Genomic DNA, 56,207 nt, shown 5'->3' on the forward strand with positions numbered 1-56,207 from the left:
CGCCGTTCAGGCGCGATCGGGGTTCGGGGCGGAGCCCCGAGCAGGGGTGCAGGGGGCGGAGCCCCCGCCGGGGTTCGAGGGGCGGAGCCCCTCAGGGGGTCTGGGGCGCAGCCCCAGGGGCCCAGCCGGTACAACCCCCTGCACGGGCGGGTGGGTGGGCAAGCCCGCCGGGGTTCGAGGGGCGGAGCCCCTCAGGGGGTCTGGGGCGCAGCCCCAGGGCCAGGCACCCTTCAGCCCGCTGCACGGGCGGGCGGGTGGGCAAGCCCGCCGGGGTCTGGGGCGCAGCCCCGGGGGCCGGACCCTTCCAGCCTCCTGCACGGGTGGGTGGGTGGGCAAGCGCCCCCGGGGTCTGGGGCGGAGCCCCAGGGCGCCGGGCCCGGGCAGCCCCGTCACGGGCAACCCCGTCATGGGCAACCCCCAGGGCGTGGGCAAGATCTCACCCCCCAAGAGCAGCACCCCCATTCCAAGCCCCCCACCCCCACCCCACCCCCCATTCCCCACCCCACCCCCACCCCCCGCATTGCGATGGAAGCCACCCCGGGCGCACCCGGGGGCCCCACCCCCCGATCGGGCCGCAAACACGAGGCGCCCCGGGAAACGCGGCCGTAAGGTGGCCGTCATGCAGGTGATCCAGTCGACCAAGCTCGCCAATGTCTGTTACGAGATCCGGGGCCCGGTGCTCGAGGAGGCCATGCGCCTGGAGGCGGCGGGCCACCGCATCCTCAAGCTCAACACCGGCAACCCGGCGGCCTTCGGCTTCGAGTGCCCGCCCGAGATCCTGGAGGACATCCTCCGCAATCTGTCGGGCGCGCACGGCTACGGCGACGCGAAGGGCCTGCTCTCCGCGCGCCGCGCGGTGATGCAGCACTACCAGACCAAGGGCATCGAGCTCGGCGTCGAGGACATCTACCTCGGCAACGGCGTCTCGGAGCTCATCCAGATGTCGATGCAGGCCCTGCTCGACGACGGCGACGAGGTCCTGGTCCCCGCGCCGGACTACCCGCTGTGGACGGCCTCCGTCTCGCTCGCCGGCGGCACCGCGGTGCACTACCGCTGCGACGAGCAGGCCGACTGGATGCCGGACCTGGCCGACATCGAGCGCAAGGTCACCGACCGCACCAAGGCCATCGTCATCATCAACCCGAACAACCCGACGGGTGCGGTGTACGACGACGAGATGCTGCGCGGGCTCACCGAGATCGCCCGCCGGCACAACCTGGTCGTCTGCTCGGACGAGATCTACGACCGCATCCTGTTCGACGGCGCCACCCACACCCCGACCGCCGTGATCGCGCCGGACCTGATGGTCCTCACCTTCAACGGCCTGTCGAAGAACTACCGGGTGGCCGGCTACCGCTCGGGCTGGCTGGCGGTGTGCGGGCCGAAGGCCCACGCGTCCTCGTACATCGAGGGCCTGACCATCCTCGCCAACATGCGGCTGTGCGCCAACATGCCGTCCCAGCACGCGGTGGCCACCGCACTGGGCGGGCGCCAGTCGATCGAGCAGCTGGTGCTGCCGGGGGGCCGGCTCCTGGAGCAGCGCGACACGGCGTACGAGCTGCTCACCCGGATCCCGGGCGTCACGTGTGTGAAGCCGAAGGGCGCGCTCTATCTGTTCCCGCGGCTCGACCCGAACGTCTACAAGATCAAGGACGACCGGCAGATGGTCCTCGATCTGCTGCGCGCCGAGAAGATCATGGTGGTGCACGGCACCGGCTTCAACTGGCCCGAGCCCGACCACTTCCGCATCGTCACCCTGCCGTCCGCCAAGGACCTCGCCGACGCGGTGACCCGGATCGGCACGTTCCTGGACGGCTACAGCCAGATGTAACCGGGCCCGGGCCATAGGCTGGGACCGCTTCAACTTTAGACAGGATCTAAGCTAGGATGGCTTCCTGAGACGCTCAGGAGGCCATTCCCATGTACGAACCGATCCGCACCAAGTCGGTCCACAGCACGGTGGCCGCCGACGAGGCCCGCATCCCGCACCGCTCCCGCGAGGACGAGCTGGACATCCAGCTGGCCGGGCACCTCTCCGCCCTGCTGGCCGTCACGGACGAACTCGGCCTGACCGAGGCCGGGGACGCCATCGCGCGCCAGGTCGCCCGGCTGCGCGGCGGTCTGCCGCCGGTGCGTCACGCCGGTCTCAGCGGAGCGGGCGGCGACGCGCTGCACGCCCGCGCCCACGCGCTCGCGGGCCGCGCCCTGCTCGTCGCCGCCTCGCGCGCCGACACCGCCGCCGCGATCCTCGCGGCCGAGCGCATGGACGCCCACGCGGCGGCCCGCTCCCTCACCGCCGCCTCCTGACGCGGCCCCCGTTCGGCCCCGGTCCGCGAGCCGCGGAGGTCTGCGGACCGGGCGCCACACATCTCCAACTCCCTTGACGAGAGCACCCGTTGGCGACGCCGGTCATTGCCGGGCGTACCCGGATGCGGACGTCGTCTCTGCGGCGTACCCGGAAAACGGCCGGCCCCCGGAGCCGTGAGGGAACTCCGGGGGCCGGCCGAGGCGCGGCGGGTCACGAGTGACCCCACAGGTCAGGGCGGATGTCGAACCGACCCGCCGCGTACACCTCCGGCCGGACCAGGACAGGCGGCCCGACCGGAGGGGGTTTCGGGGCGGTTCAGCCCAGGCGCGACACCAGGGCGCGGTACTCGTCCCACAGCTCCTTGGGCGCGTGGTCGCCGAAGGTGTTGAGGTGCTCGGGGACCAGCGCCGCCTCCTCGCGCCAGACCTCCTTGTCGACGTTCAGCAGGAAGTCGAGGTCGGCCTCCGGCAGGTCGAGGCCGTCGGTGTCCAGGGACTCCTTCGTCGGCAGGACGCCGATGGGGGTCTCGACGCCCTCGGCCCTGCCCTCAAGGCGCTCCACGATCCACTTCAGGACGCGGCTGTTCTCGCCGAAGCCGGGCCACACGAACTTGCCCGCGTCGTTCTTGCGGAACCAGTTCACGTAGTAGATCTTCGGCAGCTTCGCGGCGTCCGCGGTGGCGCCGACCTTGATCCAGTGGGCCATGTAGTCGCCCATGTTGTAGCCGCAGAACGGCAGCATCGCGAACGGGTCGCGGCGCAGCTCGCCCACCTTGCCCTCGGCGGCGGCGGTCTTCTCGGAGGCGACGTTCGCGCCCAGGAAGACGCCGTGGTTCCAGTCGAAGGACTCGGTCACCAGCGGCACCGCGGAGGCGCGGCGGCCACCGAAGAGGATGGCCGAGATCGGCACGCCCTTGGGGTCCTCCCACTCCGGGGCGATCGTCGGGCACTGCCCGGCGGGCGTGGTGAAGCGGGCGTTGGGGTGGGCGGCCGGGGTGTCGGACGCCGGCGTCCAGTCGTTGCCCTTCCAGTCCGTGAGGTGCGCGGGCGCCGTCTCGGTCATGCCCTCCCACCACACGTCGCCGTCGTCGGTGAGCGCGACGTTGGTGAAGACGGAGTTGCCCCACAGGGTCTTCATGGCGTTGGCGTTGGTGTGCTCGCCGGTGCCGGGCGCGACGCCGAAGAAGCCGGCCTCGGGGTTGATCGCGTAGAGACGGCCGTCCTCGCCGAAGCGCATCCAGGCGATGTCGTCACCGATCGTCTCGACCTTCCAGCCCGGGACCGTCGGCTCCAGCATGGCCAGGTTGGTCTTGCCGCAGGCGCTCGGGAACGCGGCGGCGACGTACTTGGCCTCGCCGTTCGGCGGGGTCAGCTTGAGGACGAGCATGTGCTCGGCGAGCCAGCCCTCGTCCCGCGCCATGACGGAGGCGATGCGCAGCGCGTAGCACTTCTTGCCGAGCAGGGCGTTGCCGCCGTAGCCCGAGCCGTAGGACCAGATCTCGCGCGACTCGGGGAAGTGCGAGATGTACTTGGTGGTGTTGCAGGGCCACGGCACGTCGGCCTCGCCGTCGGCCAGCGGTGCGCCCAGGGTGTGGACGGCCTTCACGAAGAAGCCGTCGGTGCCGAGCTCGTCCAGGACGCGCTGTCCCATGCGGGTCATGGTGCGCATCGACACGGCGACGTAGGCGGAGTCGGTGATCTCGACGCCGATCGCGGACAGCGGCGAACCGACCGGGCCCATGCAGAACGGCACGACGTACATCGTGCGACCGCGCATCGAACCGCGGAAGACGCCCTGCTCACCCGTGAAGACGGCCCGCATCTCGGCGGGGGCCTTCCAGTGGTTGGTGGGGCCCGCGTCCTCCTCCTTCTCGGAGCAGATGAACGTACGGTCCTCGACGCGGGCGACGTCGCGCGGGTCGGAGGCGGCGTAGTAGGAGTTGGGGCGCTTGGCCTCGTCCAGCTTCCTGAACGTGCCCTTGGCGACGAGCTCCCCGCACAGGCGCTCGTACTCGGCCTCGGATCCGTCGCACCAGACCACGCTGTCCGGCTGGGTCAGTTCCGCGATCTCGTCGACCCACGAGATCAGTTCCTGGTGCTTGGTGGGGGCTGAGAGGGGAGCCGCGATATCGCGCGCCACGATCGCTCCTTGATGAGGGTCTGCTGGACGGGTTGACGAACTACTTCATTGCCGCCCCGTGGGGGCTGCGACCCGGATGCTTGACCCCATGGATCCTGTTGGCGCTCATCCGGTGCCGACCGCACTCATCTGATCTTCCGCGTCGCTCGCCCATATGTCCAGGGGGCCTCTCACGTGAGCATCACCACTTACCGCCTTCTTAACTGCCATTTGCCGTTCACTTACCCGTCGGTCGCAGGACGCTCGGTGACGGACCGTACCTATCCGTAACTTACGGAGCCGTAGGTAGCATGCGGAGCATGACTGATCAGGTGATGGCTCGCGCGATCGATCCGGTGACACAGATGGTGAAGCCGAAGCTGCGCGGCTGGCTGCACGCCGGGATGTTCCCGGCCGTACTGATCTCGGGGCTGGTGCTGACCGCGCTCGCGGGCTCCACCAAGGCGCGGATCGCCTGCGGGATCTACGTTCTGACCGCCTGTCTGCTCTTCGGGATCAGCGGTCTCTACCACCGTGGCACCTGGGGTCCGCGCGGCGAGGCGATCCTGCGCCGCCTGGACCACGCCAACATCTTCCTCATCATCGCGGGCACCTACACCCCGCTCACCCTGCTCCTGCTGCCCGGCTCCACGGGCCGGGTCCTGCTGTGGTCGGTGTGGGCGGCGGCGGCGGCCGGCATCGTCTTCCGGGTCTTCTGGATCAACGCTCCGCGCTGGCTCTACACCCCCTGCTACCTGGCGATGGGCTGGGCGGCCGTCTTCTTCCTGCCCGACTTCATGCGGGCCGGCGGGGTCGCGGTGCTCGTGCTGGTCGTCGTCGGCGGGCTCCTGTACAGCGCGGGCGGTGTGATCTACGGGATCAAGCGCCCGAACCCGTCGCCGCGCTTCTTCGGCTTCCACGAGGTCTTCCACTCCCTGACGCTCGCCGCGTTCGTCGTGCACTACGTGGGCATCTCGCTCGTCGCCTACCAGCACGGATAACCCCTCGACCATGGCCGCCGCCCCCCGCACCCCACCCTCGGCCCGCTCCGGCCCGTCCGCCCCACCCGCGCAGGCCGAGCCCCGGCCGGGCCTGCGCGAACGCAAGAAGCTGAAGACCCGCACGGCGATCCGCCGGGCCACCTACCGGCTGATCGCGCACCAGGGGTACGAGGCCACGACGGTCGAGCAGATCGCGGAGGCGGCGGAGGTGTCCCCCTCGACGGTCTTCCGCTACTTCCCGACCAAGGAGGACATCGTCCTGACCGACGAGTCCGACCCGGTCATGCTCCGCGAGCTGCGCGCCCGCCCGCCGCAGGAGCCGCCGCTGGAGTCCCTGCGGTACGTGGTGACCGAGGCGGCCAGGCTCTCCCTGGCGCACGACCGCGAGGGGACGCTGCACCGGACGCGGCTCATCGCGCAGGTGCCGGCGCTGCGGGCCCGCATGAGGGAGTCGACGGCGACGACGGGCCGGATGCTGTGCGAGGTGCTGGCGGAGCGGGCGGGGCGCGACGGGGTGGACCTGGAGGTACGGGTGTTCGCCGCGGCGGTCCTGGCCGCGCTGCACGAAGCAACCGTCTACTGGGCCGAACACGACCACCAGGACGACCTACCGGCCCTGCTCGCCCGCACCATGACCACCCTCTCCCAGGGCCTGCCCCCGAACCCTGCCTAGCTCCCGCCCCCCTATGTCCAGAAGGCGTCGGTGACGGTGATGTGCGGCTCCGCATGGCGGCGGATGAAGGTGTAGATGAGCCACCCCCGGCCGCCGGCCAGATCGGCGATGTGCGGGCCGCCGGGGCTGGTGGAGGTCAGGGGCCGGACGGTGATCCAGTGCGGCAGGGTCACGTCGGCGTCGATGCCCCGGAAGTAGGGGTCGGTGGCGGTGATCAGCTCCGCGCGGGCAGCCATGATGAGGCTCTGCCCCTCGGGCGGCATGCGATCGAACTCCTCACGCGCCTCGATGGTCCAGTCCATCTGCCAAGGGGGAAGCGGCGGCGCGTCCGTCACCGCCCGGGCTCCGCCAGACTCGCGGCTCGTCGCAACCGGCTGTACTCGGCCAGGAGCCGGCCGGACTCCTCGGCGTCCTCGGCCTTGGCCGCGCGTGCCTGCAGGTCGTTGAGGTGCGCTTCCAGACCGGGATCGCGTGCGATGGCGTACTGCGTCCACCACAGGCGCATGAACGCCGGTACTGGAGTGAGGTTGAACGCGTCCCCGATGTCACGCCGCCAGTGCGCCTCGAAATCCGGCAGCAGATGGGGCGCGTGTTCCTGGATGGCCAGGCGAAGCGCCTGAGGGGTGCGTTCGGGCATGACCGGTACGCGGCGGGGGTGGTCACCGCCGGGTCCGTCGAAGTGCAACGGCTGCGCTGTCATGGCGTGAGGGCTCCTGGTCCGCTGCCGAGTCAGGCGGCATCCTGGTCGGCGGTCTCCTGTGCGGCCGCGGTCGCCTGGTAGCGCTCGAACCATTCGGCAGGTACCAGGTAGGCGAGGGTCTTGCCCTTGCGGGTGATCGCGGCCGGTTCACCGGCGATACGGGTGCGGTCGAGGATCTCGCCCATCTGCTTGCGCAGGTCGATCGTCGTGTACGTCCTCGTCTCCATGCGGCGCACCCTATCGCAACTCTCATAGTTGAGATACTTCAGGTGTCGCCACCCCGGTCCCGGCCCGATCCTGATGTCCGGCCCGCCCAGGTCGACGCCGCGGGGAGCCAGCCCAAGGTCGTGCCCCACAGGGCGCCCAGTGCCGCGCCCGCCGCCGCGTACGCCGGCCAACCGGCAGGGCCCGCCTCTGTCATGCGGGCCATCACCAGGCCGCGCCACAGGCCGGCCGCCGCCCCGGCCGCGATCAGGGCCGTCCAGGCCGCGAGGGCGCGGCGCGCTCGGCCCGCCCGGGGGTGCAGCCGCATGTGGCGCCGCATCCGCAGGGCCGCCACCGCCACCAGCGCCACCACCGCGAAGTCCTCGCACAGCATGGCCGCCCACCCGGTGCTCCCCAGGGGCACCACCCGCAGCGCCGGCAGCGCGAACGGCGCCCCGAGCGCGCTCGGCACCAGGGCGGCGCCCGCGTGCGCGGTGAACTCCGTGAGTACCGGCGTGCACCCGAGCAGCACGGCCGGCAGCGCACAGGCCGCGGCCACGGCCACGACGGGCGACAGGGGCCGGGCCGGACGCGGGAACGGGCGGATCGGCAGGCGCATGGGCGGACCCTAGGGCACGCGGCGACCGAAGAGAAGATGCTGAACAAAACTCAACTATGGCTGTGAGCAGGGGTGTTGGGGCGGCGCCCGAGGCCCTACAGTCCTGCCATGCGGCTGGGGGCCAGGGTGGGGCGGTGGGGGGCGGCGGTCAGCGTGCTCGCGGTCGCCGCCGCCCTCCTCGTCGCGGTCGGCCCCGCGGGCGCCGGTCCCGTCCGCACCGCCTCCGGGCACCGCTGGATCACCGACGACCAGGGCCGCGCCCTCGTCCTGACCGGGCTCAACACCGCGAGCAGCGCCAAGTCCCGCCCGGACGGCCTGCCGTGGATCAAGGAGGGCGACGTCCAGCGCGAGGCGGACGCGCTCGGTTCGAACTTCGTCCGCTTCCTGATCCAGTGGCGCAGCGTCGAGCCGGAGCCGGGCGCGTACGACGACGGCTATCTCGACCGGGTGGCCGAGCGGGTGCGCTGGTACGGGGCACGCGGCATCCACGTCATGCTCGACCTGCACCAGGACGTGTACGGACCCGCCGTCAAGGGCAACGGCGCGCCCGCCTGGGCGACCGAGGCCGACGGGCTGCCCGTCGCCGAGCGCGGGCAGTGGGAGCTCAAGTACATCGAGCCGGGCACGGTCCGGGCCTTCGACCACTTCTGGGGCACCCGGCCGGGCGGCCGCGACCTGCGCGCCCACTACGCGGCGGCCTGGGCCCATGTGGCCGCCCGGTTCGCCGACGATCCGGCCGTCCTCGGCTACAACCTGATGAACGAGCCGTTCGGCGGCAGCGTCCAGGGGCCCGCATTCGAGGCGGGGCCGCTCGCCGCGCTCTACCGGCAGACCATCGACGCCGTCCGCGCCGTCGACCGCGACTCCTGGATCTTCGTCGAGCCGGAGGCCGTCAGCGCCAACTGGGGCCTGCCCAGCGCCCTCCCGTACCTGCCCGACCCGCGCGGCGACGGAGAGGACGCCCGCATCGCGTACGCGCCGCACCTGTACCCGCTGCCCATGGACCTCGGCGGCGGCTACACCGGGGACACCGCTACCTGGGTGGACCGCACGCTCGCCTCCTGGCGCGAGCAGACCGAGAAGACCGCGCGGCGCCTCGGCGCGCCCGTCCTCATCGGCGAGTACGGCCTCGACGCCACCCTGCCCGGCGCTCCGGCGTACGTCGCCAGGGTGCGGGCCATGGCCGACGAACTGGGCGCGGGCACCGCCTACTGGTCCAACGACCCCGGTTCCTGGGCCCCTTGGGACCAGAACCTCCGCCCCACCGCCCTGCTGCCGGTGCTCGACCGCCCGCAGCCGAGGGCCGTCGCGGGCGATCCGGTCGCCTACGCCTGGGACGCGGAGAGCCGCACCCTGACCCTGAGCTGGCGCCCCAAGCCGGGCGTGCGCGGCGACACCGAGGTCTATCTGCCCGCCCGCTCCTTCCCGCACGGCGGCCTGGTCACGGGCAGTGGCGTGGCCGGCGCCTGGGACTCCAAGTCCCGCACCCTGCACATCACTTCGGGGGCGGACGGGGCGGGCGGGACGTCGGTGCGGATCCGTCCGGCGCCCTGAGGGCCGGGCGCGGCCGGGACGGATTGAGCCACCCCGGACCCGACGGTGTTGTGCCGCACGCGCGCCTGTTCCTAGCGTCCCGTGGAGGCGCCCGTCCACAGCCGCACGGGCGACGACCGCTCCGCACGCATCAGGAGGCAGTGGCCATGACCGACCGGTCTCGGGGGCGGCTGCGCTGGCGGGGGCTGCTGGCCGCCGCGCAGCGCGAGTACGACGCCCCGGCTCCCCGTTACGACAAGGTCCTCGAACTGCTCGACCAGGTGGTCGGGGCGCCCGCGCCCGGCGCGGCCCTGCGCAGCGCCAAGGCGTTGCAGGCCCTTGCCCTGACCCAGCTCGCCTACTCCGCCGACTACGGCCCGCTGCGCACCGTCTACCTGACGGCGGCGCGCGGGCTCGCGACGGGCCCGCTCAGCGCGCACCGGGCGTCCGCCGCACCGAGCGGCCCGCCAGTACACCGGTCCGCCGACCGTCCTCGATGACGAACCGGCCGTCGATCAGGACGTGCGGGATGCCGGTGGGCAGCGTGCGCGGGGACTCGAAGGTGGAGCCGGCGGCGACGGTGTCCGGGTCGAACAGGACGAGGTCCGCGCGGTAGCCCTCGCGGACCAGCCCCCGGTCGGGCAGCCGCAGCCGCGCGGCGGGGCGCGAGGTGAGATGGGCGACGGTCTCCTCCAGGGACATGATGCCCAACTCCCGTGCGTAGCGCCCGAGATACTGCGGGAAGGTGCCGTAGGCGCGCGGGTGCGGCTTGTAGCCCTGGAGGATGCCGTCGCTGCCGCCGGTGTGCACGGGGTGGCGCATGATGGCCCGTACGTTCTCCTCGTGGCCCACGTGCTGGAGGATGGTGGACCCGAGCCCGTCGGCGACGAGCAGACGCCGCGCGGTGTCCCACGGCGCCTCGCCGCGCTGCGCGGCGGCAGCGGCGACGGTCTTGCCGACGCACCCGGCGAGCCCCGGGTCGCTCACGCCGGAGATCTCGATGGTGTCCCACTCGATGGGCACGCCGTGGCAGCCGTCCGCTCCGACGACCTCCATGTGGTGGCGGATCCGCTCGGCGGTGGCGTCGTCGCGCAGCCGCGCGAGAATCGCCTCCGGGCCGCCCTCGCTCGCCCAGCTGGGCAGCATGGCCACCAGCGTGGTGCAGCCGGGGGTGTACGGATAGGTGTCCAGCGAGATGTCGGCGCCGGCCGCGAGCGCGTCGTCGAGCAGCCCGAGGAGTTCGGGCGCCCGGCCCTTGTTCACGCCGAAGTTCATGGTGGCGTGGGCGAGGTGCAGGGCGCACCCGGCGTCCCGGGTGAGCCGCACCATCTCCTCGTACGCTTCGAGGGCGCCGGCGCCGTAGGAGCGGTGGTGGGGGCAGTAGTAGCCGTCGTAGCGGGCGACGACGCGGCACAGCTCGGTGAGCTCGGAGTCGGTGGCGTACATGCCGGGCGTGTAGGTGAGCCCCGAGGACATGCCGACGGCGCCCTCCTCCAGGCCGGTGGCCACCAACTGCCGCATGTGGTCCAGCTGTTGGGGCGTCGCGGGCCGGTCGTCCCACCCCACGGCATACATCCGTACGGTGCCCTGCGGCACGAGGTAGGCGGCGTTGACCGCGATGCCGCGGTCCAGGCGGTCGAGGTACTCGCCGACGGAGCGCCAGTCGAAGTCGATGTCGCCGCCGTCGCCGTTCCATCCGGTGATGGCCCGGCGGACCTCGTCCAGCGTGCGGTCGTCGACGGGCGCGTACGAGAGCCCGTCCTGCCCGAGCACCTCCAGGGTGACGCCCTGGGCGGCCTTGGCGCTGTGGTCCGGGTCGCGGAGCAGGGCGAGGTCGGAGTGGGCGTGCATGTCGATGAACCCGGGGGCCAGGGCGAGGCCGTGGGCGTCCAGGGTGCGGGTGGCTCTGCCGGAGCCGGTCAGGGTGGGGTCGCCCGGGCGGCGGATTTCGGTGATTCTGCCTTCGGTCAGGCGGAGGTCGGCCCGGTAGGAGGGGGTTGCGGTGCCGTCTATGACCCGGGCGTCCCGGATGAGCAGGTCCATGAGGCCTCTCTGGTAGTCGATGCTGTTCTCTCCCCATCCCGCCCCTTCCCGAGACCCTCCGGGGGTGGGGGGGGCGGGGGGTGCGGGGCCACGACCTGCCCCCCTCGCGCAGTTCCCCGCGCCCCAACCCCTTGGTCGTGTGCGGACCGTGGTCGCTCCTCGCGCAGTTCCCCGCGCCCCTGAGCGCACCGGTGCGGGCCAGCATGCGCATCCTCAGCCCGTCCGGCGTTTGAGGACGAGCGCCGTTCAGGCGCGATGGGGGTCTGGGGCGCAGCCCCAGGGGGTCAGAAGCAGGTGTGGATGTAGTCCAGGACCGTGCCGTCCTGGCCCACCATGGGAATGACCCCCCACTTGTCGAACACAGTGCAAGGATGCGAAAGCCCCAACCCCACCCAGTCCCCGACAGACACCCCCGCCCCTCCGGACGTCCGCACCCACCCGTGCTGGTCGGAGAGCCCCGTCACCTCCACCCCGGAGGCGTCCCGCACCTCCCCGGTGCGGGCATCGCGCACCACCTGCGCCTCGGGCAGGTCGAGGTCGTACGCCGCGTCCCGCTTCCCCGCGTTCAGGAACGCCTGCTCCGGCGAGGGCCGCGAGACGACCTGCGCCCACAGGCGGAAGGCGGGCCGGAGGGAGCCCTCCGCGGGGACCCGGTTGAAGGGCGTCAGCCTGCGGTAGTGCCCGTCGTCGTGCGAGACGTACGCCCCGGAACGGAGCAACTTCAGTACGGGGAGCGAGAGTTCGGGCACGGTGGCGAACACGTCGGCGACGGCGTCGAACCATGCCGAGCCCCCGGCGCTGAGCACGATCTCGGAGACGCCGGCCGCGGCGAACCGCCCCGCCGCGTCGAAGTCGGCCGCGAGGCGGACGAGCCGGGTGAGGTAGGCCCGTACCCGCTCCGGGTCGGCCGAGGGCACCTCGCCCTCGTACCCCGCGACCCCGACGAGCCGCAGCGTGGACGTGGCGGCCACCGCGTCGGCGACCTCCGCGCACTGGGCCCCGGTGCGCACCCCCGTGCGGGCGCCCTCGCCCGCGGCGAGTTCGACCACCACGTCCACCGGCCGGGCGGCGCCCCGCAGGGCCTCGTCCATCAGCTCGACGCCGCGGACGGAGTCGACGTAGCAGATGAAGCGGAACGCCTCGTCGCGGGCGAGCTCGTCCGCGATCCAGCGCAGCGCCGCAGCGTCCACGAGTTCGTTGGCGAGGAAGATCCGGTCGATGCCGAACGCCCGCGCCACGCGCACCTGGTGGGGCACCGCGAGCGTGATGCCCCAGGCACCGCGCTCGATCTGGCGGGCGAAGAGCTGCGGGGCCATCGACGTCTTGCCGTGCGGCGCGAAGGCCAGGCCGTGGCGTTCGGCGTAGGTCTCCAGGAGGGCGAGGTTGTGCTCGACGTCCTCCGCCGAGAGCGCCAGGACGGGCGTGGTGAACCCCCCGGTGAACAGGTTGCGGCGCTCGGCGGCCAGCTCGTCGAAGGTGAGGCCCTCCGCGTCCGGCGGCAGCCCCTTGAAGCGGTGGTCGACGCGTTCGGCGCCGAGCGCCGCAAGCCTGGATTCGCGATCGGTGGCTGCCACGGGAACCTCACCCTCCTCGGGATGGTGTTGCAACATCTGCAACACCCATTGCGCATATCGCTTAATGCTGTCTAACATCCGGGCCAACGCCGGGTCAATGACCCGCCCCGGCCGCCCAGCAGCGAGGAGCCAGCAGTGACCACCGGATCCCCAGCCGCCGCGGATCACGCCGACAGCCAGGTCGACGTCGTCTGCCTCGGCGAGTCCATGGTCACCTTCCTGCCGTCCCGGGCGGGCCGCCTCGCCGATGTGCCCGCCTTCGAGCGGACCATCGGCGGCGCCGAGTCCAACGTGGCCTGTGCGCTGGCCGCCGCCGGGCACCGGGCGCGCTGGGTCAGCCGGGTCGGCGCGGACGGCTTCGGCGACCACCTGGTCGAGGCGATCGGCGCGTACGGCGTCGACGTGAGCGCGGTGCGCCGCGATCCCGAGCGGCCGACCGGGATCTACTTCCGCACCGCCGACGACCGCTCGGCCCACGGGCACGAGGTGCTCTACTACCGCGCCGGTTCGGCCGCCTCCGCCATGTCCCCGGCGAACGTGCCCCACCGGGACCTGTGGTCCGGACGCATCCTGCACCTCTCCGGCATCACCGCGGCCCTCTCGCACGACTGCCTCGCCCTGATGCGCGACCTCGTTTCCCGCCGCCCCAGCCGCCCCCTCCTCTCCTTCGACGTCAACTACCGCCCGGGGCTGTGGCGGGACGCGGCCGGACCGCGGGTCCTGCTGGAGCTGGCACGCGGGGCGGACCTCGTCTTCGTGGGCGAGGACGAGGCGGAGGCCGCCTGGGGGCTGCGCGGAGCCGACGCGATCCGCGCGGCCCTGCCCGAACCGGAGGTGCTCGTGGTCAAGCGCGGCGCGGCCGGTGCGACGGTCTTCGCCCGCGAGGACGGTCGCACCGGCGGCGCCGCGGGCGCCGGGTGCCGCGCGCCGTCCCCGCGCGTCGACGTCGTCGCCCCCGTCGGCGCGGGCGACGCCTTCGCCGCCGGGTTCCTCTCCGCCACCCTGCGGGGCCTGGCCGTACGCGACCGCATCCGGCACGGCCACCTCATGGCAGCCGCCGTGCTCACCGTGCCGGGCGACCTCACCCGGCCGCCGGCCCGCGCACACGCCGACCGGCTGGTGGCCCTGGACGACACCGCCTGGGGGAGACTTCGTCTCGGCCCCGGGTGGACGGGGGAGGACCAGGAGGTACGTACGAGATGAGCCAGACCGTCGACCGGGCGCTGAGCATCCTGCCGCTGCTCGCGCAGGGCCCCGCCGACCTCGGGCAGGTCGCCGACCGGCTCGGGGTGCACAAGTCCACCGCGCTGCGGCTCCTGCGCACCCTGCACGAGCACGGGCTCGTCTACCGCCAGGAGGACCAGCGCTACCGGCTCGGGGCGCGCCTGTTCGCGCTCGCCCAGGAGGCCGTCGAGAACCTGGACGTGCGCGAGATCGCCCACCCCCACCTGGTCGCGCTCAACGAGCGGATCGGGCACACCGTCCACCTCGCCGTGCACGAGGAGGGCGAGGTCCTCTACATCGACAAGGTCGAGAGCCGCTACCCGGTGCGGATGTACTCGCGCATCGGCAAGCCCGTCGCCATCACGGTGGCGGCCGTGGCCAAGCTGCTGCTCGCCGACCTGCCGGAGGCCGAGCGCCGCGCCGTCGCGGAGAAGCTCGACTACCCCACCTACACGTCCCGTTCGACGCCCAACGCGGCTGCCTTCCTCAAGGAGCTGGCGACCGTGCGCGAACAGGGCTGGGCCACCGACCTCGGTGGCCACGAGGAGTCCATCAACTGCGTCGGGGCCCCCATCCACGGCGCGGACGGCAAGGTCGTCGCCGCGATGTCGGTGTCCGCGCCGAACGTCGTCGTCACCGCCGAGGAACTCCTCGCCCTGCTTCCCCAGGTGCGCCGCACCGCGGAGGCCATCAGCCGCGAATACTCCGGCACCGCACCCAACACCCCACCCGCACAAGGAAGTTCCGATGACTGACAAGACCGCGATCACCCCCGCCACGCACACCACCCCGCCCGCCAAGTTCTCGCACGGCGTGCGCAAGGGCAACATCCTCCAGGTCGCGGGCCAGGTCGGCTTCCTGCCGGCGGTCGAGGGCCAGGCACCCACCCCGGCCGGCCCCACCCTGCGCGAGCAGACCCTCCAGACCTTCGCCAACGTCAAGGCGATCCTGGAGGAGGGCGGCGCGAGCTGGGACGACGTGATGATGATGCGCGTCTACCTCACCGATGTGGACCACTTCGCGGAGATGAACGAGATCTACAACGCCTACTTCGAGGAGCAGGGCCTCAAGGCCCCCGCCGCCGCCCGCACCACGGTGTACGTGGGCCTGCCGGCCGGCCTGCTCATCGAGATCGACGCCCTCGCGGTCCTGGACGCGTAACTCCTTGACCGCCTTAGCTCCACCGCTCGACCCGCCGCACGGTGCGGCGCCCCGGACCGCCGGGGCGCCGTGCCGCGGTCCCCCCTGCCCTGGAACCCCCCTGTTCGACAACGGAGTTGGCACATGTCGTTCCACGCTTTCGCGGCCGCCGCCTCGCCGCCCCCCGTGCACACGGGCGGCATCCTCCCGCTCATCGGCGGCACCGCCGGTCTGCTGACCGTCGCCGTCCTCGGCATCGCGCTGCTGCTCTTCCTGATCATCAAGGTCAGACTCCAGCCCTTCGTGGCGCTGCTCGCGGTCTCCATAGCCGTCGGCCTCGGCGCCGGCCTCTCGGTCACGGAGCTGTTCGGCACGGTGCAGAAGTCCGCCGCCGTCTCGGTCATCGAGTCCGGCATGGGCGGCATCCTCGGACACGTGGCGATCATCATCGGGCTGGGCACGATGCTCGGCGCGATCCTCGAAGTCAGCGGCGGCGCCGAGGTGTTGAGCGGTCGGCTGCTCCGCCTGTTCGGCGAGCGGCGCGCCCCCCTCGCGATGGGGCTCACCGGCCTGATCTTCGGCATCCCGGTCTTCTTCGACGTGGGCATCTTCGTCCTCGCGCCGATCGTGTACGCCGCCGCCAAGCGGTCCGGCAAGTCGATCCTGCTGTACTGCATGCCGCTGCTCGCGGGCCTGTCCATGACCCACGCCTTCCTGCCGCCGCACCCCGGCCCGGTGGCCGCGGCCGGTCTGTTCCACGTCTCGCTCGGCTGGGTCATCCTGATGGGCGCCCTGGTCGGCATCCCCTCGGTGCTGGCCGCCTGGGGCTACGCGGCCTGGATCGGCAAGCGCATCTTCGTCGAGGTCCCGCAGGACATGCTGGAGGCCGCCGAGGAGGCCAAGGCCGCCGTCGCCGCCGAGCAGCAGGCCAGTGGCGTCACCCCGCGCGAGGAGCCGGCCCCGCTCGGCGCCGTGCTCGCCATCATCGGCACCCCGCTGGTCCTGATCCTGGCGGCCACCTTCTCCTCGATCGCCCTCGACCCGTCCACGCCGCGCTCGGTCCTGGAGTTCTTCGGCAACCCCTTCGTGGCCCTGACCATCGCGCTGATCCTGGCCTACTACCTGCTGGGCATCCGGCGCGGCTGGTCGCGCAAGTCCCTGGAGACGGTGTCCACCTCGTCCCTGAAGCCGGTCGGCAACATCCTGCTGGTGGTCGGCGCGGGCGGCGTCTTCGGCGCGGTCCTCAAGGCCTCGGGCATCGCGGACGCCCTGGCCACCACCTTCAACAACGTGGGCCTGCCGGTCATCCTGCTGGCCTGGCTCATCTCCCTCGTACTGCGCGTGGCCCAGGGCTCGGCGACCGTGGCCATCGTCACCACGGCCGGCATCGTGGTGCCCCTGGTGGAGGGCGCCGGGTACTCCCAGGCCCATCTCGCGCTGATCATCATGGCCATCTCGGCGGGCTCGATCTTCGCCTCGCACGTCAACGACGGCGGCTTCTGGATGGTCGCCAAGTACTTCGGCATCAGCGAACGCGACACCCTCAAGTCCTGGACCGTCCTGGAGTCGGTCCTGTCGGTGGCGGGCTTCGCCGTGGCGGCGCTCCTGAGCCTGGTGATCTAGGGCGGCGAGAGCGGACAACGGGGGCGCCCCTGCTCGAAGGGCGCCCCCTTCGGCATGCCCCGATGGTGTCAACCCGAGCCGCCCTCTTGCCCGTTGACCATGTGAGCACCAACAATGCGCATGACAAAACCGCACCTCTTCATCATCCGAGCAACCCCCACAAAGGGATCCCCCACATGAAGAAGTCCTACGTCGGCGCACTCGGCGCCGTCAGTGCCCTGCTGCTCGCCGCCGCGGGCGCGGCACCCGCCGTCGCCGCGCAGACCTCCGACGCCCCGGCGGCCCCGGTCACCACCCCGGCCAAGGCGGCCCCCGTCAAGGCGGTCACCTTCGCCGGCACGGTGGCGCTCAGCAACTGTTCGGGCTCCGTGGTCCGTACGCCCTCCTCGCAGCCGAGCGACCCCGCGCTCGTGCTGTCCAACGGCCACTGCCTGGAAACCGGCTTCCCCGCCGCCGGCGAGGTCATCACCGACCAGCCGTCGTCGCGCACGTTCTCGCTGCTGAACAGCTCGGGCTCGAAGGTCGCCACCCTGCGCGCCAGCAAGGTCTCGTACGCCACGATGACCGACACGGACATCTCGATCTATCAGCTCAGCACGACCTACGCCAAGATCCAGAGCCAGTACGGCATCAGCGCGCTGACCCTCAACGACGCGCACCCGACGCAGGGTTCGGCCATCAAGGTCGTCTCCGGCTACTGGAAGCGCACCTACAGCTGCAACGTCGACGGCTTCGTCTACCGGCTGAAGGAGGGCGACTGGACCTGGAGGGACTCGGTCCGCTACACCTCCTCGTGCAACACCATCGGCGGCACCTCCGGCTCCCCGGTGATCGACACCACCACCGGCAAGGTCGTGGCCGTCAACAACACGGGCAACGAGGACGGCGAGCGCTGCACGGAGAACAACCCGTGCGAGGTCGACCAGAACGGCAACGTCACCGTCCGCCAGGGCATCAACTACGCCCAGGAGACGTACATCATCGTGCCCTGCATAGGCGCGGGCAACAAGATCGACCTGAACCGGGCCGGCTGCACCCTGCCCAAGCCGTGACCCGCTAGATCCCCGTACGACAGTGGCGCCCCCCGCAGCAGCGGGGGGCGCCTTCGTGTGGTGCGGGGGAGGCGGTTACGGCAGGGCGTGGACGTGCGGGCCGACCGCGTTCGACCAGGCGTTGCCCGACTTGGCGTCCCAGTTGGTGGACCAGGTCATCGCGCCGCGCAGGGTCGGATACGTCTTGGCGGGCTTGAAGTTCCCGCAGCTCGTGCCCTTGGTCAGGCAGTCGAGCGCCGCGTTCACCACGGACGGCGATACGTAGCCGCTGCCCGCGCCGGACGTGGAGGCCGGCACGCCGAGACCGACCTGCGAGGGGTCGAGCCCGCCCTGGAGCTGGATGCAGGCGAGCGCGGTGAGGAAGTCGACCGTGCCCTGGGAGTAGACGTTGCCGTCACAGCCGTTCATCGAACCGCTGTTGTAGTACTGCATGTTGACGACGGTCAGGATGTCCTTGATGTTGAGCGCCGTCTTGAAGTACTCGTTCGACGGAGACTGCATGTCGATGGTCTGCGGGGCCATCGTGATGACGGTGTCGGCGCCGCCCTTGGCCGCGATCGACTTCAGCGCCTGCGTCATGTAGGTGGAGTTGAGGCCGTTCTCCAGGTCGATGTCGACCCCGTCGAAGCCGTACGTCTGCATCAGCGAGTAGACCGAGTTGGCGAAGTTGTTCGCCGAGGCGGAGTCGCTCACCGAGATGGTGCCGTTCTGGCCGCCGATCGAGATGATCACCGACTTGCCCGCCGCGTGCTTGGCCGCGATGTCCGCCTTGAACTGGTCGACGGTGTAGCCGCCGAGCCCGGCCGAGTCGAGCGTGAAGGAGACCGCTCCCGGAGTCGAGGTGGCGTCGGCGAAGGCGACCGCGATGATGTCGTAGTTCGCGGGCACGTCGCTGAGCTTCTGGACGGTGGCGCCGTTGTTGAAGTTCTGCCAGTAGCCGGTCACCGCGTGCTTGGGCACGGTGCCGCCGCCCGGGTTGCCGCCCGAGGGCGCGGTGGTGACGGTGACCGCCGCCGACTTCGGGGACTCGCCCGCGGCATTGGTCGCGCTCACCTGGAACTGGTACGAGGTCGACGCGCTCAGCCCGGTCACGGTCGCCGAACTGCCCGTCACCGACTGCACCTTGGTGCCGCCCTGGTAGACGTTGTACCCGGTCGCGTTGGACACCGCGCCCCACGACAGGTTCACCGAGGACGAGCCGGCCGAGCCGGCCGTGAGTCCGCCCGGCGCCGCCGGGACCGTCGGGGCCGGGTCGCCGCCCCCGCCGCCGTCGGGTCCGTACACGGAGATGTCGTCGGCGTAGTAGGCGGGCTGTCCGTACCAGCCGTGGGTGTAGATCTGCACCGAGGTGGTGGAGGCGCCGGTCTTGAAGGTGGTGGACAGCTGGGCGTAGCCGCTGCCGGTGCCGGGCGTCCACGTCGAGACGTCACTGGTGCCGGTGCCGCTCGCGCCGAGGTAGACGTAGCTGCCCTGGACCCAGGCGCTCAGCGTGTAGGTCGAGTTGGGCTTGACGGCGACGGTCTGCGAACACTGGGCGTTGTCGGCGCCGGCGGGGGTGGCCCTGAGGGCGGAGGTCCCGCCGTGCACCGGCGACGACACCGTGGCGCCGCTGCCGCCGGAGCAGTTCCAGTTGCCGAGGCCCGACTCGAACCCGGCGTTCTTGGCGTTGTTGACGTCGGCCGCCTGGGCCGTACCGGAGAGCCCGGCTATGGACAGGGCGCCGGCCGCGGCCACGGCCAGGGCGAGCCTTGCATGTCTCGCGCGGTTCACTTGCTGCCTCCGGGAGGGGAGTGGGGAGGGTGGGGAGAGGGGCGGGGGAAGCGAACGGGGTGGGGCGGGGAGGTGGAGCGGGGGGAGCGGGACGGGGAAGCGGGAGGTGGTCTGGCGTCCTGGTCGCACAACATGGTCCAGACCAATTGGGTTGTCAAGACCTCTGGCAGGGAGCCGTGCGCCGGCCTCCGGGCCGCGGCCCCGCCGGGCACAGGATCAATTCCGGCCGCGCGCTTTGGCCGACTTCCATCGCAACTCCCGTCCCAGGAGCACCAAAACCGGCCGTGCGGGCACATAGGAAAGGAGAAGACGGTTCTCCCGCCGGTAGGTCGTGGATAAAGTGCTGAGGCAGGTGGGAATGGCAGGGATCAGTTGCGGTCGTGGGGGCTCGCACAGGGCTCGCGCGCCGAAGGGAACGGGGGCCACCACGTGGCGACCGCGATCAGCGAACGGGGGTACCGGACGTGCCGACCGCGATAGCCGTCACCAGCCCCGACCTGGTGCTGCCGCCGACCGACCCGCAGACGCCGCCGGCGGCGCTGCTCCAGTCGCCGGACGCCCAGCCGCTCGACTCCGCACTCGTCGACATGCACCGACTTCTGGAACAGCACGGATATGTCATCGCCCTCTGTCCGGCGTCCGTGGGAGCGGCTCATGAACGCCGGCTGCACACCGTACGGTCGCTTCTGGAAACCGATCGGATCACGCTGATCAAATCCGAACTGCCTCCGCTCGGACTCGCCTTATTGGTACGGCAGTTGAGGCAGCTCTCGGTCTGCGACTTCAGCCCCGGGGTCATCGCTTCGGCGGCCCGGCTGCTCTCGCACTACATCCACGCCGGCGCCGTCCTGAACTCGGTGACCCGTCTGGAGCGCGTCCCGGTGGGCCTCACCGCGCACGCCAGGTCGTGGATGCCGGGCAGCCAGTTCGCCGTCCTCGCCAACCCCCGGCCCGAGCTGGTCAGGGTCGGCCCCGGGGCGAGCCTGCCCGGGCCCGACTTCGCCTGTGAGCTGCTGGTGGCCCGCGGCGCCGCGAGCGGCGACTGGGTCACCGGCACGCTGGCGCCCGCCTGGCGGGTCAGGGCCGTACAGGAGGCCCCGCTCCCGGCCGACTCGGCCGCCTGGTGGGGCACCGGCAAGATCACCGAATTCGCCGCGTACCTGCCCGACATCTCGGTGCTCTACCAGCTCGTCGCCTCCGTGCGGCGCGAACAGTGCCGCTGGTGCGCCATGGAACTCATCGGCGACCGCTGCGGATTCTGCTCCTCGCACCAGCCGGGCGACGAGGAGTCCGCCACGCCCCACGGGGCCGCCGCCCTCGGACCCGTGCCCGCCTCCGCCTACCGCGCCCGTCCGCTCACCCGGGCCGAGCGCCGCCGCGCCATCGCCCCCGGACCCTGACCCCGGGGCACCCGCTCGGCCCGCACTTGCCCGCTCTGCCCCACGTCTGCGAACGAGGTCGTACGGTCAATGAACTCCCGCCAGCGCCGCGGCATCATCCTTCTCCTCCTCTCGGTCCTGTGCGCCCTCGGCGCCTTCGCCGGGGTGCTCACGGTGATCAGCGACGTCGACTCCAAGGTGGGGCCCGAGGTGACGGCGTACAAGCTCAAGGACGACATCGACGCCTACGCGCCCCTGAAGGCCGACCAGTTCGCCAGGACGAGCATGCCCAAACGGTGGCTGTCCGACGGCGCGGTCACCGACCTCTCGGACGTCATCGGCAAGATGGCCGCCACGCACCTCACCAAGGGCTCGCTGCTCCAGGCCGGCATGTTCACCGACCGGCCCCAACTCAAGCCCGGTGAACAGGAGATCGCCATCATGATCGACTCGGCGACCGGGGTGGCCGGAAAGATCAACGGGAACGACACCGTGAACATCTTCGCCACCTTCGCCGCCACCAAGCAGGGCGACACCCCGGTCTCCAAACTGATCGTCGCGAACGCGCGGGTCATCGCGGTGGGCCAGCTCCAGGCGCTCAACCCCTCCGCCTCCGACAAGAACCAGGCCACCCAGGCCGTGCCGATCACCTTCGCCCTCGGCACCCTCGACGCCCAACGCGTCGCCTACGCCGAGTCGTTCGCCACCCATGTCCGGCTCGCCCTGGTCGGCCGCGGCAACGGCGACACCACCATCCCGCCCGGCGACCGTACGTACCGGCTCGAAAAGGACCAGTGAGGCGCGGATGACCACCAGAATCCTGCCGGCCGTCGCCGACGCGGACGCCGCTCGGTCCGTGACCACCCTGCTCAGTCAGCTCCCCGACGCCGAGCCCGCGATGCCCGTCGCCGACTCGACGCAGCTCCTGGACACCCTGGCCCGCTGCGCCGGGGAGTCCCTCGACGAGCTGCCCGAGGTCGTCCTCGTCCACGAGCGCATCGGCCCGCTGCCGGCCCTCGAACTCATCCGCGAGGTGGCCCTGCGCTTCCCCGCGGTCGGCGTCGTCCTGATCTCCTCCGACGCCGGGCCCGCGGTGTTCTCCGCCGCGATGGACGCCGGCGCCCGCGGCCTGGTCGCGCTGCCCCTGTCGTACGAGGAACTCGCGGTACGCGTCCAGGCGGCGGCCCAGTGGTCGGCGGGGGTGCGCCGGCACCTGGGGGCGAACCTCGACGTGTTCGCCGGGCCCGGCGGCACCGTCACCACCGTGACCGGGGCCAAGGGCGGCGTCGGCACCACCGTGGTCGCCGTTCAACTCGCCCTGGCCGCACGGGCGTCGGGCCGCACCACCGTGCTGCTCGACCTGGACCTCCAGGCCGGGGACGTCGCCTCCTACCTCGACGTCCAGTTCCGGCGCTCCATCGCCGACCTGGCCGCGATCACCGACATCTCGCCCCGGGTCCTGGCCGACGCCGTCTTCACCCACGAGAGCGGGCTCGCCCTGCTGCTCGCCCCCGGCGAGGGCGAACGCGGCGAGGAGGTCACCGACCGGGCCGCCCGTCAGATCATCGGCGCCCTGCGCACCCGCTACGAGGCGGTGATCGTGGACTGCGGCACCCAGATGACGGCGGCCAACGCCGCCGCCGTCGAGACGGCCGACGTGGCGCTGCTCGTCACCACCCCCGACGTCGTGTCCGTCCGGGGCGCCAAGCGCACCGTACGGATGTGGGACCGGCTCCAGATCCGCAAGGCCGAGGAGACCACCACCGTGGTCAACCGGCACACCCGTACCACCGAGATCCAGCCCGCGCTCATCCAGAAGATCACCGGCACCCGTATCGCCCAGACCGCCGTGCCGGCCCACTTCAAGGAGCTCCAGGGCTGTGTCGACGCGGGCCGGCTGCACGACCTGGACGCCCGCGGCACCGTACGCCAGGCGCTGTGGGCGCTGGCCGGTGAACTCGGCCTGCTCAAGGCGCCGGAGGGCCGGGCGAAGGCGCGGGCCGCCCGGGGCTCGGGCCTGGTGCTGCGGCGCAGGGGCGGCTGATGCGCCCGCTGTGGGCCCGCGCGGGCGGCGGACGGGACCGGGGGCAGACCGTCATCGAGTTCGTCGGCGTGGTGCCGCTGATCCTGCTCCTGCTCGTCGCGCTGTGGCAGTGCGCCCTGGTCGGCTACACCTTCGTCCTCGCGGGCAACGCGGCGGACGAGGGCGCGCGGGCCGGGGCCGCGGCGCAGGGCGACGCGCAGGGCGCCTGCCGCACGGCCGCGCGGCGTGACCTGCCCGCCGCCTTCGAGGGGCGCGCCGAGTGCGGCGAGGACGGCGCCGGCCTGTACCGCGCCACGGTCACCCTCAAGGTGCCCGTCCTGATCCCGGGGGTCCTCAACGGCTTCCCCGTCGACGGCACCGCCGCCCATGTGAAGGAGCGCTGAGCCGTGCGCCTCCCTGAGCGACCGCAGCGCGACCGGGGCCAAGTCGCCCTGGAATACATCGGGTTCGTCGCCCTCCTGCTGCTCGTCGGGCTCGCCGCCATCCAGCTCGGCGTCGCCGCGTACGCCGCGAACCAGGCGGGCACCGCGGCGCGGGCCGCGGCCCGCGCCGCCAGTCTGGACGAGCCGAGGGCGGGGGAGCCGGCCCCCGACCCGGTGGCGGCCGGCACCGCGGCGGTCAGCGGCTGGCTCAAGCCGCGGATCGCGCCCGCCGGGGGTGGCGGGGACGGGGTGAGCTACACCGTCACCATCACCATCCCCAGTGTCGTCCCGGGCCTCGGCGACGGCTTCTTCGGCACCGCCACCCGCACCGCCACGATGCCGAAGCTCCGGCAGCCGAACCGACCCGGGACGACTGGAGATCACACATGAGTCTGCGGGCACGCATCGCGGTCCCCGAGGAGAGCGGCGCCGGACGCGAGGACGGCCATCTGGTCGCCTCCTACCGCGCCAAGCTCCTGGAGGAGATCGACCTCGCGGAGATGTCCTCGCTCGCCGCCGCCGAGCGCCGGGCCCGCCTGGAGCGGGTGCTCGGGCACATCATCAGCCGCGAGGGCCCGGTGCTCTCCACCGCCGAACGGGCCCAGCTGATCCGCCGGGTGGTCGACGAGGCGCTCGGCCTCGGCATCCTGGAACCGCTCCTCGAAGACGCCTCCATCACCGAGATCATGGTGAACGGGCCCGACCAGATCTTCGTGGAGCGCGGTGGCCGGGTGGAGCAGCTTCCCCTGCGGTTCGCCTCGCACGAGCAGCTGATGCAGACGATCGAGCGGATCGTGTCGACGGTCAACCGGCGCGTGGACGAGTCGAACCCCATGGTGGACGCCCGACTGCCGTCCGGCGAGCGCGTCAACGTGATCATCCCGCCGCTCTCGCTGACCGGCGCGACCCTCACCATCCGCCGCTTCCCCAGGTCGTTCACGCTCCAGGAGATGATCGCCTTCGGGTCGCTCGACGAGCACATGCTGCTGCTGCTCGCCGGGCTCGTCCAGGCCCGCTTCAACATCATCGTGTCGGGCGCCACCGGCACCGGCAAGACGACCCTGCTCAACGCCCTGTCCGGGCTGATCCCGCCGCACGAGCGCATCATCACCATCGAGGACTCCGCCGAACTCCAGCTCCAGCAGGCCCACGTCATCCGTCTGGAGTCGCGGCCCCCCAACGTCGAGGGCAAGGGCCACATCTCCATCCGCGACCTCGTGCGCAACTCGCTGCGCATGCGACCCGACCGGATCGTGGTCGGCGAGGTGCGCGGCGGGGAGTCGCTCGACATGCTCCAGGCGATGTCCACCGGCCACGACGGCTCGCTGGCCACCGTCCACGCCAACAGCGCCGAGGACGCCCTGATGCGCCTGCAGACCCTGGCCTCGATGTCCGAGGTGGAGGTCCCCTTCGAGGCGCTGCACGACCAGATCAACTCGGCGGTGGACGTCATCGTCCAGCTCACCCGGCACGCCGACGGCGCCCGCAGAGTCACCGAGATCGCGCTGCTCGAATCGCACGGCCGCGACCCGTACCGCATCACCACCGTCTGCCGCTTCGACGCCCGGCCGATGGCCGCCGACGGCCGCGTCCACGGGCGCTTCCAGTACTTCCCGCTGCCCCGCCGCGTCGCCGACCGGCTCTACCTCGCGGGCCAGCCCGTGCCGCAGGCCTACGGGGTCGCCGCGCACACCGAGCAGCTCGCCGTCCGCCACGCCAACTGACAGGGAAAGCGCAGATGAACCTCTCCTTCCTCACGCTCGGCGTCACCCTGCTCGCCGGGGTGCTCGCGGTCCTGGGGCTGCGCTCCTACGGTGCGGGCCGCGCCCAGCGCGACGCCCTCGTCGACCGGCTCAGCAACCCCGGCGCCGGACACGCCCCCGGCCGGCACCGGCCGTTCCGCGGCGTGGACCGGCGGCTGCGCGGCACCCGGCTCGGCCGCCGCATCGAGCTGAAGCTCGCCGCGACCGGCCTCGACCTCACCCCGGGCGAGTTCTTCGTGTACATGGTGCTGGGGGTGGCCGCGCTGTGGCTGATCGCGGCGTCCGTCCTCGCGTCGTTCTTCGGGCCGATCGCCGGGCTCGCGGGCCTGTGGATCGGCAACTCGTTCCTCAACTGGCAGCGCCAGAAACGCATCGAGCGCTTCATCAACCAGCTGCCCGAACTCTCCCGCATCCTCGCCAACGCCACTCAGGCCGGGCTCGCGCTGCGCACCGCGATCGCCATGGCGGCCGAGGAGATGGAGGCGCCGGCCGCCGAGGAACTGGGCCGGGTCACCGACCGGCTCGCCATGGGCGAGTCCCTGGAGGACGCGCTCGGCGAGATCGCCGAGCGGCTGCCCTCGCGCGAACTGGTCGTCCTGGTCACCACGCTGGTGCTCGCGAACCGGGCCGGCGGCACCGTGGTCAGCTCCCTGCGCAACCTCACCACCACCCTGGAGGAGCGCAAGGAGACCCGGCGCGAGGTGCGCACCACGCTCGCCCAGGTGACCGTCACCGCGTACGCCGTGCCGGGCTTCGGCATGGCCGCGCTCCTCATGCTCAACGCGGTGATGCCCGGCGCCCTCGACCGCATGACGGGCGCCCTGCTGGGCCAGGCGGCCGTCCTGATCTCGATCGCCCTGTACGCCCTCGGCTTCGTCGTGGTGCGCCGCCTGTCCCGCATCGACGTATGAACCGGGTCCGCCCACCCGTGACGGCACCGGCCGTCCGGGCGCCACGAACGCCACGAGCGACACGAGAGAGGGGAGTGAGCGACGCATGGGACTGCTCTTCGCGGCCCTGATGGGCCTGGCCGTGTACGGGATGTTCCTCGGCATCCGCATGTACCGGGCCGAGGTGAAGCTCCCGAGCGACCTCTCGGTGGCCCTGGAGGTCGGCGCGACCCGGACCACCGCCGTCGGCTCGGCCGTGGACCGGGCGGGCATGCGCTGGGCCCCCGCCGTGCTGCGCCTGATGGGCCCCGAGCGGGTCGCGCGCAAGCGCCGCCAGATCGACCTCGCGGGCAACCCGGGCGGCCTCACCGTCGACCGGTACGCGGCCCGCCGCGCCGTGTACGGGCTGCTGGGCGCGGCAGCCGCACTGATCATGCTGCTCGAAGGGCACTGGATCCTCGCCCTGGTGATGGTGGCGTTCGCGCTGTTCTGGGTCGAGGTCGGCATCTGGTCGGCCGTGCGGGTGCGCCGCGACCACATCGAGCGCACACTGCCCGACTTCCTCGACGTGCTCGCCGTCGTGGTCAGCGCCGGCCTCGGCTTCCGCCAGGCCCTCGACCGCGTCGCCGAGAAGTACGAGGGCCCGTGGTCGGACGAACTGCGCATCACCCTGCGGCAGATGGACATGGGCGTCAGCCGCCGCGAGGCGTTCGAGGAGCTGCGCAGGCGCAACGACTCCGAGCAGGTCGCGATGTTCGTGACCGCGCTCCAGCAGGGCGAGGAACTGGGCGCGCCGATCGTGGAGACCCTGATAGCCATCGCCGCCGACATGCGCCGCACCGACGCGCAGAACGCCCGCCGCAAAGCCGCCCGCGCGGTCCCCAAGGCCACCTTCGCCGTCACGACCTTTCTGCTGCCGGGCACGTTGATCCTGCTCACGGTCGGCTTCGTCTACGGCGCGAACCTGGACTTCGGGGGCTTTCTGGGAGGCCCGAAGTGAGCTTCCCACTCGTGGCGCCACCAAGGGGGTTGACGATGCCCACTCGTCGCCGCGACGCATCGGCGGCGCCACCGCCGCCGACCCTCGCGCTCCAGGTCAACGCCCTCCAGGCGATGTGCCGCCAGGTGTTCGGCTTCCGCCTCGCGATGATCGCGATCGGCGCGCCGTTCGCGCTCTCGGGCGCCGCCGACGGCGCCCCCGGGCTGCTCGTGGGATCGGCGGTCCTGGTCACCTTCATGGGCTCGTACGTCCTGTTCCGCGACTGGGAGCGGTTCGGGCCGCTGCTGCTGCGCCACCCCTGGCTGCTCGCGGCCGACGCCGTGTTCGGCGCGCTCCTGCTGATCACGGCGACCCCCGAGTCCTCGCTCGGCTACGTCACCACCTGCACCCCGCTGCTCGCCGGCCTGGTCTACGGCTGGCGCGGCGCGGGCCTCTTCGCGGGCCTCCAGGTGGCGATCCTCGCCCTGGTGTTCGCGACCGGCCCGCGCCACCAACTGGCCGACGCCTCGGCGCTGTTGCTGCCCGGCTTCTGCGTCATCGCGGGCGCGGTCGGCGTCACCATCCGCAACCTCCTGTTCCGCTTCGGCGCCGCGAGCCAGGCCCTGACGGAGACGCGGGCCCGCCTCGCGGCGCACGACGCGGTGGAGGAGGAGCGGGCCCGCCTGGCCCGCGACCTGCACGACTCGGTGGCCAAGACCCTGTACGGCCTGGCCCTCGCCGCCGACGGCCTGGCCGCCTGCGCCGACCGCCTCGACCCGGCCGCCGTCCGGCGCCAGGCCGAACTGGTGGCGCGGTCCGCGCGCCGTGCGGCGGCCGAGTCCCGCGAGCTCCTCGGTGATCTGCGGCGTACCCGGGGAGAGGTGAACGTCCTGGCCGAACTGTCGGGCGCGGTACGCGACTTCACCCACCGAACCGGCATGCGGGTGGCCTGGACGGTACGCGGCGACGGCCCGGCCCCGATGCTCCCGGCCGGGGTGGCCCGCCAGCTCCTGACCATCGCGGGCGAGGCCCTGGACAATGCGCAGCGCCACGCGGGGGCGGGCCGCGTGGGCGTGACGGCCGGGGTGGAAGGACCCTTGTTCCGCCTGACGATCCGCGACGACGGCCGGGGCCTGCCCCCCGGCACCAGCCTCGACGACCTCCGCCGCACCGGCCACTTCGGTCTGGTGGGCATGGTGGAACGGGCGGCGGCGATCGGCGCGCGGATCAGGGTGGGGCGGGGGGCGTCGCCGACGGGGACGGAGGTCCGGGTGGAACTTCCGCTGCCCGCGCCGGGGTTGGGCCAGGATGGTGATGCGGTATGACCCTGAGGGCTCCGACATCCCTCACGACTCACACCACGCTCGGGCGAGGAGGCGGCATGCAGGCGGACGGAGGCAACGTCGCGGGCGATGGTGCCGGGCGCGGGGGTACGGGGCGCGGTGGTAACGGGCACGGTGCCGGCGGGCTGGACGGTGCCGGGCGGGACGGCGCCGGGCGCGGCCCCTCGGACGACCGGGCGGCGGAGGCGGTGCGCCCGCTGCGGATCGTCGTCGCGGACGACAACCCGGTGGTGCGGGCCGGTCTGACGGCGCTGCTGCACGGCCGCCACGACATCGAGGTGGTCGCGGAGGCCGCGGACGGCCACGAGGCCTACGAGGCGGCGGTGCGCCACCGCCCCGATGTGATCCTCCTCGACGTGCGGATGCCGGGCGTGGACGGCATCACCGCATTGCCGCACCTGGTGGGCCTTGCATCTGTGATGATGCTGACGTACAGCCGCGAGAGCGAGATCGTGCGCGAGGCGCTGCGGCTCGGGGCGGAGGGATATCTGGTGCACGGTGAGTTCACGGCGGATGAACTGGCCGCCGCCGTAAGGGGAGTGAAGGAGGGCCGCCCTGTCTTCACCGCTACCGCGGCGTCCGCTCTGCTGGCCCACGTACGGGCGCAGCCGGACCCGCCACCGGCGAATTCGCCCCTCCCTCTTTCGCAACTGCAACCATTCATGGGACAGTCTTCCCCTGCGCGGCGTGCAGCGTCCCTGCGCGACAGGGGCGAGCGCAACAGGAGAGAGTTCAGGCTGAGTTCGCGGGAGGCCGAGGTGATGGACTTGATCGCGGCGGGCATGAGCAACCAGCACATCGCGGCCACGTGCTTCATCAGCGAGAAGACGGTCAAGAACCACATCAACCGCATCTTCGCCAAGCTGCACGCGGCGTCCCGCGGTGAAGCGATCGCGTGCTGGCTGGGGGCGCGCCATGCGTAACGCCCGCGCTTGGGCCCGCATTTGGGCCCCTGGACCCTCGGTGGGCCCCCGGACCCCGGCTTACGTTCCCGGTGACGTACGCGAGGCCGCAACCGGAGGAGAGCCGCGAGATGCCGCAGGACACGCTGCTGAGGACCGCCGTCGCTGCGCAGGTGCGGCTGGGCGACTGGAGAAACACGACGACCGCCCGGCTCCGGCGCCGGTATGCGGCGCCCGGGGGGCGCGAGCGGGGGCAGACGTCGTTCGAGTATCTGGGGATCATTCTGGTGGTGGTGGCGATCATCGGCGGGATCATGGCGACCGGGATCGGGAGCGAGATCACCACCAAGATCAAGGAACAGATCAACAAGATCAAGGCCGGCGGCTGACCCCACGCCTGCACGGAGACAGAGGGCAGGCCTTCCCCATCTATGTAGTGATGGTGGCGGGCCTGCTCTTTCTCGCGTTCGCCTTCTTCGCGGTCGGCCAGGCGTCGGCGACCCGCAACGGCGCTCAGGGTGCGGCGGACGCGGCGGCCCTCGCGGCGGCCCAGCGTGCCCGCGCGGAGCTGGGCCCCAAGGTGCTCGCGGCGCTGACGACGCCGGGCGGAGTCGATGACCTTTTCCGGGACGGCGCCGTCCTCGCGGACGCCCATGACGAGGCGGCGGACTTCGCGGGCAGGAACCACGCCGAACTCACCCGCTTCGAGACCCGCCCGGGCGGGACCGGGCAGTTCAGGTTCACCGTGGACACGCGGACCCGGTACACGGTCGGCACCTCGGTGATTCCCGGCACCGAGGACGATCACGGCACCGCGAGCGCCACGGCGATGATCGAGCTGCGCTGCGATCTGCCGCCCGGGGCCGGCCCCACCGGCAGCCCGACTCCCGCACCCACGGCGTCTCCCGCCCCCACGGGCCCTCCGGTGACGATCACCTGCGACGGCAAGGACATGCCGGTCGATCCGGTGCCCGACGTGGAGAAGCTCTTCGGCGTGAAATTGGTCGACTGACAGGCAGTGACGAACAGAGGAATGGCACTGATGAGTGTTCGGCATACGTTGAGGGCCCGTAGGGGGGCTGTGGCGGCGGTGACGGCGGTCGCCCTGGCGTTCACCGTGGCCGGATGCGGCAGCAGTGGCAAGGACGACAAGGCGAAGGCGAGCACCTCGTCGCAGTCGAAGCCCTCGTCCGACAAGGGACAGGAGTCCGGTGCGTCGGCCGCCACACCGGACTCGACGACCAAACTCGCGGAAGCGACGGGCGAGGGGGGCGTGGTGCTCACCATCAACAGCGTGAAACGTGATTCCGGCGGGTTCCTCACGGTGTCGGGCCAGGTGAGGAACACCGGTTCCGAAGACTTCGTCGCCACGTCGCCGTGGGCGGGCACAGAGCGGGACGTCCTCGCGAGCGGTGACTCGGTGGCCGGTGCGACGCTTGTCGACAAGGTGGGAAAGAAGCGGTACTACGTTCTGCGCGACACGGGGGGCAAGTGCCTCTGCACGATGGGGATCTCCAGTATCAAGGCAGGCCAGACCGTCCCGTTCTTCGCCCAATTCCCCGCCCCCCCGAACACCACGCAGCAAGTCGACTTCCAGCTCCCCACCTTCCCCACCATGTCCGTCCCCGTCTCCGGGTGATCACGCCATGACCAGAACCCGGCCCACAACCCGGCCCACCACCGCCGCGCGCGCCGCCGTGGCGATCGTCGCCGCGCTCGTCCTCGGCGGGGGCGGCACCACCGCGTACGCCGACGAGACGCCGAGCAGCCCCCCACTGCCCGGAACCGAGGCGACGACCGACCCCTCCGTGAAGGTCGACGGGACCTCCCCGAATCTGAAGCTGCCCGAGGGCGGCACGCTCGCCGCGCCCAAGGTGCTGGACATCAAGTCGATCGTCGAGGACCAGGGCGGTGAGGAACGGCGCTCGGACACCAACACCAACGTGACGTTCGCGCTCCAGGCGGAGGTGCTGTTCGCCATGGACAGCGCGGCCCTCTCGCCCGAGGCCAACGACCGCATCCAGGGCATCGCCGCCGAGGTCAAGAAGCAGAAGGCGACCAGCGTGCGCGTCTTCGGCTTCACCGACAACCTCGGCACGCACGAGCACGGCGTGGTGCTGTCCAAGGAGCGCGCGGACGCCGTCCAGAAGGCGCTCTCCCTGTCCCTCGGCCCGGACGTGACGTTCGAGATCCGCGGGTACGCCGAGGACTATCCCATCTCCGACAATTCCACCGAGGACGGCCGCAAGAAGAACCGCCGCGTGGAGGTCAGCTTCACCCGCGGCAGCGGCGGCTAGCACGCGGCGGGCCAACTCTGGCTGCGCGTGCGGCAGTTAGCGCGCGGTTCCGGCGGGTACGCGGTGTTCCGTGGCGTCCGGTCGTCGCCCGCCCTCGGGCGGTGGTGGGAAATGGGTGGGGCAGGACCCAGCCAATCCACAGGAGTGGTTGTTACGGTGCTGGGTATGAAGCCAAGGCTGCTACGGAGACGTACGGCGGCCGCCGGGGTGTGCCTCGTCGCCCTCGCCGCGGCGGGGTGCGGTGCGGGGGCCAAGGGTGCGGACGGGGCCGAGGGCGCCGTGCGGGACAGCGCGGCAGCGGCCGGTGCGGGCAGCACCCCGCGGGTGAAGGCGTCCGGCGCGCTCAGCAGCGACCAGCTCGCCACGGCCGCCCTGGCGACCGGCGACGTGAAGGACTTCGCGGCCGAGCCCCTGGAGGGCGGCACCCCGACCGGCAGCTCGCGGACGTCCAAGCCCGAGTGCATGCCCTTCGTGTCCGTCATCAACGGCACGCCCGACCCCGCGCCCTCCGCGACGGTCTACCGCCGCCTGGTGAACGCCACCGAGGACGGCCGCGCCGACCAGACCGTCGTCACCGAGGTCCTCGGCGCCCACCCCTCCGGCGCCACCGACGTACTCCCGAAGCTGCGCAAGGCCATCGCGGCCTGCGCCGGCGGCTTCAAGACCAAGGGCGGCGACCTGGAGCCCTCCTACTTCAGCGCGGTCAAGGAACTCCCCGCGCCGAAGGCGGGCGACGAGGCGCTGGCCTACGAGCTGATGGGCGTCGCCCAGGGCGACCCCGTGCCGATGGTCTTCCAGGTGGTGCGCAGCGGAACCACCGTCGTCACGTACTACGCCGTGGACGTGACCGGGGACGACACGCCCCGGATCCCCGACGAGCTCGCCGTTGCGCAGGCGGCCAAGCTCAAGTCCTGAGATCCTGACCGGTCGCGATCGTCACGAGGACGCCCGGCCGCAGCCCCCAGCCCGCCATGGCGCCCGCCTCCGCCTCCAGGACGTGCCGCGCGCGCACCCGGACCGCGCCGAGCCGGCCCGGCACCATGGTGCGCACCGCGACGACCCTGAGGTGACGGTCCAGATGGGCCACGTCGATCGCGAAGCGCATGCGGAAGGTGTGCACGCTGCTCGCGGGGCTCAGCAGGATCGCGCCCTCGATGCCGTCGCGGCCGAGCAGGCCCCGGGTGCGGGCCCGGTAGGACGCCGCGATCTCCAGCGGTACGGGTGTCCCGGCGCCGCCGACGACACTCAACTCGCCCGTTCCGTCCCTCCATCGGCCCATGGACAAACGGTAGTGGCTCGCGGGGCCGCCGCGTAGGGTCCGCAACATGGGCCGAAACATCAGGAACCACAACAACCGCCCCTTCGAGGAACTGATCGACGAGGCCGCGTCCGTCTCCGTCGACGGCTGGGACTTCTCCTGGCTCGACGGCCGGGCCACCGAAGAGCGGCCGTCGTGGGGGTACGCCCGTTCGATGGCCGGACGGATGGCGAAGGCCACCGCCGCCCTCGACATCCAGACCGGCGGTGGCGAGGTCCTCGCCGCCGTGCCCCAGCTGCCGCCCCTCGCCGTCGCCACGGAGGGCTGGCCGCCCAACGTCGCCCGCGCCACCGGCCTGCTCCACCCCCGCGGGGTGGCGGTCGTCGCGGACGAGGACAAGCCGCCGCTGCCGTTCGCGGACGGCGCGTTCGACCTGGTCGTCAGCCGGCACCCGGTCACCACCTGGTGGTCCGAGATCGCCCGCGTCCTCTCTCCCGGCGGCACGTACTACTCCCAACAGGTGGGCCCGGCCAGCGTGTTCGAGCTCGTCGAGTTCTTCCTCGGGCCGCAGCCGCCGGAGGTGCGCGGCGCGCGCGACCCCGGCAAGGCGCGCAAGGAGGCCGAGGACGCGGGTCTGGAAGTGGTCGATCTGCGTCTGGAGAAGCTGCGTACGGAGTTCCTCGACATCGGTGCCGTCGTCTACTTCCTGCGCAAGGTGATCTGGATGGTGCCCGGCTTCACCGTCGAGGAGCACCGCGACCGGCTGAAGGTGCTCGACGAGCGGATCCGCACCGAAGGCCCCTTCGTCGCGCACACGACACGCTTCCTGATCGAGGCGCGGAAGCCGCTGAGGCCCCACCGCGCTGCCTAACATCGGGACGTATGGGGACAATTGCTGGCCAACGAATGGGGCGGCGGACGCAGCCGCCGATCACGCCCGTACCCGCCCTCTCCCGCATCCCGCGCGTCCGCATCGGCCGGCCCGCCCTCCTGTGGTGGGGGTGGGCCGGTGCGCTGTTCCTCCTGTACGCGACCATTTCCGCCCGCCGCCACGCCCTGGTCCGCACCACCGGCTACGACCTCGGCATCTTCGAGCAGGCCGTGCGCGGCTACGCGCACCTGCACGCGCCGATCGCACCCCTGCGCGGCGACGGCTTCAACCTCCTCGGCGACCACTTCCACCCGGTGCTCGCCGCCCTCGCCCCCCTCTACCGCCTCTTCCCCTCCCCGTACACCCTGCTCGTGGCCCAGGCCGCACTGCTCGCGCTCGCCGTGGTGCCGCTCGCCCGGCAGGCCGTACGGGTGCTGGGCCGCCGACCCGGCCATGTGATCGCGTGCGGATACGGGCTGAGCTGGGGCATCGCCTCCACGGTCGGCTTCGACTTCCACGAGGTGTGCTTCGCGGTCCCGCTGGTGTCCTACGCGCTCGAAGCGCTGGCCCGCCGCAACTGGCGGCGCGCGCTCGCCTACGCGGCGCCGCTGCTCCTGGTCAAGGAGGACCTCGGGCTGACGCTCGCCGCGATGGGCGGGTACGTCGCCTGGCGCGGCCCGCGCCGGCTCGGCCTCGCCGCGGCGGCGCTCGGCCTGGTGGGCAGCGCGCTCGAATTCAAGGTCCTCATGCCGTACTTCAACCCGGCCGGCACCTACGCGCACGCCGCGAATCTCGCGGCGGCCCACCACTCGCTGCTCTCCACGCTCGCCCTCGCGCCGCTGGACGCGGTGCGCCCCGAGGTGAAGGCCACCACGCTCGTCCTCGTCTTCGCCCCGGCCGCGCTCATCGCCCTGCGCTCACCGCTCGCCCTGATCGCGCTGCCCACCCTGGGCTGGCGGATGCTGTCCACCAACGCCTTCCACTGGGGGACCGCCTTCCACTACTCGGCCGTCCTGATGCCCGTCGTGTTCGCGGCCCTCGTCGATGCGCTGCGGCCCTACGCCGCCGCGGGCGACCCGCTCGCCCGCCGCCATGTGCGGGCCTCGCTCGCGACGGTGGCGGCGGTGACCCTGCTCCTGGTCCCCTCCTTCCCGCTCGCCCAGATCGCCCACCGCTCCACCTGGCGCACCTCCGCACACGTCCTCGCCGTACGCGACCTGCTGCGGCGCATCCCCGACGGCGCGACCGTGGCGGCCTCCAACCGCCTTGTCCCGCAACTGACTTCACGCACCCAGGTGGTCCTCTTCCCGACCTTCCCGGTGCGCTGGAAGCTGTACGACACGGACGGCCCGATCCCGCGCCCCACGGCCCAGTGGATCGTCTACGACCGCGTCCCGCCGGAGTCCTGGCCCTACCCACCGGGCACCTGGCCCTACCCGGGCCCCCGCCAGGACAGGGAGTACGACCTCGCGCTGGCCCGGTACGGCTACGCGCGGGTGGCGGAGGCGGACGGGATCTCGCTGCTGCGCCGCCGGAGCTGAGCGCGGCCCCCGGGGGATGCCGGCACCCGCCCGTTCTGTGTACGGCTCGTGTCCGGGCCGACATCGGACGGTCACATCCAGGCAGCTCCCTTGAGCCAGTGGGGTGAAGCACACCCGGAGTGGATTTTCACCCGCCGGGGCGCGCCCCCGGACACTGCTCGCGCCCGCCGCGACCCCTCTGACCTGCACGGTCAAGCGTGCCGCAGCGAGCGGGGTCACCCACGCGGGGGACCGCGAAACCGTACCCGGCCGGTTTCGGAGCGTAGTTCTGGAGCGCCGTGGCACCCAGCAGCACTTACGAAGGGTTATGGTGGAAACCCCCCCTCGGGCCGGTCCGTATCCCCCCCACGGACCGGCCCGTTTTTTCTTTCCCGGAGTCTCTTTCCCGGGCTTTTCTCTCCCGGCTCTTCTCTCCCGGCCCCGGTCGTCAGCCGCGCTTGGCCCAGATGTTGGTGCCCTCGGTGTCCACGGCGAAGGTGTCGATCTCCTTCAACTCCGCCTCGCCGAGCGGCGGCCCGGCCAGTGCCGCCACGTTCTCCTCCAGCTGCCGGACGCTGGACGCGCCGATGAGCGCGGACGTCATGCGCGGGTCGCGCAGCACCCAGGCGAGCGCCAGCTGCGCCAGGGACTGGCCGCGCCGCCGGGCGATGTCGTTCAGGCCGTGCAGGCGCCGCAGCACCTCCTCGCTCAGCAGGCCCGGGTCGAGCGACTTGCCCTGGGTGGCGCGCGAGCCCTCCGGGATGCCCTCCAGGTACTTGCCGGTGAGCAGCCCCTGGGCGAGCGGCACGAAGGAGATGCAGCCCATGCCGGCCGCCTCCAGGGTGTCGAGCAGCCCGTCCTCCTCCGTCCAGCGGTTGATCATCGAGTACGAGGGCTGGTGGATCAGGGCCGGGACGCCCATCTCCTTCAGGATCCGGGCCGCCTCGGCGGTCTGCTCGCTCGTGTAGGAGGAGACGCCCACGTACAGCGCCTTGCCCTGCTGCACGGCGGACGCGAGCGCGCCCATCGTCTCCTCCAGCGGGGTCTCCGGGTCGAAGCGGTGCGAGTAGAAGATGTCGACGTAGTCGAGGCCCATGCGCTTGAGCGACGCGTCGAGCGACGACATCAGGTACTTGCGCGAACCCCACTCGCCGTACGGGCCGGGGTGCATCAGATAGCCGGCCTTGCTGGAGATGACGAGCTCGTCCCGGTACGGGGCGAAGTCCTGGCCGAAAATCTTCCCGAAGTTGAGCTCGGCCGAGCCGGCCGGCGGGCCGTAGTTGTTGGCCAGGTCGAAGTGGGTGACGCCCAGGTCGAAGGCGCGGCGCAGGATCGCACGCTGGGAATCCAGCGCGCGGTCGTCACCGAAGTTGTGCCACAGGCCGAGCGAGACGGCGGGAAGCTTGAGGCCGCTGCGACCGGTGCGGCGGTACTCCATGGAGTCGTAGCGGTCGGGGGCCGGGAGGAAGCGGAGCGATTCAGTCACGTTTCCCTGCTTATCACGGACTTGTGACAGGCCGAGTTGGGCCGCCGTGACCCGTCCGCAGTACTGTGCTTTCCCTGGGGCGGCCGGTGTACGGGGCGGCGGCGGGCCCCCGGAAGGCAACGAGAGGGTGGAATCGGTGAGTTTGCGCGACCTGGTGTACAGGCTCTATGCGCGCCGGGTGGAAGGCCGCCTCGACCACGACCAGGTGCCCAAGCACATCGGTGTCATCCTGGACGGCAACCGGCGCTGGGCCAAGGCATCGGCCCGCAGCCCCGAGCAGGGCCACCAGGCCGGCGCCAGCAAGATCCAGGAACTCCTCGGCTGGTGCGCCGAGACCGACGTCGAGGTCGTCACCCTCTGGCTGCTCTCCACCGACAACCTGGACCGTCCCGAGGACCAGTTGACCCCGCTGCTCGGCATCATCGAGGACGCGGTACGGGACTTGGCGGCGGACGGGCGCTGGCGGGTCCACCACGTCGGCACGCTCGACCTGCTGCCGGGTCACACCCAGGCCGTCCTCAAGGAGGCCGAGCAGGCCACGCACGACATCGACGGGATACTGGTCAACGTCGCCGTCGGCTACGGCGGGCGCCAGGAGATCGCCGACGCGGTCCGCTCGCTGCTCCTGGAGCACGCGGCGAAGGGGACGTCCTTCGAGGAGCTCGCGGAGATCGTCGACGTCGAGCACATCTCGGAGCACCTGTACACGCGGGGGCAGCCCGATCCGGATCTGGTGATCCGTACCAGCGGGGAGCAGCGGCTCTCCGGGTTCATGCTGTGGCAGTCCGCGCACTCCGAGTACTACTTCTGCGAAGTGTTCTGGCCGGCGTTCCGCAAGGTGGACTTCCTGCGGGCGCTGCGGGACTACGCGGCCCGCCACCGCCGCTACGGCACCTGACCCCAGCCCCCTCCGCCCGGCGCGGGCCGCCGCCTGCGGCCGGTGCTGCCTTCGCTGCGCAGTTCCCCGCGCCCCCTAATCCCTCGGCCGGGTGCGGGCCGTGGTCGCTCTTCGTGCAGTTCCCCGCGCCCCCAGCCCCGGTGACGTGCGGACCGTGCGTGGCTGGTCGCGCAGTTCCCCGCGCCCCTTACCAGCGTGGTGCTGATCCGCACCGGGCATCCTCAGCCCGTCCGGCGTTTGAGGACGAGCGCCGTTCAGGCGCGACCGGGGGTGCAGGGGGCGGAGCCCCCGCCGGGGTTCGAGGGGCGGAGCCCCTCGGGGGGTCTGGGGCGGAGCCCCAGGGCTCAGCCGGTGCAACCGGGGGGACGGGCGGGTGGGTGGGCAACCCCCCCCAGGGGGAACTCCGGGCACACCCCGGGGCATGGCTTCGCTTGTTCGAGGGCATAACACCCCCAGGTCGACGCCCGGCCCACGGGCGTCGGATCTCAGTGGGCGGCAGCAACGCCACCCACCCGGGAGGCCCTTTGCACCAGGACGACCGCGCACCGCGCGCGGGCGACGTGGAGGGCCGGAGCTCGGCCCGCGCAGCACGGCCGAAGCCCGGTCCCCGTTTCCGCGACGCCGTCGCACCCCGACCTCATGCGCCTCTTACGAGGGGGTACGTCCTTCCGTGGTGACCAGCACAAAGCGCCGCATGCCCGACCGGCGCACCTACGTCCTCGACACCAGCGTCCTGCTGGCCGACCCCAACGCGATGACCCGGTTCGAGGAGCACGAAGTGGTGCTCCCCATCGTCGTCGTCACGGAGCTGGAGGCCAAGAGGCACCATCCGGAGCTCGGCTACTTCGCCCGCCAGGCCCTGCGCCTGCTGGACGACTTCCGGGTCCGGTACGGACGTCTCGACGCCCCCATCCCCATGGGCGAGCTCGGCGGCACCCTGCGTGTCGAGTTGAACCATTCCGATCCCGGCGTCCTGCCCGCCGGCTACAGGTTGGGGGACAACGACTCCCGGATCCTCGCCGTCGCCCGCAATCTCCAGGCGGAGGGCTACGACGTCACCGTCGTGTCCAAGGACCTGCCGCTGCGGATCAAGGCGTCGTCGGTGGGCCTGCTCGCGGAGGAGTACCGCGCCGAGCTGGCCATCACCGACTCCGGCTGGACCGGCATGGCCGAACTGCCGCTCAGCGGCGAGCAGGTGGACCTGCTCTTCGAGGAGGAGACGCTCTACGTACCGGAGGCCGCCGAGCTTCCCGTGCACACCGGGCTCGTGCTGCTCTCCGAGCGCGGCAAGGCGCTCGGCCGGGTCGCACCGGACGGCAACGTCAAACTGGTGCGGGGCGACCGGGAGGCGTTCGGCATCCACGGCCGCAGCGCCGAGCAGCGCATCGCGCTGGACCTGCTGCTCGACCCCGACATCGGGATCATCTCGATGGGCGGCCGGGCCGGTACGGGCAAGTCGGCGCTCGCGCTCTGCGCGGGCCTGGAAGCCGTCCTGGAGCGCAGGCAGCACAAGAAGGTGATGGTCTTCCGGCCGCTGTACGCGGTGGGCGGCCAGGAGCTCGGCTATCTGCCGGGGTCCGAGGCCGAGAAGATGGGCCCCTGGGCCCAGGCCGTCTTCGACACGCTGTCCGCGGTGACGAGCCGTGAGGTCATCGAGGAGGTCACCTCGCGCGGCATGCTCGAAGTCCTGCCGCTCACCCACATCCGGGGCCGCTCGCTGCACGACGCTTTCGTGATCGTGGACGAGGCGCAGTCGCTGGAACGGAACGTCCTGCTGACCGTTCTGTCCCGGATCGGGGCCAATTCACGGGTGGTGCTCACTCATGACGTGGCCCAGCGCGACAACTTGAGGGTCGGCCGGTACGACGGTGTGGTGGCCGTCGTCGAAAAGCTGAAGGGGCACCCGCTGTTCGCGCACGTCACCCTCACCCGGTCCGAGCGGTCGCAGATCGCCGCCCTGGTGACCGAAATGCTGGAGGACGTCTCGATCTGAGCCAGTACGCCACGAGTTGGCGCCGTCCGGCGAACGCGAAAGCCTAGCCGGGCGGCGCCTCTTCATGGGTGCGATCGGAAAAAACTCCTGGGGTCCACGAGGTGTGAGGTTTCCCACGCAACGCGGAATTGCCTCGCGGCGTCCGCTTCGGGCAGAGTCTTGGATCCGTCAGGCCCCGCATACGGCACCCTTGTATCTCCGGTACTCCGGTACCCCGCAACTCAATAGCCGACGCCGTATGCCGCCCGCGCATCACGCGGCACTTCCCGCAAGGGAGTTGCCCATCGGGTCAGTTCCTCCCGTGACCCCGCAGTTGGGAGGAGAGAGCCAGGGGCACGATTGCGTCCGCGAGGTCACCCGTGCGGACGCTGCTGGAAGGAAACCGTGTGAGCCGGATTTCGGTCCGGGGGTTCGCGGTGGCGTCTGCCACTGCGGTCACCACCGTTGGCGCCGTGGTCGGCGTTGCCGCAGGCAGCCCCGCCGCCGCCTCGAACGACAACTTCGAGGCCACCGCCGCCGATTCGACGCTCCTGGCGGACATCCCCGCAGGACAGCAGGCCCAGGTGCAGACCGCGTCCCTGGCCCAGCAGGCGGACGCGCAGTCCGCCCAGGCCAGCGCCGCGCAGAAGAAGTCCGCCGAGGAGGCCGCGCGCGTTCAGGCCGCGCAGGACGCCAAGGCCAAGAAGGACGCCGCGGACAAGGACAAGGCCGACAAGGAGGCCAAGGCCCGCGACCTGGAGACCCAGGCGGCCAGCCGCTCGGCGGCCCGTACCGACTTCGCGGTCAAGAGCTCCTACTCGATCGACGAGATCCAGTCGATCGCCCGGCAGATCGTGCCCGCCGGCCAGTTCCAGTGCTTCAGCCACATCGTGAACAACGAGTCGAGCTGGGACTACACGGCCACCAACTCCGGTTCCGGTGCCTACGGTCTCGTCCAGGCGCTGCCCGGCACCAAGATGGCCTCGGCCGGCGCCGACTGGCGCACCAACCCGGCCACGCAGATCAAGTGGGGCCTGAACTACATGAACGACCGGTACGGCAGCCCGTGCGGCGCCTGGTCGTTCTGGCAGTCCCACAGCTGGTACTAGAACACCGGCCGGAGGTCCGGTCCGGACGGTGGACACCCCCGGACCCGCTCAACCTTTCGGAGCCCCGCACCGTCCTTCGGTGCGGGGCTTCGCCCGTGTACGGTCAGGTCCGGACGGTTCGGGGGTAGACGGTGGGGAGACTCAGCGGCGGGGAAAAAGGAAACGGCGGGATCATGTCGAGAGTGCCCGGAATGCTCGGACGGCTGGGTGCCGGTCTCACCCGGTGGGGTGAGCGCCTGGAGGAACGCAGGGCGCAGACGGACGCGGACGCCGATGACGGCCCGCTGATCGTCGAGCCCGCAGCCGGCGACGGGCCGGCCGAGCCGCCCGCCCCCGTGCTCAGGAAGCGCCGCGCGGCGCCCGAGGACGAGCCCCCGGAGCCGTCCGGGCCCGCTGACGAGCACGCCCCCGACCACGTACCGCCGCCGCCCGCGTACGCGCCCGCGGTCGCCGCCCGGCCCGATCCGGTCGACGCCGTGCCGTGGAGCATGCGGGTCGCCGCCGAGGTGGGCTGGCGGCTGCTCGTGCTCGCGGGCACCCTCTACGTGCTCACCCAGGTCATCAGCGCGGTCCGGCTCGTGGTGCTCGCCTTCGTGGCGGCGCTGCTGATCACCGCGCTGCTCCAGCCGACGGTGGCCCGGCTCAAGCGGGCGGGCCTGCCGCGCGGGCTCGCCACCGCCGTCACCGCGATCTCCGGGTTCGTGCTCATGGGGCTCGTCGGCTGGTTCGTGGTGTGGCAGGTCATGGACAACCTGGACGATCTGTCGAGCAAGGTGCAGGGCGGTATCGAGGAGCTCAAGAGCTGGGCCCTCAACAGCCCGTTCCACGTCACCGAGGACCAGATCAACCAGATCGCCAAGAACCTCAGCGACACCATCGGGGCCAACACCAACGAGATCACCTCGGCCGGGCTCCAGGGCGTGACCGTCCTGGTGGAGGTGCTCACCGGGATACTGCTGGCGATGTTCTCGACGCTGTTCCTGCTGTACGACGGCCCGAAGATCTGGCAGTGGGTGCTCAAGCTGGTGCCGGCCGCGGCCCGTCCGGGTGTCGCGGGCGCCGGCCCCAAGGCCTGGCGCACCCTCACCGCGTATGTGCGCGGCACGGTGATAGTGGCGCTGATCGACGCGATCTGCATCGGCGTCGGCATCTACTTCCTGGGCGTGCCCATGGCGGTGCCGCTCGCGGTGTTCATCTTCCTGTTCGCCTTCATCCCGCTGGTCGGCGCGGTCGTCTCGGGCGCGCTCGCCGTCGTGGTCGCGCTCGTCACCGACGGGGTGTTCAACGCCCTGATGGTGCTCGTCGTCGTCCTCGCGGTGCAGCAGATCGAGGGCCACGTCCTGCAGCCCTTCATCCTGGGCCGCGCGGTGCGGGTGCACCCGCTCGCGGTGGTGCTCTCGGTGGCGGCCGGCGGCATGGTCGCGGGCATCGGCGGCGCTGTCGTCGCGGTCCCGCTGGTCGCGGTCACCAACACGGTGGTCGGCTATCTGCGCAAGTACGCCCGCGAGAACGCCCTGCGCAGCGCCCGGGCCGCCGAGGAGGCGCAGCCCGCGGGAACCGCGCCCGCCGCGGCCGGCGCCGACCGGGAATAGCGGGCCCCCGCAACACGACGCGAAAGGGCCCCGCCGGTGTCGTACCGGCGGGGCCCTTTCGCGGTGTACGCGGCTCGCGCGTACGCGGTCGGCCTACTGGGCCAGCGCCGCCTCGGAGTCGAGGGTGACGCCCACGGCCTGGACCACCGCGGCGATCTTGAAGGCTTCCTGGATCGTCTCGCGGTCGACGCCGGCCTTGCGCAGCACCTGCTCGTGCGAGTCGAGGCACTGGCCGCAGCCGTTCACCGCGGAGACGGCGAGCGACCACAGCTCGAAGTCGACCTTCTCCACGCCCGGGTTGCCGATGACGTTCATCCGCAGACCGGCCCGCAGCGTGCCGTACTCCGGGTCGGAGAGCAGGTGGCGGGTGCGGTAGAAGACGTTGTTCATCGCCATGACGGCGGCGGCGGCCTTCGCGGCCGTGTACGCCTCCGGCGACAGGTTGGCCTTGGCCTCCGGCTCCAGCTCACGCAGCACGATGGGGCTGCGCGAGGCGATGGCGGTGGCGAGCACCGTGCCCCACAGCTGCTGGGCCGGGAGCTCGGAGTTGCCGATGACCGAGCCGAGGTTCAGCTTGAGGTCCTTGGCGTAGTCCGGGACCGCGGACTTCAGCGCGTCGAGGGACATGGGTCACTCACCGGCCAGGAGGGCGACCGGGTCGAGGGTGTTCTCGCCCTTGGTCCAGTTGCACGGGCACAGCTCGTCGGTCTGCAGGGCGTCGAGGACCCGCAGGACCTCCTTGGGGTTACGGCCCACGGAACCGGCGGTCACCATCGTGAACTGGATCTCGTTGTTCGGGTCGACGATGAAGACGGCGCGCTGCGCGAAGCCGTCCTCGCCCTCGATGCCGAGGTCGCGCATGAGCTCGTGCTTCGAGTCGGCGAGCATCGGGAAGGGCAGGTCGGTCAGGTCCGGGTGGTCCTTGCGCCAGGCGTGGTGCACGAACTCGGAGTCACCGGAGAAGCCGAGGATCTGGGCGTCGCGGTCGGCGAACTCGTCGTTCAGCTTGCCGAACGCGGCGATCTCGGTCGGGCAGACGAAGGTGAAGTCCTTGGGCCACGCGAAGACCACACGCCACTTGCCCTCGTAGGTCTTGTGGTCGATCTGCTGGAACTCCTGGCCGCTCTCCAGCGACACACAGGCAGTCAGGTCGTACGTGGGGAACTGGTCACCAACAGTGAGCACGCGCTCTCCTTGCGAACGAGGAAGTCCGAATCGAGCGGATTCGGGAAACTTCCTGTGGGGTTGGACGGATTACCGATCCTGGCACAGGCACCATTGATCAGGGAAATAGCTAGACTGGGTCAGCGCGATCGGAGGTGCCTATCAGTGGCCGTAAATAAGAGGAGCGTCGGCAGCAAGGGCAAACAGCCCAGCCTGGCGCAGTTGCGGGCGTTCGCCGCGGTGGCGGAGCATCTGCACTTCCGCGATGCCGCCGCCTCCATCGGCATGAGCCAGCCCGCCCTGTCCGGCGCCGTCTCGGCCCTGGAGGACGCCCTCGGCGTGCAGCTCCTGGAGCGCACGACCCGCAAGGTGCTGCTCTCGCCGGCGGGGGAGCGGCTCGCGGTGCGGGCCAAGGCGGTCCTGGACGCGGTCGGCGAGCTCCTGGAGGAGGCCGAGGCGGTACGGGCGCCGTTCACCGGAGTGCTGCGGCTCGGCGTGATCCCGACCGTGGCGCCCTATCTGCTGCCCGCCGTGCTCCGGCTCGTCCACGAGCGCTATCCGGAGCTCGACCTCCAGGTCCACGAGGAGCAGACCTCCTCGCTGCTGGAGGGGCTCGCCGCCGGGCGCCTGGACCTGCTGCTGCTCGCCGTGCCGCTCGGCGTGCCCGGCGTCAGCGAACTCCCCTTGTTCGACGAGGAGTTCGTGCTCGTCACCCCGCAGGACCACTGGCTCGGCGGACGCAGCGGGATTCCCCGTGACGCGCTGCGCGAGCTGCATCTGCTGCTCCTCGACGAGGGGCACTGCCTGCGCGACCAGGCCCTGGACATCTGCCGCGAGGCCGGCCGCACCGAAGGCGCCCCGGTCACCACGACCGCGGCCGGGCTCTCCACCCTGGTGCAGCTGGTGGCGGGCGGGCTCGGGGTGACCCTGCTGCCGCGCACTGCCGTGGAGATCGAGACGGGCCGCAACGACCGCCTGGTCACCGGGTACTTCGCCGAACCGGCGCCCTCGCGCACGATCGCCCTGGCGATGCGGACGGGTGCCGCTCGCCAGGGCGAGTTCGAGGAGTTCGCGAGCGCTCTGCGCGGGGCGCTGCGCGACCTGCCGGTACGGGTGGCGCGGTAGCGGCGGTGGAGGGGACGGGCCCGAACCTCCCTGCACGGCAGGGGAGTTCGGGCCCGGCGGCTACTCCGTGCGCAGCCCCTCCGGGCGCATCAGGCGCCACAGCGGCGGCAGGGACAGGGCGGTGACCAGCAGGACCACGCCCGCCCCGATGCCGACCATCGACACCGCCGGGACCCAGTCGACCGTCACCGAGCGGCCCACCATCCGCAGCAGCACCGAACCGAGCCCGAGCCCCACCGCCGCCGCGAGCGTGAGCCCGAGCGCCACCGGCACCGCCGACTGCCACAGCACCGAGAAGCTCAGGGTGGAGCGCCGGGTGCCGAAGGCGACGAGCGCCGACAGGAGCTTCTTGCGCTCGCGCAGCTGCTCCAGCATCGACACCAGCAGACTCGCGCCGATCAGCATCAGGACCGCCGCGGCCCCGATGTAGAGACCCTGGCGCACACCGGCGAACCGGGCGCTGGTCCGCGTGCCGGTCAGGGCGCGCGCCGAGCTGAGCGGGTCGGCGCTCGCGGCCAGGTTCAGGACCCGCTCCTTGGCGAGGTCGTCCCCGGGGGCGGTCGAGACGAACACCGTGGAATGGACGGGCAGCTTCACGCCGTGCGGAAGTGCGCCCGGGGTGAGCAGCAGACCGGGGCGGCGCTGACCCGTCGGGTCGGGCCGGGCCGCCGCCTTGCGGGTGCCGGCCGGAACGGTCCAGCGGGCCTCGGCGCCCCTCTTCTTCGAGCCGCTGCTGGTCGGGTCGAGGTAGAACGTGCCGCCGGGGGCGGGCAGTTGCTCGGGCTCCCAGTCGCCGCCGGTCGCGATGAAGGCGTCGCCGTCCTTGCAGGCCGGCAGTGCGGCGGCCTCGGCCAGGTCCGTGCAGGTGCCGATCGTGACGGGGGTGTAGTGCTGGGGCTCCTTGGCCTGCTCGCCCGCGTCGAGCGAACCGAGGACCACCGCGCCGGTCACGCCCGCGGTGCCCTTCAGGGCGCCGACCTCGCGGGCCTGCGCGTCGGGCGTCCGCTCACCGAGCGGCACGACCAGCTGGGCCCGGGTGGTGTCCTCGCCGTTCGCCTTCACGTAGTCGCCCTCGACGGCGCCGAACAGCATCTGCAGGGCGATGGCCCCGGCCACCGCCACGGCGATGCCGTTCACCATGCGGGCCGCCGAACCGGACGTCAACTGGAGCCTGCGCACGGCCAGTTGCCAGCCCACCGGGCCGCCGCCGAGCCTGCGCACCACCGCCTCCACCAGCCAGGGCAGCAGCGCGGTCACCCCGATCAGCAGCAGGACGGTGCCGCCGATCACCTGGGACTGGTTGAACATGCCGTGGTCACGGCCCCGGCCGGCCATCGGAAGCAGCAGGCCGGCGCCGGCCAGCGGCGGCAGCACCCGCCACCACATGCGCCGCCTGCGCGGCACCGAGGTGCGGACCACGCCGAGCGGCTCCACCACCACCGAGCGCATCGCGAACAGCGTCACCGCCACCGCGGACGCCGGCACCGCGAGCGCCACGCCCACCGCGAGCAGCGGGCTCGGGTCGACGTCGGAGGGGAAGACGTTGAGCCCCGCCACCGATACGTCGCCCACGTACTGGCGGCCGATCACGAAGAACAGGGCGCCGAGCACCACGCCCACCACGGCGCCGGCCATCGCCTCTCCGGCCGCCATCCAGCGGGTCATCCTGCGGTCGGCGCCCGCCAGGCGCAGCGCCGCGAGCCTGCGGTCGCGCCGGTCGCCGCCGAAGCGCACGGCGGCCGCGATGAACACGCCGACCGGCATGAGCAGCACCACGAAGATGATGACGATGAGCAGCGCCAGGATCGGGTCGAGCTTCTCCTGCACCGCGTTGACGAATCCCTTGACCCGCACCACGTCGCCGTCGTCGGCCGCGGCCTTGCGCTCCTTCAGGATGTCGCTGCCCGCGTAGTAGGCGAGTTCGTGCGGCCCCATCAGGCCCTGGTCGGCGATGGTCGCGGTGATCCGGTACGGGATGCGTTCGCGCAGCAGCGCGCCGTCGGGGGAGGCCAGCAGGTCGCGCAGGGCGGGCGAGGCGACCATGGTGCCGGGCGCGGGGAGGGTGGAAACCCCGGGCGGCACGGGCGCCTTGGGGCCCTCGCCCTGGAGCAGCCGGCCGCGTACGTCCGCACCCTTGTAGTCGGTGTCGGCGCGGCCTATCAGGAGGGTGTCCTGGCCGGGGCCGGTGTCGACCGAGGCGCCGTAGTCGTTGCGGGCGTTGTCGCGGTCCTGGCGGGCGGTCAGCGCGCCGGGCAGTGCGGTGGTGCCGAGCAGCAGCGCGACGCCCAGGCCCACACCGACGGCGGTGAGCAGGGTGCGCGTCCAGCCCTCGCGGCCTCCGGCCAGGGCGAACCGGGCGCCGAGCGCGAGGTCGCGCAGCAGGCTCATACGGAGTGCTCCAGCATCATGTCGCGGGACTTTCCGTCGCGTACGACGATCTCGCGGTCGGAGTAGGCCGCGACCCGGGCCTCATGGGTGACCAGGACGACCGCCGCGTTGGTGGAGCGGGCCGCCTCGGTGAGCAGCTGCATGACGCGCTCGCCGTTGAGGGAGTCCAGGGCGCCGGTCGGCTCGTCGGCGAAGACGACACGGGGCTTGGTGACCAGCGAGCGGGCCACCGCGACCCGCTGTCCCTGGCCGCCGGAGACCTCGCCGGGGCGCTTGTGCCCGAGGTCGGCGACCTCAAGGCGCTCCATCCACTCCAGCGACCTGCGCTCGGCCTCCTTGCGCTTGACACCGGTCAGGCGCAGCGGAAGCGCCACGTTCTCCACGCAGGTCAGCTCCGGCACGAGCTGGCCGAACTGGAAGACGAAGCCGAACTCGGTGCGGCGCAGCGCGCTGCGCTCGGCGTCCGACATCGCGGACAGCTCACGGCCGTCGTAGGTGATCGTCCCCGAGTCCGGGGTGACGATCCCGGCCAGACAGTGGAGCAGCGTCGACTTGCCGGAGCCGGAGGGCCCCATCACCGCGACGACCTCGCCGGGGTGGATGGAGAACTCGGCGCCGTCCAGGGCCGGGGTGGGGCCGTAGGCCTTGTGCAGGTCGTGGGCGACGAGCAGGGAACCGGCGGGTGTCACGGGCGTACCTCCGAGGCGAGCTGGACGAGGCGGGCGGCGGTCAGTTCGAGCCACCGCAGATCGGCCTCCAGGTGGAACAGGGCGTGGTCGCAGATCAGTTGGTCGGTGAGGTCGCCGCGCCGCTTGCGGTCGGTGAGCACGCGCATCAGACGCAGGTGCTCGGCGCGCTGGGTGTCCAGGACGTCGCCCGCGTCGCGGCCGGTCAGCAGGGCGAGGACGACCTTGGTGTACAGGGTCGACTGGAGGTAGGGCTCCGGCTTCTCCGGCTGCCTGATCCACGACTCGACGTCGGTGACGCCGGCGTCGGTGATGGCGTACCGCTTGCGCTCGGGACCGCCGCCCGCCTCCACGCCGTCGACCTCGACGAGGCCGTTCTTCAGGAGCCGGGACATCGTCGAGTAGACCTGCCCGTAGTGCAGCGGGCGGTCGTGCCCGAACTTCTCGTCGAAGGCGCGCTTCAGGTCGTACCCGTGGCGCGGGCCCGATTCGAGGAGCCCGAGCAGGGTGTGGCCGATGGACATGGGGGTGGTTCCCTTCTTCTCAACTGCCGCGGTGGTTGGGGGAGTCGGCGGGTCGGGGGTGTCGGCGTCCGGGCCGGTGGCCCGGGCCGGTGGTCGGTGTCATTCGGTGCGCAGCCCGTCCGGGCGCATCAGGCGCCACAGCACCGGCAGGCTGAGCGCGGTCACCGCGAGGATCACGGTGGCGCCCGCCCCCGCCAGCGGCAGGAACAGCCACCAGGCGGTGACGCTCTTGTCGACGATCCGCAGCATCAGGGCGCCCAGCGCGGTGCCGCCCGCCACCGCGAGCGCCATGCCGAGGACCACGGGCACCGCGGTCTGCCACAGGACGGACGAGGCGAGCGTCGCGCGCCGGGTGCCGAAGGCCACCAGCGCCGCCAACAGGCGCCTGCGCTCGCGCAGTTGCTCCACCTGCGCGACCAGCATCCCGGCCGCGATCACCCCGAGCGTGACGAGGGACGCGGCCTGGAGCCCGGTCCGGATGCCGGCGTACTGCCGGTCGCGCTCCAGGGTGCGCACGGTGGTGACGTGCAGCCGCGGGGAGAGCCGGGCGGCGGTGTTGCGGATGTGCTCGGCCGCGTCCGGCACCCGCTGGTCCACGGTGAGCATGGCCGAGGTCCGCGCCTGCGAGGCGAGCGCCGAGGCGTCGATGGCACCCGGGGTGGCGAAGATGCCGTACCGGACCTCGCCGCTCGGGTCCGGGCGGCCGGTGACGGTACGGGCGGAGGCGGGCAGCGTCCACAGCCTGGGCGCGACGCCGGGCTCGTCGGACGCGATGTTGACCGGCTTGCCGAGACGGGCCGTGCGGTCCACCCAGGCCGCCTGCTCCGGGTCGTCCGAGGGGTGCACGACGAAGGTGTCGCCGTCGCGGCAGGAATCGATGCGGGCCAGCTCGCGCAGGGTCGCGCAGTCGCCGAGCGTCAGCGTGGTCAGGGGCCGGATGTCGTCGTCCGGGACCGGACCGGGCCAGGACACATAGCTGCTGACGGCGCCGATCACCCGCTGCACACCGGGTGTCTCGCGGAAGGCGCCGATCATGCGCTCGGCGAGCAGGGCGTCGGGCTGGTCGGCCTCGACCGTGTACTGGGCGCGGCTCGCGTCGGCGCCCGTGGCCCTGTTGAAGTCGTCGTGGATGCCGACGGAGAACATCTGCAGCGCCACCGAACCGGCGACCGCCACCGTGATCCCGCTCACCGCGCGCGCGGCCGGGCCGCTGCTCAACTGGAGCCTGCGCACCGCGAGTTGCCAGGAGGCCGAGCCGCCGCGCAGCCGGTCCACCACGGCCTCCACCAGCCAGGGCAGCAGGGCGATCAGGCCCGCCAGGACCAGCGCCGCGCCCGCGCCGATGAGGAGCGGGTCCATGGCCTCCATCAGCTGGGCCTGGAGGGCGGACGGCGCCACCGAGAGCGGCGCCGTGCGGGTCGCCGGGTTCTGGGACACGAGCAGCAGCGCCACGCCGGCCACCGGCATCGCGAGCCGCCACCAGAGCCTGCGGCGCCGGCCCCGTCCGCCGCGTACGACACCGAGCGGCTCGATCACCACCGAGCGCAGCGCGGCCAGGGTCACCACCACCGCGAGGGCGGGCACCGCGACGGCGACGACCAGCGCGAGCCAGGGCAGCGGTCGCAGGTCGCCCGGGTAGAAGCCGAAGCCCCACGGGCCGAGGGGGCCCAGGAGACGGGCGGCCCCCAGGAACAGCAGGGCGCCCGCGGCGAGCCCGAGCACGGCTCCGGCGAGTGCCTCGCCGCCGGCCATCCAGCGGGTGCTGCGCACGTCGGCGCCGACCAGGCGCACCGCGGCGAGCCGCCGGTCGCGCCGCTCGCCGCCGAACCGCACGGCGGTGGCGACGAAGATGGCGACGGGCATCAGGAGCACGACGCAGATGAGGACCACGAGCACGACCAGCAGCGGGTCGAGCGGCTCCCGCTCGCCGATGTCACCGAACCCGGCCGCCGAGGAGGCGCCGGTGTCGGCGGAGAGCGCGGAGCTGCCGGCGTAGTAATAGAGCTCCGAGGGCTCGACCAGACCGGCCTCACCGATGGTCGCGGTGATCGTGTACGGGAGCCGCGGGCGCAGGAGTTCACCCTCGGGGGAGTCGAGCAGGGCGCGCAGCGCGGGGGAGACGGCCATGGTGCCGGGCGCGGGTACGGAGGTCAGGCCCGGCGGCAGCACGGGATCGGCGTTGGCCGGCCGCAGCAGCTTGCCGCCGATGCTGTCGTCGCGGTACTCGGTGTCCGCGGTCGCGTACAGGAGGGAGGCCCGCACGTTCCCGGTGTTCCTTCCGGAGCTCTCCGCGTAGGGCTGGCGGTCGTGGATGCGGGCCGCCCGCGCGTCCAGGAGATGCGGCACCGAGGCCGCGCCCAGGAGCAGGGCGACGCCAAGGCCGACACCGGCCGCGGTGAGCAGGGTGCGGACCCAGCCCTCCCGGCCGCCGCCGAGGGCGAACCGGATGCCGAGGGCGAGATCGTGCAGGCGTCGCTTCATGGGGCAGCACTATACGCACCGGGTATACCTGCTGTGTATACCCGGGGTGCATAGCGCTCGATCATGGGGTCATTACCGGGCAAATCGGGGCGGTGTCGGGAGAGCTCGCAACCCTTGGCACGATTCAATCGTCGGTTCCCATGGGGCAGGTGCTGATTCTCACGTACGGAAAAGACGTGATCGAATCCGCTTTGTCCATACGTGCGGTGTTAGTTTTCTGAGCTGATCTGGCGAGTCTGGTGAGTCATATGAAGGCGAGCGACTGAGGTTATGGGCCGAGCGGAAGAGCGGCGCGCCCGGCAGAGCGGGACGCGCCGGGGCAAGCAGAAGGAGAAGAAGAAAGGCATACGCCGGTTCTTCACCTGGAAGAAGATGCTCGGCACGTTCTTCGGGCTCTGCCTCCTCGCGATGGGCGCGTTCTACGTCATCTACCTGATGGTCCCGATCCCCTCGGACAACCAGGAAGCCCATATGGAGAGCAACATCTACAAGCTCTCCAACGGCCAGGTGCTCGCCCGCACCGGATCGGTCAACCGCGAGAACGTCGGCCTCGACAAGGTGCCGGTCCCGATCCAGCACAGCTTCGTCGCCCTGGAGAACAAGACCTTCTACGACGACAAGGGCGTCGACTTCAAGGGCACCACCCGAGGCATCCTCAAGACCCTGATGGGCAAGGGTGCCCAGGGCGGCTCGACGATCACCCAGCAGTACGTCAAGAACAACTATCTGACGCAGGAGCAGACGGTCACCCGCAAGCTGAAGGAGATCGTGATCTCCCTCAAGGTGGACCAGCGCTACGGCAAGAACGAGATCCTCGCCGGGTACATGAACACCAGCTACTACGGCCGGGGCGCCTACGGCATCCAGGCCGCGGCGCAGGCGTACTACGGCAAGGACGTCTCGAAGCTCTCCCTGGAGGAGGGCACCTACCTCGCCGCACTGCTCCAGGCCCCCAGTCAGTACGACTGGCAGACGGCGGGACCGGTCGGCAAGCAGCTGGTGCAGGGGCGCTGGAACAAGGCCCTGGACAACATGGTCGAGAAGAAGTGGCTGTCCGCCGCCGACCGCGCCAAGCTGAAGTTCGAGCCGCCCATGGACGCCAAGGTCGCCCCCGGCATGGAGGGCCAGACCGGTTACTTCGTGGACGCCGCCAAGAAGGAACTGGCGCGCAACGGCCTGGGTGACGACGTCCTGGCCCGCGGCGGCTGGACGATCACGCTCAACATCGACCCCGCCAAGCAGAAGCTCCTCGAAGCCGCGGTCAAGGCCCAGCTCACCGGCAAGCTCGACCCCAAGAAGCGCAAGGTCGACGCCGACCTCCAGGCCGGCGCCGCCTCGGTCGACCCGAAGACCGGCTCGGTGGTCGCCCTGTACGGCGGCCAGGACTTCATCAAGCACCAGCTCAGCAACGCCACCAACACCAGCTACCAGCCCGCCTCGACCTTCAAGCCGGTGATCCTCGCGGCCGCCTTCAACCAGGGCGCCGAGACGCAGGACGGCAAGCCGATCAAGGCGAACACCGTCTACGACGGTGACAGCAGGCGGCCGGTCAAGGGCAGCGACATCCCCTTCGCCCCGCCGAACGAGGACAACGCGGACTACGGCGACATCAGCGTCCAGGACGCGATGAACAAGTCGGTCAACTCCGTGTTCGCGCAGATGGGTGTGGACGCCCACCTCGACAAGGTGCGCGACACCGCAGTGGCCATGGGCATGACCTCCATCAAGGGCCTCAAGCCCGTCCCCGCCATGACCCTCGGCTCCTACGGCGCGAGCCCGCTCCAGATGGCCGCGGTGTACGCCACGCTCGACAACCACGGCAAGGAAGTCACGCCGTCGATCGTGAAGTCGGCCGAGCACAAGGACCACAAGTACGACAAGCCCGACCCGATCGGCAGCCAGGTCATCAGCCGGGACGCGGCGGACTCCGTCACCTCGGTGCTCACCGGCGTGGTCGACGACGGTACGGCCAAGAGGTCGGTGGCCGACGCCGACAACCGCGACGGCAAGCAGGTCGCCGGCAAGACCGGTACCTCCGACGACAACAAGTCGGCCTGGTTCACCGGCTACACCCCGGACCTGGTCACCTCGGTCGGCCTGTGGGGCGAGGCCGCCGATCCGCGCAGCGTGAAGGTCGACGGCAAGGAAGTCCACATCCCCAAGGGCGGCCAGGTCACCATGACCAACGGCGCCGGCGAGGACGGCCGGATCAACGGTGGCTCCATACCGGCCCGCATCTGGGCCGCGTACACCTTCGACGCGGTCAAGGGCGGTACCGGCAAGTTCGACCTGGAGACCGACCAGGGAGCGGCCAAGGAGCCCGCGTTCACCCCGTCGAAGTCGCCGTCCAGCACCGCCTCGAAGTCGCCGTCCGGCACGACCTCCAAGTCGCCGTCCAGCACCGCTTCGAAGTCCCCGTCCGGCACGACCTCCAAGTCGCCGACCGGGCCGACCGGTTCGCCGACCGGCACGACCTCGCACAAGCCGAAGCCGCCGTCGCCGACGACGTCGACCGGCACCGGCGGGGCCAGCCCGCCGGACGATCCGCTGCTGCCCGGCTGACACGGCCGACGGCCCCCACCCCCGCTCGGGGGTGGGGGCCGTCGCCGTACGGGGCGCGGGTGGACGGGCGCGGGCCCGCCTAGCCGCGGGTCGGCAGCTCGAACCAGACGACCTTGCCGCCGGAGAGCCGGGTCGCGCCCCAGCGTCTGGCGAGGCGGTTCACGAGGAACAGCCCGCGCCCGCCCTCGTCGGTGTCCCGGGCCCGCCGCTGACGGGGCAACTGCGGGGAGTCGTCGCCGACTTCGCAGCGCAGCACGTCCGTCTTGAGCAGGCGCAGCGTCACGGGACGCTCGGCGTAGCGTACGGCGTTGGTGACGACCTCGCTCACCAGGAGCTCCACCGAGTCGGTCAGCTCCTCGAGACCCCACCGCTCCAGGGCCCTGCGGGCCAGCCGGCGGGCCCGGCCGGGGGCGGTCTCCTCCGGGTCAAGGAACCAGTACGCCACATCGCTCGGCGCGATCCCGTCGAAGCGGGCGGCCAGCAGCGCGATGTCGTCGTCCCGGTCGCCAGGCCCGAGCATGTCCAGCACGTCGTCGCAGAGCGCCTCCAGCGGCGGCGAGTGGTCCGGGCCGGTCAACTGGGCGGTGGCGGCGAGCCGTTCGCGCAGCTGCTCGATGCCGGTCCACACGTCGCGCAGCCGCGACTCGACCAGGCCGTCGGTGTACAGGAGCAGGGTGGCGCCCGCCGGGGCGTCCAGCTCGACCGCCTCGAAGTCCACCCCGCCGACCCCGATGGGAGCGCCCGGCGGCACCCGCAGGACCTCGGCCCGGCCGCCCAGGTGCAGCAGCACCGGTGGCGGATGGCCGGCGTTGGCGATGGTGATGCGGTGCGCGACCGGGTCGTACACCGCGTACAGGCAGGTCGCCATGCGGTCGGTGCCGAGCCGCTGGGCCTGCTCGTCCAGATGGTGCAGGACCTCGGCGGGCGGCAGGTCGAGACCCGCCAACGTCTGTGCGGTGGTGCGCAGTTGGCCCATGATGGCGGCGGACGTCATCGAGTGGCCCATGACGTCACCGACGACCAGGGCGACCCTGCTGCCGGGCAGCGGGATCGCGTCGTACCAGTCGCCGCCGACCCGGGCCGTCTCGGCCGCGGGAAGGTAGCGCGAGGCGAGCCGCACCCCGGTGGGCTGGGGCAGGCTGTCGGGCAGCATGGTGCGCTGGAGCTCGTCGGCGATGTAGGCCTCGCGGCCGTACAGCACCGCCTTGTCGATGCCCAGTGCGGTGTGGGTGGCCAGCTGGGCCGCCACCAGCAGGTCGTTGGCCTCGAAGGCCGGCCGCTCGGGGCCGCGCACGAAGACCGCGGCGCCGATCACCCGCCGCCGGCCGCGCAGCGGTGCGAGTATCGCCCGCCGCCCGCCGGGCACCGTACGGTCGGGGCCGAGCAGTTCGGCCAGCGCGGCGCGGGCCGCGGGGGACTCGGCGAAGACGGGGCGCACCCCGCGCAGGACCTCGTTCAGCTCGCCGCCGGTGCGCACCTCGCACAGCTCGGACGCGGGGGTGAGGTCGGGCCCGGCGCCGCCGAGCACCGTGAGGCCCTCGGCCTCGGCGCTCTCGCTCAGCGCCTCGTCCACTAAACGCAGCCGGTCGGTGCGGCGCAGCCGCAGCACGAACGGGGTGGCCGGACGCTCGTCGCCGACCGGCAGCGGGTCGCGCAGATGGACCAGGATCGCGTCGGAGAACGTGGGAACGGTGGCCCGGCACAGACCGAGCACGATCTCGTCGAGGTCTATGCCGCGGGCGATCCGCCGCGTCGCGGCGCCCACGAACCGCAGTTGGTCGCCTTCGCGCCGGGCGGCCGCGGCGCCCGCGCCGCCGTCGTCGGAGGCGCCCACCGAGGGCACGGCGGAGGCGGCGGCGCTGTCGCGGCCCGCCCGCTCGGGCTGCCCCGGCACGGACGCGGTCACGCCCGCGCCCCGTTCGGCCGCGCGGGCGCCCAGTGGCGCGCGCCGGGCCGGGCCCGGCCGTTCCGGTACCGCCGGGATGTCGGCATGGGGCCTCCCCCGCTCCTCCGGAGCGGCATGGGGCCTCCCCTGCTCCTCAAGGGCTCGGGGGAGGGTCTGCTCGGTGGGCCGGGCGAGTTCCTTGCGCCGGCTCTCGTGCGAGGTGGGCTGGGGCTCCGTCACGCGTCGGGTTCCGTCCGTCCGGGATGAGGCATCCACCCTGCCGCGAGCGGCGGCAGTGGCAGCGACAGGGTGGGGATGCGCGATGCCGTGGCGTCACGCGGTGCGCCCACCCCCACGTTCTTGCGGCGCGGGGGAGGCCCCGGCCGGGCGGCGGTGACACCGGGCATGCTCCACCCCCCTGTGGTGACATACGGTCAATTCTCGCACCGGGTCCGCCGATCGGCGCTGGTGGATCCTGCGTGCGCCCGCGGAGGACGATCCTACGTTTGAACCCCGGGGGCGCATCAAGGGTCTCACGACGTCATGTGCGCCGGAGTGCGATCCCAGTCCGCCGGGAGCGCGGGAACGGGCCAGCGCGGATCCGGCCGCCATGCCTCCCAGCCGTCCGAGAACGGCCGGCCCCACGCCGTGATCACCTCGACCGCGGCGTGCCCGGCCGCCCGCACCCGGGACGCGAGTCCGTCGTCCATCAGGCCCACCCGCTGGGCCTGGGCGAACTCGTCCTCGTCCAGCCAGCGCCAACTGCGGTCCGGTTCGACGGCGATGTCGAGGAAGTGGTCCGTGGAGTCGATGCCCGCGGACCAGCGTGCGCGCGGCTCCTCCAGGTTCACGTACCAGTTCTTGAAGCGCCAGTCCCGTTCCCAGAAAAGCCAGACCGACCAGGGCTCACCGGGGCGCGCCAGCTTGAGCACACCGCTGCCGAACCACCGGGAGCGCTCCGTGGTGCGCGGGGCGGTGTAGCGCGTGGCCAGCGGCTCCTGGTAGAGCGGCCGGCCGTCGGTGAGCACCGGCCGTACGCACTCGGTGCCGGGCGCCATCCACACCGCGAGCATCTCGTCGGTGTC

General features: G+C 72.0%; 52 protein-coding genes (1 of these 52 running past the window's edge). 34 read left to right on the forward strand and 18 right to left on the reverse strand.

Annotated elements, in window-relative coordinates; translation table 11 throughout:
* Window positions 1-619: 619 nt before the first annotated feature.
* Both ACGF3I_RS30270 and ACGF3I_RS30275 read left to right on the forward strand, forming a co-directional pair.
* Window positions 620-1,831, forward strand: a complete 1,212-nt coding sequence (locus tag ACGF3I_RS30270) for a pyridoxal phosphate-dependent aminotransferase (RefSeq protein WP_393137563.1) — start codon at window positions 620-622, stop codon at window positions 1,829-1,831.
* A gap of 89 nt (window positions 1,832-1,920) precedes the next feature.
* A complete protein-coding gene (locus tag ACGF3I_RS30275; protein ID WP_393137565.1) occupies window positions 1,921-2,307 on the forward strand; it encodes a hypothetical protein in 387 nt (128 codons plus the stop codon).
* 316 nt (window positions 2,308-2,623) lie between these two features.
* On the opposite strand, the gene ACGF3I_RS30280 is transcribed toward ACGF3I_RS30275, so the two are convergent.
* Window positions 2,624-4,447 (reverse strand): phosphoenolpyruvate carboxykinase (GTP), encoded by a 1,824-nt coding sequence (locus tag ACGF3I_RS30280; RefSeq protein WP_393137567.1) that lies wholly within the window; start codon window positions 4,445-4,447, stop codon window positions 2,624-2,626.
* 290 nt (window positions 4,448-4,737) lie between these two features.
* Here ACGF3I_RS30280 and ACGF3I_RS30285 point away from each other — a divergent pair, with 290 nt between their 5' ends.
* Entirely contained in the window at window positions 4,738-5,427 is a 690-nt protein-coding gene (locus tag ACGF3I_RS30285; protein ID WP_393137569.1) for a hemolysin III family protein, read from the forward strand.
* 10 nt (window positions 5,428-5,437) lie between these two features.
* Complete coding sequence (locus ACGF3I_RS30290) at window positions 5,438-6,100, forward strand: TetR/AcrR family transcriptional regulator (RefSeq protein WP_393137571.1); 663 nt, start codon at window positions 5,438-5,440, stop codon at window positions 6,098-6,100.
* 11 nt (window positions 6,101-6,111) lie between these two features.
* On the opposite strand, the gene ACGF3I_RS30295 is transcribed toward ACGF3I_RS30290, so the two are convergent.
* The 4 genes from ACGF3I_RS30295 to ACGF3I_RS30310 are packed head-to-tail and all read right to left on the reverse strand — an operon-like array spanning window position 6,112 to window position 7,623.
* The gene (locus ACGF3I_RS30295) at window positions 6,112-6,435 is read right to left on the reverse strand and encodes a hypothetical protein (protein WP_393137573.1); all 324 of its coding nucleotides are present in this window, start codon (window positions 6,433-6,435) and stop codon (window positions 6,112-6,114) included.
* Window positions 6,432-6,800 carry a hypothetical protein gene (locus tag ACGF3I_RS30300; protein WP_393137575.1) on the reverse strand — a complete coding sequence of 123 codons (369 nt, stop codon included), beginning with the start codon at window positions 6,798-6,800 and terminating at the stop codon, window positions 6,432-6,434. The genes ACGF3I_RS30295 and ACGF3I_RS30300 overlap by 4 nt, the downstream gene beginning before the upstream one ends.
* Before the next feature lie 29 nt (window positions 6,801-6,829).
* The gene (locus ACGF3I_RS30305; protein WP_393137577.1) at window positions 6,830-7,027 is read right to left on the reverse strand and encodes a type II toxin-antitoxin system prevent-host-death family antitoxin; all 198 of its coding nucleotides are present in this window, start codon (window positions 7,025-7,027) and stop codon (window positions 6,830-6,832) included.
* Between the two features lie 38 nt (window positions 7,028-7,065).
* Complete coding sequence (locus tag ACGF3I_RS30310; RefSeq protein WP_393137578.1) at window positions 7,066-7,623, reverse strand: hypothetical protein; 558 nt, start codon at window positions 7,621-7,623, stop codon at window positions 7,066-7,068.
* 108 nt (window positions 7,624-7,731) lie between these two features.
* Here ACGF3I_RS30310 and ACGF3I_RS30315 point away from each other — a divergent pair, with 108 nt between their 5' ends.
* Window positions 7,732-9,177: a cellulase family glycosylhydrolase gene (locus ACGF3I_RS30315; protein ID WP_393137580.1), complete on the forward strand. Its 1,446-nt coding sequence runs from the start codon at window positions 7,732-7,734 to the stop codon at window positions 9,175-9,177.
* A gap of 146 nt (window positions 9,178-9,323) precedes the next feature.
* Window positions 9,324-9,656, forward strand: a complete 333-nt coding sequence (locus ACGF3I_RS30320) for an alkyl sulfatase dimerization domain-containing protein (RefSeq protein WP_393137583.1) — start codon at window positions 9,324-9,326, stop codon at window positions 9,654-9,656.
* Here the strand turns inward: ACGF3I_RS30320 and ACGF3I_RS30325 are convergent.
* Both ACGF3I_RS30325 and ACGF3I_RS30330 read right to left on the reverse strand, forming a co-directional pair.
* Window positions 9,586-11,199: an amidohydrolase family protein gene (locus ACGF3I_RS30325; protein ID WP_393137585.1), complete on the reverse strand. Its 1,614-nt coding sequence runs from the start codon at window positions 11,197-11,199 to the stop codon at window positions 9,586-9,588. The genes ACGF3I_RS30320 and ACGF3I_RS30325 overlap by 71 nt on opposite strands.
* Before the next feature lie 284 nt (window positions 11,200-11,483).
* Complete coding sequence (locus tag ACGF3I_RS30330) at window positions 11,484-12,809, reverse strand: amino acid deaminase (protein ID WP_393137587.1); 1,326 nt, start codon at window positions 12,807-12,809, stop codon at window positions 11,484-11,486.
* A 99-nt stretch (window positions 12,810-12,908) separates the two neighbouring features.
* Between ACGF3I_RS30330 and ACGF3I_RS30335 the strand changes: the two genes are divergently transcribed.
* The 5 genes from ACGF3I_RS30335 to ACGF3I_RS30355 all read left to right on the forward strand — a co-directional run bounded on the left by ACGF3I_RS30335 (window position 12,909) and on the right by ACGF3I_RS30355 (window position 17,812).
* On the forward strand, window positions 12,909-13,976 hold the full coding sequence (locus ACGF3I_RS30335) for a sugar kinase (RefSeq protein WP_393137589.1): 1,068 nt from the start codon (window positions 12,909-12,911) through the stop codon (window positions 13,974-13,976).
* On the forward strand, window positions 13,973-14,752 hold the full coding sequence (locus ACGF3I_RS30340; protein ID WP_393137591.1) for an IclR family transcriptional regulator: 780 nt from the start codon (window positions 13,973-13,975) through the stop codon (window positions 14,750-14,752). Before ACGF3I_RS30335 ends, ACGF3I_RS30340 begins: the two co-directional genes overlap by 4 nt.
* Window positions 14,745-15,158 carry a RidA family protein gene (locus tag ACGF3I_RS30345; protein WP_100574838.1) on the forward strand — a complete coding sequence of 138 codons (414 nt, stop codon included), beginning with the start codon at window positions 14,745-14,747 and terminating at the stop codon, window positions 15,156-15,158. The genes ACGF3I_RS30340 and ACGF3I_RS30345 overlap by 8 nt, the downstream gene beginning before the upstream one ends.
* Window positions 15,159-15,281: 123 nt before the next feature.
* Entirely contained in the window at window positions 15,282-16,760 is a 1,479-nt protein-coding gene (locus tag ACGF3I_RS30350; protein ID WP_393137593.1) for a GntP family permease, read from the forward strand.
* 176 nt (window positions 16,761-16,936) lie between these two features.
* Window positions 16,937-17,812, forward strand: coding sequence for a serine protease (locus tag ACGF3I_RS30355; RefSeq protein WP_393137595.1), 876 nt, complete (start codon window positions 16,937-16,939; stop codon window positions 17,810-17,812).
* 75 nt (window positions 17,813-17,887) lie between these two features.
* Here the strand turns inward: ACGF3I_RS30355 and ACGF3I_RS30360 are convergent, their stop codons facing one another.
* Window positions 17,888-19,582, reverse strand: coding sequence for a chitinase (locus tag ACGF3I_RS30360; protein ID WP_393137596.1), 1,695 nt, complete (start codon window positions 19,580-19,582; stop codon window positions 17,888-17,890).
* A 464-nt stretch (window positions 19,583-20,046) separates the two neighbouring features.
* Here ACGF3I_RS30360 and ACGF3I_RS30365 point away from each other — a divergent pair, with 464 nt between their 5' ends.
* The 15 genes from ACGF3I_RS30365 (at window position 20,047) to ACGF3I_RS30435 (ending at window position 32,516) form a co-directional block, all read left to right on the forward strand.
* On the forward strand, window positions 20,047-20,982 hold the full coding sequence (locus tag ACGF3I_RS30365; protein ID WP_393137598.1) for a hypothetical protein: 936 nt from the start codon (window positions 20,047-20,049) through the stop codon (window positions 20,980-20,982).
* Between the two features lie 69 nt (window positions 20,983-21,051).
* The gene (gene cpaB, locus ACGF3I_RS30370; RefSeq protein WP_393137600.1) at window positions 21,052-21,759 is read left to right on the forward strand and encodes a Flp pilus assembly protein CpaB; all 708 of its coding nucleotides are present in this window, start codon (window positions 21,052-21,054) and stop codon (window positions 21,757-21,759) included.
* Between the two features lie 7 nt (window positions 21,760-21,766).
* On the forward strand, window positions 21,767-23,005 hold the full coding sequence (locus ACGF3I_RS30375; protein ID WP_393137602.1) for a CpaE family protein: 1,239 nt from the start codon (window positions 21,767-21,769) through the stop codon (window positions 23,003-23,005).
* A complete protein-coding gene (locus ACGF3I_RS30380; RefSeq protein ID WP_393137604.1) occupies window positions 23,005-23,388 on the forward strand; it encodes a TadE/TadG family type IV pilus assembly protein in 384 nt (127 codons plus the stop codon). Before ACGF3I_RS30375 ends, ACGF3I_RS30380 begins: the two co-directional genes overlap by 1 nt.
* 3 nt (window positions 23,389-23,391) lie before the next feature.
* The gene (locus ACGF3I_RS30385) at window positions 23,392-23,817 is read left to right on the forward strand and encodes a TadE/TadG family type IV pilus assembly protein (protein ID WP_393137606.1); all 426 of its coding nucleotides are present in this window, start codon (window positions 23,392-23,394) and stop codon (window positions 23,815-23,817) included.
* A complete protein-coding gene (locus tag ACGF3I_RS30390; RefSeq protein ID WP_393137608.1) occupies window positions 23,814-25,151 on the forward strand; it encodes a CpaF family protein in 1,338 nt (445 codons plus the stop codon). The genes ACGF3I_RS30385 and ACGF3I_RS30390 overlap by 4 nt, the downstream gene beginning before the upstream one ends.
* 14 nt (window positions 25,152-25,165) lie before the next feature.
* Window positions 25,166-26,101 carry a type II secretion system F family protein gene (locus ACGF3I_RS30395; RefSeq protein WP_393137609.1) on the forward strand — a complete coding sequence of 312 codons (936 nt, stop codon included), beginning with the start codon at window positions 25,166-25,168 and terminating at the stop codon, window positions 26,099-26,101.
* An 85-nt stretch (window positions 26,102-26,186) separates the two neighbouring features.
* A complete protein-coding gene (locus ACGF3I_RS30400; RefSeq protein ID WP_393137611.1) occupies window positions 26,187-27,080 on the forward strand; it encodes a DUF5936 domain-containing protein in 894 nt (297 codons plus the stop codon).
* Entirely contained in the window at window positions 27,077-28,384 is a 1,308-nt protein-coding gene (locus tag ACGF3I_RS30405; protein WP_393137613.1) for a sensor histidine kinase, read from the forward strand. The genes ACGF3I_RS30400 and ACGF3I_RS30405 overlap by 4 nt, the downstream gene beginning before the upstream one ends.
* A 56-nt stretch (window positions 28,385-28,440) precedes the next feature.
* The gene (locus tag ACGF3I_RS30410) at window positions 28,441-29,325 is read left to right on the forward strand and encodes a response regulator (protein WP_393137615.1); all 885 of its coding nucleotides are present in this window, start codon (window positions 28,441-28,443) and stop codon (window positions 29,323-29,325) included.
* A gap of 110 nt (window positions 29,326-29,435) precedes the next feature.
* Complete coding sequence (locus ACGF3I_RS30415) at window positions 29,436-29,693, forward strand: hypothetical protein (protein WP_393137617.1); 258 nt, start codon at window positions 29,436-29,438, stop codon at window positions 29,691-29,693.
* A 50-nt stretch (window positions 29,694-29,743) separates the two neighbouring features.
* Window positions 29,744-30,316: a pilus assembly protein TadG-related protein gene (locus ACGF3I_RS30420; RefSeq protein WP_393137618.1), complete on the forward strand. Its 573-nt coding sequence runs from the start codon at window positions 29,744-29,746 to the stop codon at window positions 30,314-30,316.
* A 30-nt stretch (window positions 30,317-30,346) separates the two neighbouring features.
* The gene (locus ACGF3I_RS30425) at window positions 30,347-30,943 is read left to right on the forward strand and encodes a hypothetical protein (RefSeq protein WP_393137620.1); all 597 of its coding nucleotides are present in this window, start codon (window positions 30,347-30,349) and stop codon (window positions 30,941-30,943) included.
* A gap of 7 nt (window positions 30,944-30,950) precedes the next feature.
* Window positions 30,951-31,601 (forward strand): OmpA family protein, encoded by a 651-nt coding sequence (locus tag ACGF3I_RS30430; protein ID WP_393137623.1) that lies wholly within the window; start codon window positions 30,951-30,953, stop codon window positions 31,599-31,601.
* 165 nt (window positions 31,602-31,766) lie between these two features.
* Window positions 31,767-32,516 carry a hypothetical protein gene (locus ACGF3I_RS30435; protein ID WP_393137625.1) on the forward strand — a complete coding sequence of 250 codons (750 nt, stop codon included), beginning with the start codon at window positions 31,767-31,769 and terminating at the stop codon, window positions 32,514-32,516.
* Here ACGF3I_RS30435 and ACGF3I_RS30440 read toward each other — a convergent pair.
* Window positions 32,506-32,880: a DUF192 domain-containing protein gene (locus ACGF3I_RS30440; RefSeq protein ID WP_393137627.1), complete on the reverse strand. Its 375-nt coding sequence runs from the start codon at window positions 32,878-32,880 to the stop codon at window positions 32,506-32,508. The genes ACGF3I_RS30435 and ACGF3I_RS30440 overlap by 11 nt on opposite strands.
* A 46-nt stretch (window positions 32,881-32,926) precedes the next feature.
* On the opposite strand from ACGF3I_RS30440, the gene ACGF3I_RS30445 reads away from it, so the two are divergent.
* A complete protein-coding gene (locus ACGF3I_RS30445; protein WP_393137629.1) occupies window positions 32,927-33,730 on the forward strand; it encodes a class I SAM-dependent methyltransferase in 804 nt (267 codons plus the stop codon).
* Between the two features lie 35 nt (window positions 33,731-33,765).
* Entirely contained in the window at window positions 33,766-35,271 is a 1,506-nt protein-coding gene (locus tag ACGF3I_RS30450; protein ID WP_393137631.1) for a DUF2079 domain-containing protein, read from the forward strand.
* A gap of 427 nt (window positions 35,272-35,698) precedes the next feature.
* On the opposite strand, the gene mgrA is transcribed toward ACGF3I_RS30450, so the two are convergent.
* Window positions 35,699-36,736 carry an L-glyceraldehyde 3-phosphate reductase gene (mgrA, locus tag ACGF3I_RS30455; RefSeq protein WP_393137633.1) on the reverse strand — a complete coding sequence of 346 codons (1,038 nt, stop codon included), beginning with the start codon at window positions 36,734-36,736 and terminating at the stop codon, window positions 35,699-35,701.
* 136 nt (window positions 36,737-36,872) lie between these two features.
* Between mgrA and ACGF3I_RS30460 the strand changes: the two genes are divergently transcribed.
* The 4 genes from ACGF3I_RS30460 to ACGF3I_RS30475 all read left to right on the forward strand — a co-directional run bounded on the left by ACGF3I_RS30460 (window position 36,873) and on the right by ACGF3I_RS30475 (window position 42,307).
* Entirely contained in the window at window positions 36,873-37,634 is a 762-nt protein-coding gene (locus tag ACGF3I_RS30460; RefSeq protein WP_393137635.1) for an isoprenyl transferase, read from the forward strand.
* 670 nt (window positions 37,635-38,304) lie between these two features.
* Entirely contained in the window at window positions 38,305-39,627 is a 1,323-nt protein-coding gene (locus ACGF3I_RS30465; protein ID WP_393137637.1) for a PhoH family protein, read from the forward strand.
* A 386-nt stretch (window positions 39,628-40,013) separates the two neighbouring features.
* Window positions 40,014-40,715 (forward strand): transglycosylase SLT domain-containing protein, encoded by a 702-nt coding sequence (locus tag ACGF3I_RS30470; RefSeq protein ID WP_393137638.1) that lies wholly within the window; start codon window positions 40,014-40,016, stop codon window positions 40,713-40,715.
* A gap of 173 nt (window positions 40,716-40,888) precedes the next feature.
* A complete protein-coding gene (locus ACGF3I_RS30475; RefSeq protein WP_393137640.1) occupies window positions 40,889-42,307 on the forward strand; it encodes an AI-2E family transporter in 1,419 nt (472 codons plus the stop codon).
* Between the two features lie 93 nt (window positions 42,308-42,400).
* Here ACGF3I_RS30475 and ACGF3I_RS30480 read toward each other — a convergent pair whose 3' ends face one another.
* Window positions 42,401-42,934 (reverse strand): alkyl hydroperoxide reductase, encoded by a 534-nt coding sequence (locus ACGF3I_RS30480; protein WP_161251190.1) that lies wholly within the window; start codon window positions 42,932-42,934, stop codon window positions 42,401-42,403.
* A 3-nt stretch (window positions 42,935-42,937) separates the two neighbouring features.
* Window positions 42,938-43,492, reverse strand: coding sequence for a peroxiredoxin (locus ACGF3I_RS30485; RefSeq protein WP_100574859.1), 555 nt, complete (start codon window positions 43,490-43,492; stop codon window positions 42,938-42,940).
* Window positions 43,493-43,636: 144 nt separating this feature from the next.
* Between ACGF3I_RS30485 and ACGF3I_RS30490 the strand changes: the two genes are divergently transcribed.
* Window positions 43,637-44,596, forward strand: a complete 960-nt coding sequence (locus ACGF3I_RS30490) for a LysR substrate-binding domain-containing protein (protein WP_393137643.1) — start codon at window positions 43,637-43,639, stop codon at window positions 44,594-44,596.
* A 60-nt stretch (window positions 44,597-44,656) separates the two neighbouring features.
* Here ACGF3I_RS30490 and ACGF3I_RS30495 read toward each other — a convergent pair whose 3' ends face one another.
* The 4 genes from ACGF3I_RS30495 to ACGF3I_RS30510 form a co-directional block, all read right to left on the reverse strand.
* Complete coding sequence (locus ACGF3I_RS30495; protein WP_393137645.1) at window positions 44,657-46,984, reverse strand: ABC transporter permease; 2,328 nt, start codon at window positions 46,982-46,984, stop codon at window positions 44,657-44,659.
* Complete coding sequence (locus ACGF3I_RS30500; protein ID WP_393137647.1) at window positions 46,981-47,673, reverse strand: ABC transporter ATP-binding protein; 693 nt, start codon at window positions 47,671-47,673, stop codon at window positions 46,981-46,983. The genes ACGF3I_RS30495 and ACGF3I_RS30500 overlap by 4 nt, the downstream gene beginning before the upstream one ends.
* On the reverse strand, window positions 47,670-48,194 hold the full coding sequence (locus ACGF3I_RS30505; RefSeq protein WP_393137649.1) for a PadR family transcriptional regulator: 525 nt from the start codon (window positions 48,192-48,194) through the stop codon (window positions 47,670-47,672). The genes ACGF3I_RS30500 and ACGF3I_RS30505 overlap by 4 nt, the downstream gene beginning before the upstream one ends.
* 99 nt (window positions 48,195-48,293) lie before the next feature.
* Window positions 48,294-50,675, reverse strand: a complete 2,382-nt coding sequence (locus ACGF3I_RS30510) for an FtsX-like permease family protein (protein WP_393137651.1) — start codon at window positions 50,673-50,675, stop codon at window positions 48,294-48,296.
* Window positions 50,676-50,945: 270 nt separating this feature from the next.
* Here ACGF3I_RS30510 and ACGF3I_RS30515 point away from each other — a divergent pair, with 270 nt between their 5' ends.
* The gene (locus ACGF3I_RS30515; RefSeq protein WP_393137652.1) at window positions 50,946-53,237 is read left to right on the forward strand and encodes a transglycosylase domain-containing protein; all 2,292 of its coding nucleotides are present in this window, start codon (window positions 50,946-50,948) and stop codon (window positions 53,235-53,237) included.
* 79 nt (window positions 53,238-53,316) lie between these two features.
* On the opposite strand, the gene ACGF3I_RS30520 is transcribed toward ACGF3I_RS30515, so the two are convergent.
* Complete coding sequence (locus ACGF3I_RS30520; protein WP_393137653.1) at window positions 53,317-55,362, reverse strand: SpoIIE family protein phosphatase; 2,046 nt, start codon at window positions 55,360-55,362, stop codon at window positions 53,317-53,319.
* A gap of 293 nt (window positions 55,363-55,655) precedes the next feature.
* Window positions 55,656-56,207 carry the 3' portion of a DUF402 domain-containing protein gene (locus ACGF3I_RS30525; protein ID WP_393137655.1) on the reverse strand. Its footprint extends 138 nt past the window's final position, so the window shows 552 of its 690 coding nt (coding positions 139-690); its start codon lies beyond the right edge, outside the window; its stop codon occupies window positions 55,656-55,658.

The sequence above is a fragment of the Streptomyces sp. NPDC048111 genome (assembly GCF_043202815.1).
Lineage (GTDB): Bacteria > Actinomycetota > Actinomycetes > Streptomycetales > Streptomycetaceae > Streptomyces.

What these genes read in the sequence shown, in the direction of transcription:
- ACGF3I_RS30330 (WP_393137587.1), bottom strand. Translation starts at nt 12,809, where the DNA reads ATGTTGCAACACCATCCCGAGGAGGGTGAGGTTCCCGTGGCAGCCACC.
- ACGF3I_RS30425 (WP_393137620.1), top strand. Translation starts at nt 30,347, where the DNA reads ATGAGTGTTCGGCATACGTTGAGGGCCCGTAGGGGGGCTGTGGCGGCG.
- ACGF3I_RS30430 (WP_393137623.1), top strand. Translation starts at nt 30,951, where the DNA reads ATGACCAGAACCCGGCCCACAACCCGGCCCACCACCGCCGCGCGCGCC.
- ACGF3I_RS30440 (WP_393137627.1), bottom strand. Translation starts at nt 32,880, where the DNA reads ATGGGCCGATGGAGGGACGGAACGGGCGAGTTGAGTGTCGTCGGCGGC.
- ACGF3I_RS30270 (WP_393137563.1), top strand. Translation starts at nt 620, where the DNA reads ATGCAGGTGATCCAGTCGACCAAGCTCGCCAATGTCTGTTACGAGATC.
- ACGF3I_RS30285 (WP_393137569.1), top strand. Translation starts at nt 4,738, where the DNA reads ATGCGGAGCATGACTGATCAGGTGATGGCTCGCGCGATCGATCCGGTG.
- ACGF3I_RS30315 (WP_393137580.1), top strand. Translation starts at nt 7,732, where the DNA reads ATGCGGCTGGGGGCCAGGGTGGGGCGGTGGGGGGCGGCGGTCAGCGTG.
- ACGF3I_RS30290 (WP_393137571.1), top strand. Translation starts at nt 5,438, where the DNA reads ATGGCCGCCGCCCCCCGCACCCCACCCTCGGCCCGCTCCGGCCCGTCC.
- ACGF3I_RS30340 (WP_393137591.1), top strand. Translation starts at nt 13,973, where the DNA reads ATGAGCCAGACCGTCGACCGGGCGCTGAGCATCCTGCCGCTGCTCGCG.
- ACGF3I_RS30325 (WP_393137585.1), bottom strand. Translation starts at nt 11,199, where the DNA reads ATGGACCTGCTCATCCGGGACGCCCGGGTCATAGACGGCACCGCAACC.
- ACGF3I_RS30380 (WP_393137604.1), top strand. Translation starts at nt 23,005, where the DNA reads ATGCGCCCGCTGTGGGCCCGCGCGGGCGGCGGACGGGACCGGGGGCAG.
- ACGF3I_RS30305 (WP_393137577.1), bottom strand. Translation starts at nt 7,027, where the DNA reads ATGGAGACGAGGACGTACACGACGATCGACCTGCGCAAGCAGATGGGC.
- ACGF3I_RS30300 (WP_393137575.1), bottom strand. Translation starts at nt 6,800, where the DNA reads ATGACAGCGCAGCCGTTGCACTTCGACGGACCCGGCGGTGACCACCCC.
- ACGF3I_RS30395 (WP_393137609.1), top strand. Translation starts at nt 25,166, where the DNA reads ATGAACCTCTCCTTCCTCACGCTCGGCGTCACCCTGCTCGCCGGGGTG.
- ACGF3I_RS30320 (WP_393137583.1), top strand. Translation starts at nt 9,324, where the DNA reads ATGACCGACCGGTCTCGGGGGCGGCTGCGCTGGCGGGGGCTGCTGGCC.
- ACGF3I_RS30310 (WP_393137578.1), bottom strand. Translation starts at nt 7,623, where the DNA reads ATGCGCCTGCCGATCCGCCCGTTCCCGCGTCCGGCCCGGCCCCTGTCG.
- ACGF3I_RS30355 (WP_393137595.1), top strand. Translation starts at nt 16,937, where the DNA reads ATGAAGAAGTCCTACGTCGGCGCACTCGGCGCCGTCAGTGCCCTGCTG.
- ACGF3I_RS30275 (WP_393137565.1), top strand. Translation starts at nt 1,921, where the DNA reads ATGTACGAACCGATCCGCACCAAGTCGGTCCACAGCACGGTGGCCGCC.
- ACGF3I_RS30375 (WP_393137602.1), top strand. Translation starts at nt 21,767, where the DNA reads ATGACCACCAGAATCCTGCCGGCCGTCGCCGACGCGGACGCCGCTCGG.
- ACGF3I_RS30515 (WP_393137652.1), top strand. Translation starts at nt 50,946, where the DNA reads ATGGGCCGAGCGGAAGAGCGGCGCGCCCGGCAGAGCGGGACGCGCCGG.
- ACGF3I_RS30415 (WP_393137617.1), top strand. Translation starts at nt 29,436, where the DNA reads ATGCCGCAGGACACGCTGCTGAGGACCGCCGTCGCTGCGCAGGTGCGG.
- ACGF3I_RS30435 (WP_393137625.1), top strand. Translation starts at nt 31,767, where the DNA reads ATGAAGCCAAGGCTGCTACGGAGACGTACGGCGGCCGCCGGGGTGTGC.
- ACGF3I_RS30390 (WP_393137608.1), top strand. Translation starts at nt 23,814, where the DNA reads ATGAGTCTGCGGGCACGCATCGCGGTCCCCGAGGAGAGCGGCGCCGGA.
- ACGF3I_RS30480 (WP_161251190.1), bottom strand. Translation starts at nt 42,934, where the DNA reads ATGTCCCTCGACGCGCTGAAGTCCGCGGTCCCGGACTACGCCAAGGAC.
- ACGF3I_RS30420 (WP_393137618.1), top strand. Translation starts at nt 29,744, where the DNA reads ATGGTGGCGGGCCTGCTCTTTCTCGCGTTCGCCTTCTTCGCGGTCGGC.
- ACGF3I_RS30475 (WP_393137640.1), top strand. Translation starts at nt 40,889, where the DNA reads ATGTCGAGAGTGCCCGGAATGCTCGGACGGCTGGGTGCCGGTCTCACC.
- ACGF3I_RS30495 (WP_393137645.1), bottom strand. Translation starts at nt 46,984, where the DNA reads ATGAGCCTGCTGCGCGACCTCGCGCTCGGCGCCCGGTTCGCCCTGGCC.
- ACGF3I_RS30410 (WP_393137615.1), top strand. Translation starts at nt 28,441, where the DNA reads ATGCAGGCGGACGGAGGCAACGTCGCGGGCGATGGTGCCGGGCGCGGG.
- ACGF3I_RS30445 (WP_393137629.1), top strand. Translation starts at nt 32,927, where the DNA reads ATGGGCCGAAACATCAGGAACCACAACAACCGCCCCTTCGAGGAACTG.
- ACGF3I_RS30450 (WP_393137631.1), top strand. Translation starts at nt 33,766, where the DNA reads ATGGGGCGGCGGACGCAGCCGCCGATCACGCCCGTACCCGCCCTCTCC.
- ACGF3I_RS30510 (WP_393137651.1), bottom strand. Translation starts at nt 50,675, where the DNA reads ATGAAGCGACGCCTGCACGATCTCGCCCTCGGCATCCGGTTCGCCCTC.
- ACGF3I_RS30505 (WP_393137649.1), bottom strand. Translation starts at nt 48,194, where the DNA reads ATGTCCATCGGCCACACCCTGCTCGGGCTCCTCGAATCGGGCCCGCGC.
- cpaB (WP_393137600.1), top strand. Translation starts at nt 21,052, where the DNA reads ATGAACTCCCGCCAGCGCCGCGGCATCATCCTTCTCCTCCTCTCGGTC.
- ACGF3I_RS30345 (WP_100574838.1), top strand. Translation starts at nt 14,745, where the DNA reads ATGACTGACAAGACCGCGATCACCCCCGCCACGCACACCACCCCGCCC.
- ACGF3I_RS30350 (WP_393137593.1), top strand. Translation starts at nt 15,282, where the DNA reads ATGTCGTTCCACGCTTTCGCGGCCGCCGCCTCGCCGCCCCCCGTGCAC.
- ACGF3I_RS30400 (WP_393137611.1), top strand. Translation starts at nt 26,187, where the DNA reads ATGGGACTGCTCTTCGCGGCCCTGATGGGCCTGGCCGTGTACGGGATG.